Origin of the sequence: Salmonella sp. 741265073_HBA (assembly GCF_046569105.1) — a bacterium.
In the GTDB taxonomy this organism is placed as follows: domain Bacteria; phylum Pseudomonadota; class Gammaproteobacteria; order Enterobacterales; family Enterobacteriaceae; genus Salmonella; species Salmonella enterica.
The window spans coordinates 1-56,357 of record NZ_JBKFRY010000006.1 but is presented as its reverse complement, the minus strand read 5'-3'; the positions used below and the strand labels follow the sequence as shown (position 1 = coordinate 56,357).

The 56,357-nt window shown below is 52.9% G+C and carries 56 protein-coding genes, 1 tRNA gene and 2 pseudogenes (1 of these 59 running past the window's edge); 28 read left to right on the top strand and 31 right to left on the bottom strand.

The features are described from left to right. Together tamB and ACLD3P_RS10490 are read left to right on the top strand one after the other, a co-directional pair. A protein-coding gene (gene tamB, locus ACLD3P_RS10495; RefSeq protein ID WP_411006513.1) for an autotransporter assembly complex protein TamB crosses the window boundary here: on the top strand, positions 1–67 show its 3' end. The gene continues 3,713 nt to the left of window position 1, outside the view; the window shows 67 of its 3,780 coding nt (coding positions 3,714–3,780); the start codon falls outside the window, past its left edge; it ends in the stop codon at positions 65–67. Positions 68–69: 2 nt separating this feature from the next. After that, complete coding sequence (locus tag ACLD3P_RS10490; RefSeq protein ID WP_001219167.1) at positions 70–414, top strand: gamma-glutamylcyclotransferase; 345 nt, start codon at positions 70–72, stop codon at positions 412–414. Between the two features lie 54 nt (positions 415–468). Here ACLD3P_RS10490 and ACLD3P_RS10485 read toward each other — a convergent pair whose 3' ends face one another. The 4 genes from ACLD3P_RS10485 to fbp all read right to left on the bottom strand — a co-directional run bounded on the left by ACLD3P_RS10485 (position 469) and on the right by fbp (position 5,002). Further along, positions 469–1,677 carry an MFS transporter gene (locus ACLD3P_RS10485; protein WP_000203131.1) on the bottom strand — a complete coding sequence of 403 codons (1,209 nt, stop codon included), beginning with the start codon at positions 1,675–1,677 and terminating at the stop codon, positions 469–471. Then, a complete protein-coding gene (locus tag ACLD3P_RS10480; RefSeq protein WP_411006512.1) occupies positions 1,674–2,837 on the bottom strand; it encodes a metallo-dependent hydrolase in 1,164 nt (387 codons plus the stop codon). The genes ACLD3P_RS10485 and ACLD3P_RS10480 overlap by 4 nt, the downstream gene beginning before the upstream one ends. Before the next feature lie 409 nt (positions 2,838–3,246). Beyond that, positions 3,247–3,777, bottom strand: a complete 531-nt coding sequence (gene ppa, locus ACLD3P_RS10475; protein WP_000055079.1) for an inorganic diphosphatase — start codon at positions 3,775–3,777, stop codon at positions 3,247–3,249. Positions 3,778–4,003: 226 nt separating this feature from the next. Next, positions 4,004–5,002 carry a class 1 fructose-bisphosphatase gene (gene fbp / locus ACLD3P_RS10470; RefSeq protein ID WP_000853764.1) on the bottom strand — a complete coding sequence of 333 codons (999 nt, stop codon included), beginning with the start codon at positions 5,000–5,002 and terminating at the stop codon, positions 4,004–4,006. Positions 5,003–5,176: 174 nt separating this feature from the next. Here fbp and mpl point away from each other — a divergent pair, with 174 nt between their 5' ends. Next, complete coding sequence (mpl, locus tag ACLD3P_RS10465) at positions 5,177–6,550, top strand: UDP-N-acetylmuramate:L-alanyl-gamma-D-glutamyl-meso-diaminopimelate ligase (RefSeq protein ID WP_001219832.1); 1,374 nt, start codon at positions 5,177–5,179, stop codon at positions 6,548–6,550. Between the two features lie 106 nt (positions 6,551–6,656). Here the strand turns inward: mpl and yjgA are convergent, their stop codons facing one another. Then, positions 6,657–7,208 (bottom strand): ribosome biogenesis factor YjgA, encoded by a 552-nt coding sequence (gene yjgA, locus ACLD3P_RS10460; RefSeq protein ID WP_000166287.1) that lies wholly within the window; start codon positions 7,206–7,208, stop codon positions 6,657–6,659. Positions 7,209–7,303: 95 nt separating this feature from the next. Between yjgA and pmbA the strand changes: the two genes are divergently transcribed. The 13 genes from pmbA (at position 7,304) to ACLD3P_RS10395 (ending at position 17,442) form a co-directional block, all read left to right on the top strand. Further along, the gene (pmbA, locus tag ACLD3P_RS10455) at positions 7,304–8,656 is read left to right on the top strand and encodes a metalloprotease PmbA (protein ID WP_000852994.1); all 1,353 of its coding nucleotides are present in this window, start codon (positions 7,304–7,306) and stop codon (positions 8,654–8,656) included. Positions 8,657–8,754: 98 nt separating this feature from the next. Further along, complete coding sequence (gene cybC / locus ACLD3P_RS10450; RefSeq protein WP_001232231.1) at positions 8,755–9,141, top strand: cytochrome b562; 387 nt, start codon at positions 8,755–8,757, stop codon at positions 9,139–9,141. 277 nt (positions 9,142–9,418) lie between these two features. Further along, complete coding sequence (locus ACLD3P_RS10445; protein ID WP_411006700.1) at positions 9,419–9,757, top strand: glycine dehydrogenase; 339 nt, start codon at positions 9,419–9,421, stop codon at positions 9,755–9,757. A 10-nt stretch (positions 9,758–9,767) separates the two neighbouring features. After that, a complete protein-coding gene (locus ACLD3P_RS10440) occupies positions 9,768–10,130 on the top strand; it encodes an SFCGS family glycine-rich protein (RefSeq protein WP_000435389.1) in 363 nt (120 codons plus the stop codon). Then, positions 10,130–10,432: a DUF4312 family protein gene (locus ACLD3P_RS10435; protein WP_000975187.1), complete on the top strand. Its 303-nt coding sequence runs from the start codon at positions 10,130–10,132 to the stop codon at positions 10,430–10,432. Before ACLD3P_RS10440 ends, ACLD3P_RS10435 begins: the two co-directional genes overlap by 1 nt. Before the next feature lie 22 nt (positions 10,433–10,454). Then, positions 10,455–11,231 (top strand): DUF4311 domain-containing protein, encoded by a 777-nt coding sequence (locus tag ACLD3P_RS10430; RefSeq protein WP_000478578.1) that lies wholly within the window; start codon positions 10,455–10,457, stop codon positions 11,229–11,231. Positions 11,232–11,242: 11 nt separating this feature from the next. Next, on the top strand, positions 11,243–11,887 hold the full coding sequence (locus tag ACLD3P_RS10425; protein WP_000392128.1) for a DUF4310 family protein: 645 nt from the start codon (positions 11,243–11,245) through the stop codon (positions 11,885–11,887). A 58-nt stretch (positions 11,888–11,945) separates the two neighbouring features. Continuing rightward, the gene (locus ACLD3P_RS10420) at positions 11,946–13,079 is read left to right on the top strand and encodes an amidohydrolase/deacetylase family metallohydrolase (RefSeq protein ID WP_061377946.1); all 1,134 of its coding nucleotides are present in this window, start codon (positions 11,946–11,948) and stop codon (positions 13,077–13,079) included. Further along, positions 13,063–14,181 carry a DgaE family pyridoxal phosphate-dependent ammonia lyase gene (locus ACLD3P_RS10415; protein WP_023137277.1) on the top strand — a complete coding sequence of 373 codons (1,119 nt, stop codon included), beginning with the start codon at positions 13,063–13,065 and terminating at the stop codon, positions 14,179–14,181. Before ACLD3P_RS10420 ends, ACLD3P_RS10415 begins: the two co-directional genes overlap by 17 nt. Next, positions 14,178–14,918, top strand: a complete 741-nt coding sequence (dagF, locus tag ACLD3P_RS10410) for a 2-dehydro-3-deoxy-phosphogluconate aldolase (protein WP_000779254.1) — start codon at positions 14,178–14,180, stop codon at positions 14,916–14,918. The genes ACLD3P_RS10415 and dagF overlap by 4 nt, the downstream gene beginning before the upstream one ends. Positions 14,919–14,934: 16 nt before the next feature. Beyond that, positions 14,935–16,848: a BglG family transcription antiterminator gene (locus ACLD3P_RS10405; RefSeq protein WP_001212135.1), complete on the top strand. Its 1,914-nt coding sequence runs from the start codon at positions 14,935–14,937 to the stop codon at positions 16,846–16,848. Positions 16,849–16,925: 77 nt separating this feature from the next. Continuing rightward, positions 16,926–17,168 carry a type II toxin-antitoxin system RelB/DinJ family antitoxin gene (locus ACLD3P_RS10400; protein ID WP_000212724.1) on the top strand — a complete coding sequence of 81 codons (243 nt, stop codon included), beginning with the start codon at positions 16,926–16,928 and terminating at the stop codon, positions 17,166–17,168. Further along, the gene (locus ACLD3P_RS10395) at positions 17,158–17,442 is read left to right on the top strand and encodes a type II toxin-antitoxin system RelE family toxin (RefSeq protein ID WP_000220578.1); all 285 of its coding nucleotides are present in this window, start codon (positions 17,158–17,160) and stop codon (positions 17,440–17,442) included. The genes ACLD3P_RS10400 and ACLD3P_RS10395 overlap by 11 nt, the downstream gene beginning before the upstream one ends. A 3-nt stretch (positions 17,443–17,445) precedes the next feature. On the opposite strand, the gene nrdG is transcribed toward ACLD3P_RS10395, so the two are convergent. The 5 genes from nrdG to treR form a co-directional block, all read right to left on the bottom strand. After that, on the bottom strand, positions 17,446–17,910 hold the full coding sequence (gene nrdG / locus ACLD3P_RS10390) for an anaerobic ribonucleoside-triphosphate reductase-activating protein (RefSeq protein WP_001009173.1): 465 nt from the start codon (positions 17,908–17,910) through the stop codon (positions 17,446–17,448). A gap of 216 nt (positions 17,911–18,126) precedes the next feature. After that, positions 18,127–20,265, bottom strand: coding sequence for an anaerobic ribonucleoside-triphosphate reductase (nrdD, locus tag ACLD3P_RS10385; protein ID WP_000187821.1), 2,139 nt, complete (start codon positions 20,263–20,265; stop codon positions 18,127–18,129). Positions 20,266–20,673: 408 nt separating this feature from the next. Then, entirely contained in the window at positions 20,674–22,326 is a 1,653-nt protein-coding gene (treC, locus tag ACLD3P_RS10380; protein ID WP_131046671.1) for an alpha,alpha-phosphotrehalase, read from the bottom strand. Between the two features lie 49 nt (positions 22,327–22,375). Next, entirely contained in the window at positions 22,376–23,794 is a 1,419-nt protein-coding gene (gene treB, locus ACLD3P_RS10375) for a PTS trehalose transporter subunit IIBC (RefSeq protein WP_131046670.1), read from the bottom strand. A 137-nt stretch (positions 23,795–23,931) separates the two neighbouring features. Continuing rightward, entirely contained in the window at positions 23,932–24,879 is a 948-nt protein-coding gene (gene treR, locus ACLD3P_RS10370) for a trehalose operon repressor TreR (protein ID WP_001181297.1), read from the bottom strand. A gap of 144 nt (positions 24,880–25,023) precedes the next feature. Between treR and mgtL the strand changes: the two genes are divergently transcribed. Together mgtL and mgtA are read left to right on the top strand one after the other, a co-directional pair. After that, positions 25,024–25,122 carry a mgtA regulatory leader peptide MgtL gene (gene mgtL, locus ACLD3P_RS10365; protein ID WP_131046669.1) on the top strand — a complete coding sequence of 33 codons (99 nt, stop codon included), beginning with the start codon at positions 25,024–25,026 and terminating at the stop codon, positions 25,120–25,122. Between the two features lie 140 nt (positions 25,123–25,262). Then, positions 25,263–27,971: a magnesium-translocating P-type ATPase gene (gene mgtA / locus ACLD3P_RS10360; protein ID WP_031617833.1), complete on the top strand. Its 2,709-nt coding sequence runs from the start codon at positions 25,263–25,265 to the stop codon at positions 27,969–27,971. 88 nt (positions 27,972–28,059) lie between these two features. On the opposite strand, the gene ridA is transcribed toward mgtA, so the two are convergent. From ridA to pyrL, 4 genes are all read right to left on the bottom strand, one after another. Then, positions 28,060–28,446, bottom strand: coding sequence for a 2-iminobutanoate/2-iminopropanoate deaminase (gene ridA / locus ACLD3P_RS10355; RefSeq protein WP_000047544.1), 387 nt, complete (start codon positions 28,444–28,446; stop codon positions 28,060–28,062). A gap of 76 nt (positions 28,447–28,522) precedes the next feature. Then, positions 28,523–28,984, bottom strand: a complete 462-nt coding sequence (gene pyrI, locus ACLD3P_RS10350) for an aspartate carbamoyltransferase regulatory subunit (RefSeq protein ID WP_000148567.1) — start codon at positions 28,982–28,984, stop codon at positions 28,523–28,525. A gap of 12 nt (positions 28,985–28,996) precedes the next feature. Beyond that, positions 28,997–29,932 carry an aspartate carbamoyltransferase gene (gene pyrB, locus ACLD3P_RS10345; protein ID WP_000013055.1) on the bottom strand — a complete coding sequence of 312 codons (936 nt, stop codon included), beginning with the start codon at positions 29,930–29,932 and terminating at the stop codon, positions 28,997–28,999. Positions 29,933–29,967: 35 nt separating this feature from the next. Continuing rightward, positions 29,968–30,069, bottom strand: a complete 102-nt coding sequence (gene pyrL, locus ACLD3P_RS10340; protein WP_000249504.1) for a pyr operon leader peptide — start codon at positions 30,067–30,069, stop codon at positions 29,968–29,970. Here pyrL and ACLD3P_RS10335 point away from each other — a divergent pair. Then, positions 30,049–30,190 (top strand): annotated as a pseudogene (locus ACLD3P_RS10335) (hypothetical protein). The gene pyrL and the pseudogene ACLD3P_RS10335 overlap by 21 nt on opposite strands. Here ACLD3P_RS10335 and ACLD3P_RS10330 read toward each other — a convergent pair. The 5 genes from ACLD3P_RS10330 to arcA form a co-directional block, all read right to left on the bottom strand. Next, positions 30,160–30,648: an arginine repressor gene (locus tag ACLD3P_RS10330; protein WP_000666051.1), complete on the bottom strand. Its 489-nt coding sequence runs from the start codon at positions 30,646–30,648 to the stop codon at positions 30,160–30,162. The pseudogene ACLD3P_RS10335 and the gene ACLD3P_RS10330 overlap by 31 nt on opposite strands. 186 nt (positions 30,649–30,834) lie before the next feature. Beyond that, positions 30,835–32,238 carry a YfcC family protein gene (locus ACLD3P_RS10325; protein ID WP_131046668.1) on the bottom strand — a complete coding sequence of 468 codons (1,404 nt, stop codon included), beginning with the start codon at positions 32,236–32,238 and terminating at the stop codon, positions 30,835–30,837. A gap of 55 nt (positions 32,239–32,293) precedes the next feature. After that, positions 32,294–33,298 carry an ornithine carbamoyltransferase gene (argF, locus tag ACLD3P_RS10320; RefSeq protein ID WP_000237031.1) on the bottom strand — a complete coding sequence of 335 codons (1,005 nt, stop codon included), beginning with the start codon at positions 33,296–33,298 and terminating at the stop codon, positions 32,294–32,296. Between the two features lie 111 nt (positions 33,299–33,409). Beyond that, entirely contained in the window at positions 33,410–34,342 is a 933-nt protein-coding gene (arcC, locus tag ACLD3P_RS10315; RefSeq protein ID WP_411006511.1) for a carbamate kinase, read from the bottom strand. A 10-nt stretch (positions 34,343–34,352) separates the two neighbouring features. After that, positions 34,353–35,573: an arginine deiminase gene (arcA, locus tag ACLD3P_RS10310; RefSeq protein WP_024797433.1), complete on the bottom strand. Its 1,221-nt coding sequence runs from the start codon at positions 35,571–35,573 to the stop codon at positions 34,353–34,355. Positions 35,574–36,248: 675 nt separating this feature from the next. On the opposite strand from arcA, the gene ACLD3P_RS10305 reads away from it, so the two are divergent. Then, positions 36,249–36,701, top strand: a complete 453-nt coding sequence (locus ACLD3P_RS10305; RefSeq protein WP_001647361.1) for a YhcH/YjgK/YiaL family protein — start codon at positions 36,249–36,251, stop codon at positions 36,699–36,701. Between the two features lie 73 nt (positions 36,702–36,774). Here the strand turns inward: ACLD3P_RS10305 and argF (ACLD3P_RS10300) are convergent, their stop codons facing one another. Next, positions 36,775–37,779 carry an ornithine carbamoyltransferase gene (gene argF, locus ACLD3P_RS10300; protein ID WP_138019746.1) on the bottom strand — a complete coding sequence of 335 codons (1,005 nt, stop codon included), beginning with the start codon at positions 37,777–37,779 and terminating at the stop codon, positions 36,775–36,777. Then, complete coding sequence (gene argL, locus ACLD3P_RS10295) at positions 37,749–37,844, bottom strand: putative translational regulatory protein ArgL (RefSeq protein ID WP_223148976.1); 96 nt, start codon at positions 37,842–37,844, stop codon at positions 37,749–37,751. The genes argF (ACLD3P_RS10300) and argL overlap by 31 nt, the downstream gene beginning before the upstream one ends. 100 nt (positions 37,845–37,944) lie before the next feature. Between argL and rraB the strand changes: the two genes are divergently transcribed. Further along, positions 37,945–38,361, top strand: a complete 417-nt coding sequence (gene rraB / locus ACLD3P_RS10290) for a ribonuclease E inhibitor RraB (RefSeq protein ID WP_000002940.1) — start codon at positions 37,945–37,947, stop codon at positions 38,359–38,361. 11 nt (positions 38,362–38,372) lie between these two features. Next, positions 38,373–39,185: a tRNA isopentenyl-2-thiomethyl-A-37 hydroxylase MiaE gene (gene miaE / locus ACLD3P_RS10285; protein WP_316987437.1), complete on the top strand. Its 813-nt coding sequence runs from the start codon at positions 38,373–38,375 to the stop codon at positions 39,183–39,185. A 244-nt stretch (positions 39,186–39,429) separates the two neighbouring features. On the opposite strand, the pseudogene ACLD3P_RS10280 reads toward miaE, so the two are convergent. Then, a pseudogene (locus ACLD3P_RS10280) lies at positions 39,430–39,911 on the bottom strand (DUF3617 domain-containing protein). A 106-nt stretch (positions 39,912–40,017) separates the two neighbouring features. After that, positions 40,018–40,521 (bottom strand): GNAT family N-acetyltransferase, encoded by a 504-nt coding sequence (locus tag ACLD3P_RS10275; protein WP_024797435.1) that lies wholly within the window; start codon positions 40,519–40,521, stop codon positions 40,018–40,020. 194 nt (positions 40,522–40,715) lie between these two features. On the opposite strand from ACLD3P_RS10275, the gene ACLD3P_RS10270 reads away from it, so the two are divergent. Continuing rightward, a complete protein-coding gene (locus tag ACLD3P_RS10270; protein WP_411006509.1) occupies positions 40,716–41,903 on the top strand; it encodes a YjgN family protein in 1,188 nt (395 codons plus the stop codon). Positions 41,904–42,044: 141 nt separating this feature from the next. Here ACLD3P_RS10270 and ACLD3P_RS10265 read toward each other — a convergent pair whose 3' ends face one another. The 3 genes from ACLD3P_RS10265 to pepA form a co-directional block, all read right to left on the bottom strand. Further along, positions 42,045–44,900: a valine--tRNA ligase gene (locus ACLD3P_RS10265; protein ID WP_131046666.1), complete on the bottom strand. Its 2,856-nt coding sequence runs from the start codon at positions 44,898–44,900 to the stop codon at positions 42,045–42,047. Further along, on the bottom strand, positions 44,900–45,343 hold the full coding sequence (holC, locus tag ACLD3P_RS10260; protein ID WP_001523689.1) for a DNA polymerase III subunit chi: 444 nt from the start codon (positions 45,341–45,343) through the stop codon (positions 44,900–44,902). Before holC ends, ACLD3P_RS10265 begins: the two co-directional genes overlap by 1 nt. A gap of 136 nt (positions 45,344–45,479) precedes the next feature. Continuing rightward, entirely contained in the window at positions 45,480–46,991 is a 1,512-nt protein-coding gene (gene pepA / locus ACLD3P_RS10255; protein WP_000397158.1) for a leucyl aminopeptidase, read from the bottom strand. 280 nt (positions 46,992–47,271) lie between these two features. Between pepA and ACLD3P_RS10250 the strand changes: the two genes are divergently transcribed. The 3 genes from ACLD3P_RS10250 (at position 47,272) to lptG (ending at position 49,568) form a co-directional block, all read left to right on the top strand. Then, positions 47,272–47,322: a hypothetical protein gene (locus ACLD3P_RS10250; RefSeq protein ID WP_212724070.1), complete on the top strand. Its 51-nt coding sequence runs from the start codon at positions 47,272–47,274 to the stop codon at positions 47,320–47,322. 63 nt (positions 47,323–47,385) lie between these two features. Beyond that, on the top strand, positions 47,386–48,486 hold the full coding sequence (lptF, locus tag ACLD3P_RS10245) for an LPS export ABC transporter permease LptF (protein WP_000584132.1): 1,101 nt from the start codon (positions 47,386–47,388) through the stop codon (positions 48,484–48,486). Beyond that, the gene (gene lptG, locus ACLD3P_RS10240; RefSeq protein ID WP_001182242.1) at positions 48,486–49,568 is read left to right on the top strand and encodes an LPS export ABC transporter permease LptG; all 1,083 of its coding nucleotides are present in this window, start codon (positions 48,486–48,488) and stop codon (positions 49,566–49,568) included. Before lptF ends, lptG begins: the two co-directional genes overlap by 1 nt. A gap of 216 nt (positions 49,569–49,784) precedes the next feature. Here lptG and ACLD3P_RS10235 read toward each other — a convergent pair whose 3' ends face one another. From ACLD3P_RS10235 to idnD, 4 genes are all read right to left on the bottom strand, one after another. Then, positions 49,785–50,783: a LacI family DNA-binding transcriptional regulator gene (locus ACLD3P_RS10235; protein WP_131046665.1), complete on the bottom strand. Its 999-nt coding sequence runs from the start codon at positions 50,781–50,783 to the stop codon at positions 49,785–49,787. Positions 50,784–50,846: 63 nt separating this feature from the next. Continuing rightward, positions 50,847–52,166 (bottom strand): gnt-II system L-idonate transporter, encoded by a 1,320-nt coding sequence (idnT, locus tag ACLD3P_RS10230; protein WP_001128356.1) that lies wholly within the window; start codon positions 52,164–52,166, stop codon positions 50,847–50,849. 61 nt (positions 52,167–52,227) lie between these two features. Then, positions 52,228–52,992, bottom strand: coding sequence for a gluconate 5-dehydrogenase (gene idnO / locus ACLD3P_RS10225; protein ID WP_000998688.1), 765 nt, complete (start codon positions 52,990–52,992; stop codon positions 52,228–52,230). Between the two features lie 24 nt (positions 52,993–53,016). Beyond that, on the bottom strand, positions 53,017–54,048 hold the full coding sequence (idnD, locus tag ACLD3P_RS10220) for an L-idonate 5-dehydrogenase (RefSeq protein ID WP_000453354.1): 1,032 nt from the start codon (positions 54,046–54,048) through the stop codon (positions 53,017–53,019). 216 nt (positions 54,049–54,264) lie between these two features. Between idnD and idnK the strand changes: the two genes are divergently transcribed. After that, positions 54,265–54,795, top strand: coding sequence for a gluconokinase (idnK, locus tag ACLD3P_RS10215; protein WP_000896756.1), 531 nt, complete (start codon positions 54,265–54,267; stop codon positions 54,793–54,795). A 27-nt stretch (positions 54,796–54,822) separates the two neighbouring features. On the opposite strand, the gene ACLD3P_RS10210 is transcribed toward idnK, so the two are convergent. Continuing rightward, entirely contained in the window at positions 54,823–55,842 is a 1,020-nt protein-coding gene (locus ACLD3P_RS10210; RefSeq protein ID WP_000152563.1) for an NAD(P)-dependent alcohol dehydrogenase, read from the bottom strand. Positions 55,843–56,064: 222 nt separating this feature from the next. On the opposite strand from ACLD3P_RS10210, the gene ACLD3P_RS10205 reads away from it, so the two are divergent. Continuing rightward, positions 56,065–56,149: transfer RNA gene (locus ACLD3P_RS10205), tRNA-Leu, on the top strand. The last annotated feature ends 208 nt before the right edge of the window (positions 56,150–56,357 follow it).

The window sequence follows — 56,357 nt, the reverse complement described above, 5'->3', positions numbered from 1 at the left end:
GCTATATCTGGAAGCAGTGTCTGGCGTAGATCAGGCACTTGATTTGCTCTATCAGTTTGAGTTTTAGCAATGCGAATATTTGTCTATGGCAGTTTACGACAGAAACAAGGCAACAGTCACTGGATGACCAATGCCCAATTGCTTGGCGATTACCGTATCGATAACTACCAGTTGTATAGTCTGGGCCACTATCCAGGCGCAGTTCCGGGAAACGGAGCGGTATACGGTGAAGTTTATCGAATTGATAACGCCACGCTGGCCGAACTTGATGCTTTGCGCACCAGGGGCGGTGAATACGCACGCCAGTTAATCCAGACGCCTTACGGCAGTGCATGGATGTATGTATATCAACGTCCTGTTGATGGGTTAACTCTGATTGAAAGCGGTGACTGGTTAGACAGAAACCAGCCCTGAACTGAACACGCCACCCTCGGGTGGCGTTGTTTTTTTACATTCTGGCTGATGGCGCTAGCGCCGGGCATGGTGAGCTCTTATTCTGCCGTAGATCAATAATGACGCGCCGCCCAGGATAACAATGCATCCAAGAACCATAAATCCCTGCATATAGCTGCCAGTTGTCCGGTAAAAATAGCCGACCATTAGGCCTGCCAACGTACCGCCGCCGCCAGCGCCGATGCCATTAATAATACCGGAGGCTGGGCCAATCGCATGGGGTTTAACGTTCGACTGGATAATCGACCAGATATTGGGGGTAAAGCTGGCGGCATAATAACCCATCGCCAGGGTAATGAGCGTGATTTTAAAGCCCGGCGCATCGACAAATGGCAGGAGAAATAACATCACGCCGGGGATTAGTAGGCCCAGTGAAGCAATAAGTACACGCTTTTGTGTCTTATCACTGATCCATGAGATAGGGATTGCCAGTATAACCGCAGTCAGATAAGGCAGAGAACTGACCAATGCTTTACTGAATCCGGTATAGCCGAGAGAATTGACAACCATGGGGATCCATAACGTAATTCCCCAGAACAACATCCCTTGAGTGATGTAGGTAAAAATAAGGAGTAGGAAGGGGGTTCCGCCCAGCGATTCCAGGGTAAGTTTAGTTTTCTCTGTTGGCGCCGGCGCACGATAATAAGGCGCTTCTTCCTGTTTTTTCAGCATTGTTATATAAAGTGGAACTACAACAACAATGCCGATCACACCAGTGATAATAAAAACATTTCGCCAACCGAAGGCAGCATCCAGCGGGGACAAAATCATAAATCCCAGGCCTAATGCCAGGAACTGTCCATAATACTGGATAATGCTGTTCGCCTGCGTCCGTTCTTTGTCTGAAAACCAGTCGCTGGCGAAGCGGGACTGCTGCGGCCAATAAATGCCTTCGGTAATGCCAAGCACCAACCGGCAAATCAAAATAACGTACACTGACGAGGTAAATCCGACAAAAACGGTCGCAATCGACCAGATTAGCACCATCAGAATGACTATTTTTTTCGGATCGTATCGCTGGGTAAATACGCCGCCAAAAATATTTGAAAAGGCATAGCCAATAAGAAATATGGTTAATACAATGCTGGCCGTTGCGCCATCAATATTCAGGTCGTGTGTAATCGTAGGTAACGTAACGGAAAGATTAGAACGGTCAAGATAAGCAACAAAAAGGCCGAACATTAATGTCGCGCCGATCCGTAGCCATTTTTGCATTGAGGTCATTTTTCAACTCCGTTTAGCCGCGCGCCAAAATCAATTTGACGAAATAATATCTCACCGGATTTTATGGTCATTTGTGGTACCAGCACATGCGTCCCCGTGAGCGTTTCACCATGAATATCGGCAAATTCAACATGCCTGTTTTTTAATTTAAAGATGGCGATATCGGCAAATGCCCCAGGGGCCAGCGTACCAATTTCTGCTGCCATGCCCAATAAAACTGCTGGGGTATGGGTACAGGCGTTAATGACATCGGTAAGCGCGACGCCGAGTGCTAAATATTTCGATAAAATCCATGGTAAGGCGTAAACAGGCCAGGCGAGTTTAGTGATGGTTGAGAGATCGCTACTGATGATATCCGGAAGAAAGCCATTGGCGATGGCCCGGCGTGCCGTGTTCATTGAAAAATGGCTGCGACCATTGGCGGCATCAAATATAACGCCTCTTTCCCTTGCCTGACGGACTTCGGCTAAGACAGCGCCTTCATCAGTAAGAATGGTGCTACCTTTGCCGTGAAACGCATGAGCGATAATATCGCCGCGGCGTAGCAAGGAGACAAGTTCTTTCATGGGAACGACGGGATGAGTCGAGTGTATTGCCACGGGGTACCTTAAATCGTTGGCAATACGAAGGGATTCAGTCAGCGGTTTTAAGCCATATTCAGCAATGTCCTCAGTCTGAACCTTGAGTTTTAATCCCTGAAGAACGTTGCGATACTGGCGAAACAGCGCGTGGATCTTATTTTCATCAATATTGCCAGGATCATAATTTTCTTGTGACCAGGTTTGGCCCGGCGGCGACACGGTCAGAAACGCTTTGATTCGAACTTTGCTGGCGCAAATCACCGTTCGGTAGAAGGCATCAAAGTTTGCCGTACCGGCAGAACCTGCATCCACGACGGTGGTGACGCCATTCGGCGGCATGTATATATCAGGCCTGACGCCGCCTTCCGTCGCGTCATAAAAAACATGCGCGTGATAATCGATAAGACCGGGAGTGACGATCATACCGTCGGCATGGATAATCCGGGTCTCCGAAGTTACAGGATATTTATCGGCATCAACGATAATATCGTTAATGATGCGTAAATTGTTAATCTCATTAATATTACGAGCGGGATCGATGATATGTCCACCGGTAATTAATATATCATTTTTCATCATAATCTCTTAAAATAGTAAATAATTATGGCAGCCCTTAAAAATATATTAAAAAGTGTGTTTTGAGCGGGTGTTATGTTGGATTAAAAATACGGTTATTGGTAGGGAGAGCTTAGGATACCTTATTAAAAAGGTAATCGGGCCTATGCACTAAATAAGAATTTGGCGCTTGCTAATATTTAGGGCGTAAGTCCAGAGGAGTCTGCGGGCATTCACAAAACAATTATTATCTTGAGCTTTTTAGAGAAAATGTGAGCGTATTCAACCCTTTTTAATAAAAAATAAGGTAGAGTCTTATTCATTCCGTGAATGTTAAACTAATAATGATAAAAATTGTGTTCTATTCATTAGCCAATAAAAAGGCCCTCATTACTATGAGAGCCTTTATCTTGACGATTATGTAAAAGCGAACTTATTTCTTCGCTGCGCGCTCGAAGGAGGCAACGATTTCCGCTTTAGCCGCTTCGGCGTTGTCCCAACCGTCAACTTTCACCCATTTGCCTTTTTCGAGATCTTTATAATGCTCGAAGAAATGAGTGATCTGCGCTTTCAGCAGTTCCGGCAGATCGTTCACATCTTTAATGTGATCGTACTCTTTGCTCAGTTTGGTGTGCGGTACGGCAACCAGTTTCGCATCTTCACCGGATTCGTCGGTCATTTTCAGTACGCCAACCGGACGGCAACGGATGACGGCGCCTGGCTGCAGCGGGTACGGCGTCGGGACCAGAACGTCTACCGGGTCGCCGTCCAGAGACAGGGTATGGTTGATGTAACCGTAGTTGCACGGATAGAACATCGCGGTGGACATGAAGCGGTCAACGAACAGCGCGCCGCTCTCTTTGTCAACTTCGTATTTGATCGGATCTGCGTTAGCCGGGATCTCGATAACGACGTAGATATCTTCCGGCAGTTCTTTACCCGCCGGGACGTTGAGTAAGCTCATGTCTGTTTCCTTTGAATTTATGACAAACAAGTGGCGAGTATTATAGCCAACTCACGCCGAAAGTCTTCGCTTGTTTTCGTTTCCGCCTCATCTGGCGCGTCGTTGCGGAGCATAAACGACAAAGGTTAAGAACCGAAAAAATCACGGGCCTGATAAGGCAACGCCGCCATCGGACATGTTATTGCCCAATGGCGGCTTCATGCGTTATTCCGCATGGTGGTAAAGATTACGCGTCCGGGTATTCGCGGATAAAGCGTTCCACATCGTCAACCATATGGCGGTTGCCAACGAAGAACGAGCGGCGCTGGTGCAGGCTTTCCGGAATGATATCCAGAATACGTTCTTTACCATCGCTTGCTTTGCCGCCGGCCTGTTCCGCGAGGAACGCCATCGGGTTGCACTCATACAGCAGACGCAGTTTCCCCTGCGGATGGCTGGCGGTGCTGGGGTAGAGATAGATGCCGCCTTTCAGCAGGTTGCGGTGGAAATCGGCCACCAGAGAGCCAATGTAACGTGAGGTATAAGGGCGACTTGTTGAACTATCCTCTTCCTGGCAGAATTTGATGTACTTCTTCACGCCATTCGGGAACTTAATATAGTTGCCTTCGTTAATGGAGTAGGTTTTACCCTTTTCCGGGAAACGCATACGTTCCTGGCACAGACAGAACACGCCCAACGACGGATCGTAGGTGAAAGCGTGTACGCCGCAGCCGGTGGTGTAAACCAGCATGGTGGACGAGCCATACACGACATATCCCGCAGCGACCTGTTTGTTGCCGGGTTGCAGGAAATCTTCTTCGGTGACCGGCGTGCCGACGGGCGTCACGCGGCGATAAATCGAGAAAATCGTACCGACAGAGACGTTAACGTCGATGTTAGAAGAGCCATCCAGAGGGTCCATCAGCACCACATATTTCGCGTGTTCGCAGCCTTCAAAGACGACAATTTCGTCCTCTTCTTCCGATGCGATGCCCGCTACAATATCGCGCGCTTTTAGTGCAGCTTTCAGTTTCTCGTTCGCGAACAGATCGAGTTTCTGCTGAACCTCGCCCTGTACGTTCTCAGCACCGCTGGCACCCAGGATATCGACCAGACCGGCCTTGTTGATATCGCGGTGGATGATCTTGGCGCCCAATTTTATTGCCGACAGCAAAGCAGTGAGCTCACCGGTAGCCTGAGAGAACTCGTGCTGCTTTTCGACAATAAATTCACCTAACGTTTTCATAACACTTTCCCTGCAATTGATTGGAGTAAAGCGACCGTAACAATCTTAACAAACATTTCAGATGATGCGCTCAGGTGAATCGCGCCAGCAAAGTACAGATTTACCTGAAATGCGTTTCTCACTTGCCAGACATGTGCGTAAAATGGCTCGCAGATAAAAAAAGGATAGTGACGTATGCGCATTCATATTTTGGGAATTTGTGGCACTTTCATGGGGGGGCTGGCGATGCTGGCTCGCTCGCTTGGTCATGAAGTAACGGGTTCGGACGCCAATGTGTATCCGCCGATGAGTACCTTACTTGAGAAGCAAGGCATTGATCTGATCCAGGGTTATGACGCCAGCCAGCTCGATCCGCAGCCGGATCTGGTGATTATCGGCAATGCGATGACGCGCGGGAATCCGTGCGTGGAAGCGGTGCTGGAAAAAAACATTCCCTTTATGTCTGGTCCACAGTGGCTGCACGACTTTGTGTTGCGCGACCGCTGGGTACTGGCGGTCGCCGGTACCCACGGCAAAACCACGACCGCAGGCATGGCGACCTGGATACTGGAAGCTTGCGGGTACAAACCGGGCTTCGTGATCGGCGGCGTACCTGGCAACTTTGAGGTTTCCGCGCGCCTGGGCGAGAGCCCGTTCTTTGTTATCGAAGCGGATGAGTACGACTGCGCGTTCTTTGATAAACGTTCTAAATTTGTGCATTACTGCCCGCGTACGCTGATCCTCAACAACCTTGAGTTTGATCATGCCGACATCTTCGACGATCTGAAAGCGATCCAGAAGCAGTTCCACCATCTGGTGCGCATCGTGCCGGGGCAGGGGCGCATCATCTGGCCGGAAAACGACATCAACCTGAAACAGACCATGGCGCTGGGCTGCTGGAGCGAGCAGGAGCTGGTGGGCGAGCAGGGACACTGGCAGGCGAAGAAGCTGACTACGGATGCTTCCGAGTGGGAAGTGTGGCTGGACGGCGAAAAAGTCGGCGATGTGAAATGGGGCCTGGTCGGCGAACATAACATGCACAACGGTCTGATGGCGATTGCCGCCGCGCGCCACGTGGGCGTCGCGCCCGCAGAAGCGGCCAGCGCGCTGGGGTCATTTATTAACGCCCGCCGCCGTCTGGAACTGCGCGGCGAAGCGAACGGCGTGACGGTGTATGACGATTTTGCTCATCACCCGACGGCAATTCTGGCCACGCTGGCGGCGCTGCGCGGTAAAGTGGGCGGCACCGCGCGCATTATCGCAGTGCTGGAGCCGCGTTCTAACACGATGAAGATGGGGTTATGCAAGGATGACCTGGCACCGTCGTTAGGGCGTGCGGATGAAGTGTTCCTGCTGCAGCCGCCGCATATTCCGTGGCAAGTGGCGGAAGTCGCTGAAGCCTGCGTACAGCCTGCTCACTGGAGTGGCGATGTCGATACGCTGGCGGAAATGGTGGTGAAAACCGCACAGCCTGGCGATCACATCCTGGTGATGAGCAACGGCGGTTTCGGCGGCATCCATCAGAAATTGCTGGATGGGCTGGCGAAAAAAGCACTGGTTGTGGAGTAAAAAATGCCCGGTGGCGCTGCGCTTACCGGGCCTACAATAGGTACATTCCTGTAGGCCGGATAAGGCGCCAGCGCCGCCATCCGGCAGATGCTACCAACGTGTAAAATTACCCTTCGTTTTCCGCCAGCTCGCGCAGATACTGGAAAATCTGACGCGCTGATTTCGGCGGTTTGTTGCCTTCTTTCTCTTTCTTCGCATTGCGGATCAATGAACGAAGCTGTTGACGATCGGCGTGCGGCCACAGGGTCAGTACTTCGGCTACCGCGTCATCGCCTTCGACGATCAGACGATCGCGCAGATGCTCAAGCTTGTGAAACAGCACCACCTGCTGATTATGGCGGTTCTTCAGCTTGTCCAGCGCCTGGCGAATAGGTTCAACGTCGCGTTGGCGCAGCATTTTTCCGATAAGCTGCAACTGGCGGCGGCGTCCTTCCATTTTGATTCGCTGGGCCAGTTCAATGGCGTCGCGCAGATCGGCGTCCAGCGGGATCTTATCCAGCGCGTTTTTCCCCAGATCCACCAGTTCCGCGCCCAGGCGTTTTAATTCCTCGGCATCGCGTTTAATTTCACTTTTACTGACCCAGATAATTTCATCGTCTTCGTCTTCGATGTCATCACCGGGAACGTCGTCGAGCCAGTCTTCGGGCTGCTTTGTCATGTCAGGCTCCTTAAAAAAAGAGGCTAATGTTACCAGTTAAGATGCGCACTGAAAAACGGTTCTCTGTTAGACTTCAGAGAAACTCTCTCTACATTATGGCATTTGCAATGAAAGTAATCTCACAAGTTGAAGCGCAGCGTAAGATTCTGGAAGAAGCAGTTTCGACAGCGCTGGAGTTAGCCTCAGGCAAATCGGATGGGGCGGAAGTCGCCGTCAGCAAGACCACCGGCATTAGCGTCAGCACCCGTTATGGTGAAGTAGAGAATGTCGAATTTAATAGCGACGGCGCGCTGGGCATTACGGTGTATCACCAGAACCGCAAAGGCAGCGCCTCTTCGACGGATTTAAGCCCGCAGGCGATTGCCCGTACCGTGCAGGCCGCGCTGGATATCGCGCGTTACACGTCGCCGGACCCGTGCGCAGGCGTGGCGGACAAAGAACTGCTGGCGTTTGACGCGCCGGATCTGGACTTGTTCCACCCGGCAGAGGTTACGCCAGACGAAGCCATTGAACTGGCCGCGCGTGCGGAACAGGCTTCTCTAAAGGCGGATAAACGCATCACCAATACCGAAGGCGGGAGCTTTAACAGCCATTACGGCATTAAAGTGTTCGGCAACAGCCACGGCATGTTGCAGGGATATTGCTCCACGCGCCATTCGCTCTCAAGCTGCGTCATCGCTGAAGAGAACGGCGACATGGAGCGTGATTACGCTTACACCATCGGTCGGGCAATGGCGGATCTGCAAGCGCCGGAATGGGTCGGGGCCGAGTGCGCGCGCCGCACCTTATCCCGCCTGTCGCCGCGCAAGCTCTCCACCATGAAAGCGCCGGTCATTTTCGCCAATGAAGTGGCGACAGGGCTATTTGGTCATCTGGTCGGGGCGATTGCCGGCGGCGCGGTCTACCGTAAATCCACTTTTCTGCTCGACTCGCTGGGCAAACAAATTCTGCCGGAATGGTTAACCATCGAAGAACACCCGCATCTGCTAAAAGGGCTGGCGTCTTCACCGTTCGACAGCGAAGGCGTGCGTACGGAGCGCCGGGACATTGTGAAGGATGGCGTACTGACGCAATGGTTGCTGACCAACTATTCTGCCCGCAAACTGGGGCTGAAAAGTACCGGTCATGCCGGCGGCATTCATAACTGGCGTATCGCCGGGCAGGGGCTGAACTTTGAGCAGTTGCTAAAAGAGATGGGCACCGGCCTGGTGGTGACGGAACTGATGGGCCAGGGCGTCAGCGGTATTACCGGCGACTACTCCCGCGGCGCTGCGGGATTCTGGGTTGAAAATGGTGAAATCCAGTACCCGGTAAGTGAAATTACCATTGCCGGTAATTTAAAAGAGATGTGGCGTAATATTGTCACCGTGGGTGATGATATTGAAACGCGCAGTAATATACAGTGCGGTTCGGTATTGTTACCGGAGATGAAAATCGCCGGACAATAATACCCGTCATACTTCAGGCTGCAGGCGCGTTGGCTGCCTGCAACCCGAATTATTCAGGGTATTACACTTATCGTTAATAATAAAAAAGGAAGTGAGCAATGCGTAAAAGCCTGTTAGCTATTCTTGCTGTGTCATCGCTGGTATTCGGTTCGGCTGTTTTTGCTGCCGATCTTGAAGATAATATGGATATTCTCAATGATAACCTGAAAGTTGTTGAGAAAACGGATAGTGCCCCTGAACTGAAAGCGGCATTAACCAAAATGCGCGCGGCCGCGCTGGATGCTCAAAAAGCTACGCCGCCAAAGCTGGAAGATAAAGCGCCGGATAGCCCGGAAATGAAGGATTTTCGTCACGGTTTTGACATTCTGGTCGGCCAAATTGATGGCGCGCTGAAGCTGGCGAACGAAGGTAACGTTAAAGAAGCGAAAGCGGCGGCGGAAGCGCTAAAAACCACCCGCAATACGTATCATAAAAAGTATCGTTAATTTTTGTGGGATGGCGGCTTCGCTTTATCCGCAGGTCGCCATCCGGCAAAATGTAATACCCATCACACTTTCTCACTTTATACGACAACGTCATTGTTTCGCCATTTCCTCTTTATGCCGCGATAGATCTCACACTTTCCCGGCGATAATTCATTAATGCCGCCTTTTCTGTGGCGCAGATCACCTATCCCACTCGCGTTTCCACTTCGAGGTGGAAAATAACTCGCTACAAACTTTTAACCCTTGCCGCTAGTTTTATCTCATTGCCATTAACGGGGTGAGACGCGTGGATAACGGAGCAGTAAAACACGATGCCGGTGAGCGAATTAACGAACTGGCTGAACAGGTGTTAACGCAGGTGGATGGCCTGCTGGGGCGGCATCACATTGTCCCCAATGCGGTACAGACGCAAATGCTGACCTCGCACGTTCGCGCGATGGCGCACCGGTCAATTACCGGCGAGCCTTTACCGGAAGTCGATGCCAGCTTGTTTGATGAAATCTCAGCCGAATCAATAGCGCTCGCCCGCGAAATCGTGGCGGCGTTTGGCAACCTTCCTGACGAAGAAGCCTGGCTATTATCGGTACATTTTGAAGTCGCGAAAGACAACTTCTAAGGAGCAAAAAATGGAACAGATTACCGTCGTGATTGGCGATCGCCTGGGTAAAGGCCAGAAAGTGGCGGCAGGCGTGGAAAAAGCGGGCGGTCGCGCGGTCGTCGTACCGGGCGTCGCGGCAGACATGAAGCTGGGCGATGTGATGAAAGCGGAAAACGCCACCTTCGGCATTTCATTTTGCGGCAGCGGCGGCGCAGGCGCTATCACCGCGCAAAACAAGCATGGCTACAAAGCCAAATATGGCATGCGGTCAGTGGATGAAGGCGTCACCGCTATCAATGAAGGCTGCAACGTGTTGGGTTTCGGCTTTATGGATAAAGAAGAGCTCGGCGAGCGCCTGGTGCAGGCGTGGCAAAAGAAATACGGCGCCTGATGATGAAAGAGCAATTCACCACCACGGTGAGAGTAAAAGGCAAGGGCGACGCCAAAGCACGCGCCTTTGCCGATGCGCTGAACCATGTTCAGTCGGCGGTGATGAGAGAGTCGCCGTATATCTTACTGCGTATTGAGCCACAGGATGTGCGGATTGTTCAGGCGCATGAGTCGGTGCGTAAAGAGGCCTTTCTGTTTTTCTTTTTGCGCCGGGAACGACGCACTTACAGCGTGGAGCTGGATGTGACCGTCAACGTGACCGCCATCAATCTCGACAGGGTGGATTTCGTCGCGAAACGCTGATTTTTATTAAAAAGGCATAGTTATGTTCCTGATAATACTAATTAAATCGCTCATTATCGGCGCGCTGGTCGGCGTAGGGGTGGGCGCTGGGGCTGCACGCATGTTTCACGCGCCAACCACGCAGGGGATGGGCGCGTTCCGTACGTTGGGCGAACTCAACTCTTGTGAAGGCGACCCGGCATCTCACTTCTCCTTTGGGCTGGGTTTCTTCTTTAACGCCTGGGCGTCGTCTGTGGCGGCCGGATCGTTCACCCAGGATGTCGATCACCGCATCATCCCTAACTGGGGCGCGGCGGCGCTCATGATCAAAAACCGTAACGTCGGCGAGACGCTGCACGACCCGAAAAAAATGGCGATCGCCTGCGCCGTCATCGGCATGATCGTCGTGACGTTCCTTAACCTGACTGCCTCATCCGTGCCAGAAGCGCTACAGGTGACGGCGGTTAAGGTGCTGGTACCGGCGGCAAACCTGCTGGTCAACATCGTCATGCCTGTGATCTTCTGGTTAGCGGCGATCGACGCTGGTAAAAAATCGGGCTTCTGGGCCACCGTTTTCGGCGGCGCGGCGCAGCTCATCATGGGGAACGCCGTACCGGGGCTGGTACTGGGTATTTTGATCGGTAAAGGCGTAGAAGAGAGCGGCTGGAACCATGTCACCAAAGTGATGATGGTCGCCATCGTTTTGCTGTTTGTGTTGAGCGGCTTCTTCCGCGGCTTCGACATGAAAATGATCGAGTCTTTCAACATGACGGTACCGAACTGGCTTGAACTGATCCACAACTCGCTCAGCGGCAAATAACGGAGGCCACAATGGAAGAGAATAAAGGTTTTTGGTATGCCGACTGGTCGTTCCCGATCTTTGTTGGCCTGCTCTCCTCCGGCGTTTTCGCCGGGACGCATATGTACTATCTGTACGGTATCGGCGCATTTAACGAAGTCGCTTTTGTGGCGATGTTGAAAGCGGGGATGGATACCGGTGTCTACGGCGCGGTCGCCGCTTTCGGCGCCAGCTTTTTATTTGCCCGCATTATCGAAGGTTCGCTGGTCGGAATTCTGGATATCGGCGGGGCAATTCAGACCGGCGTGGGCTTAGGGGTTCCGGCGTTATTGCTGGGGGCCGGCTTTGTCTTCCCGGTGGCGAACTTTATCGCTTCGCTGATAACCGGTCTGGTGATTGGCCTGGCGATTGGCTACATCATTATTCTGGCGCGTAAGTTCACCATTAATCAGAGCGACTCCACGTACGGGGCGGACGTCATGATGGGGGCCGGTAACACTTCAGGCCGTTTTCTGGGGCCGTTGATTATCCTCAGCGCCATGACGGCATCGATTCCCATTGGTCTGGGCTCTCTGGTGGGCGCGCTGCTGTTTTATATCTGGCAGAAGCCGATTACCGGCGGCGCGATTTTAGGCGCGATGATCCTCGGTTCCATCTTCCCGGTTGCGATTAGCTAACTGTTGATTTGTAGGCCGGATAAGGCGGTTGCGCCGCCATCCGGCAAAGGAGAGAGCGATGTTTGATTTACTCCTGCGCCATGCGCGTCTGGTCGATGACACGCTGACTAATATTGCCCTGCAAGATGGCAAAATCGCGGCGTTGGGTGACGTTGATGGTCCGGCGCTGAAAACCATTGACCTGCGCGGCGAGTGTTACGTTAGTGCGGGTTGGATTGATTCTCATGTTCACTGCTACCCAAAATCGCCGATTTATTTCGATGAGCCGGATAGTATCGGCATCGCGACGGGGGTGACGACGGTGATTGATGCCGGCAGCACTGGCGCAGATGATATTGACGATTTTTACACCCTGACCCGTCAGGCGACCACCGACGTTTATGCGCTATTGAATGTTTCACGCGTTGGGCTTATTGCCCAAAACGAGCTGGCTAACATGGCCAATATTGACGCCGATGCGGTCCGGCAGGCGGTAAAACGCCACCCGGATTTTATCGTCGGCCTCAAGGCGCGGATGAGCAGCAGCGTGGTAGGCGTTAACGGCATCACACCGCTGGAACGCGCTAAAGCCATGCAGCAAGAAAACGGCAACCTGCCGCTGATGGTGCATATTGGCAATAACCCGCCGGATCTGGACGAAATAGCGGAGCGTCTGACAGCGGGCGATATCATTACCCACTGTTACAACGGTAAGCCGAACCGTATTCTGACGCCGGAAGGCGAGCTGCGCGCCTCGGTGACACGAGCGCTGGCGCGCGGCGTGCGTCTGGACGTCGGGCATGGTACCGCCAGCCTGAGCTTTGCGGTGGCGAAACGCGCCATTAGCCTGGGGATTTTACCGCATACCATCAGTTCCGATATCTACTGCCGTAACCGCATCAATGGCCCGGTGCATTCGCTGGCTAATGTGATGTCGAAATTCCTCGCCATCGGCATGTCGCTGCCGCAGGTCATTGCGTGCGTGACGGCCAATGCCGCCGATAGCCTGAATCTGAAAACCAAAGGTCGTCTTCAGCCTGGTCTGGATGCCGACCTGACCCTCTTTACGCTTAAACGCCAGCCTGCCGTGTTGGTAGACGCGGAAAACGACAGCTTACAGGCTGAAGAATTGCTGACGCCGCTTGCCGCGATACGCGCAGGCAAGGGCTATATGACCGAACAAGGGAGCGCGGAACATGCCTTCGATTTTTGAGAAGTATCAATTAAAACAGGTGATTAACGCCTCCGGACGTATGACGGCGCTCGGTGTCTCTACGCCGCGCCCGGAAGTGATAGACGCGGCGATGGCCGGAATGAATCAGTATTTCGAGATGAAAGATCTGGTGAATAAAACCGGTGAGTACATTGCGAAATTGTTGGAAGTGGAAGGGGCGACGGTAGTCTCCTGCGCCAGTGCGGGCCTTGCCCAGTCGGTTGCCGCGGTCCTGGTTCAGGACAGCGACTGGCTGCTGGAAAACCTGCACGTTACACCGATTGAAAATAACGAAATCGTCCTGCCAAAGGGCCACAACGTCAACTTTGGCGCGCCGGTGGGAACGATGGTGGCGCTGGGCGGCGGCAAACTGGTGGAAGCCGGTTACGCCAACGAATGTTCCGCCGCGCAGTTGGCGGCGGCCATTACGCCGCGCACGGCGGCTATTCTCTATATCAAATCTCACCACTGCGTACAGAAAAGTATGCTCAGCGTGGAGCAGGCTGCGGTGGTGGCGCGCACGCATAATCTCCCGCTGATTGTGGACGCGGCGGCGGAAGAAGATTTGCAGTGCTACTACCGCGTGGGCGCAGATCTCGTTATCTATAGCGGCGCGAAAGCGATTGAAGGGCCGACCAGCGGGCTGGTGATTGGTAAAACGCAGTATGTTGAGTGGGTAAAACGTCAGTCAGCGGGCATTGGCCGGGCGATGAAGGTCGGCAAAGAAGGAATTATTGGCCTGACCTGCGCCATTGAATTGTACCTGCGGGCGCAAAAAGAGAGCGGCGCGGAGATGGTAGAAAAAATGGCGCCCTTTATCGACACGTTGAACACGTTTAACGGCGTCAGCGCCCGTGTGGTGTGGGACAGCGCCGGACGCGACATCGCGCGCACGGAAATTAAGTTTGATGAAGCCGTTACCGGCATCGCCACAGGCGAACTGGTCGACGCGCTGAAGCAAGGGGAATACGCGATTTACTTTCGCGGATACAAAGCCAACGAAGGAATTATTGAAGCGGATGTCCGCAGCGTCGATCGCGCGCAGTTAGCGATTGTGGCGCGTCGTATTGGCGAGGTGATTAATCAGGAGAAACAAGCATGAAACTGACCCCTAACTTTTACCGCGATCGCGTTTGCCTGAACGTACTGGCCGGTTCGAAAGATAACGCCCGGGAAATCTACGCGGCGGCGGAAGGTCATGTGCTGGTTGGCGTGCTCTCCAAAAACTATCCGGATGTGGCAAGCGCAGTCGCGGATATGCGTGAATATGCGGCGCTTATCGACAATGCGCTCTCCGTCGGACTGGGGGCAGGCGATCCTAACCAGTCGGCGATGGTGAGCGAAATCTCGCGTCAGGTACAGCCGCAGCATGTCAACCAGGTGTTTACCGGCGTAGGGGCCAGCCGGGCGCTGCTGGGGCAAAACGAGACGGTGGTGAACGGTCTTGTCTCGCCGACCGGCACGCCGGGACTGGTGAAAATTTCCACCGGCCCGCTAAGCAGCCGCGCGCCGGACGGCATCGTACCCATAGAAACGGCGATTGCGCTGCTCAAAGATATGGGCGGCAGCTCCGTTAAATACTTTCCGATGGGAGGACTCACCTGTCGCGACGAGTATAAAGCGGTGGCTGACGCCTGCGCCCGCCATGATTTCTGGCTGGAACCGACGGGCGGCATCGATCTGGAAAACTTCGCCGAGATTCTGCACATCGCCCTTGATGCAGGTGTAAGCAAAATCATTCCTCACATTTATAGTTCGATTATTGATAAGGTGAGCGGCAACACCCGTGCGGACGATGTGCGTCAGTTACTCGCTATCGTCCGGTCGCGTGTCGGCTAATCATGAGGAGAGAGACGTGCGATTCCCCAACCAACGTTTAGCGCAGCTATTTGCGATGCTGCAAAACGAGACGCTGCCGCAGGACGAACTGGCGCAGCGGTTGTCGGTCTCCACGCGTACCGTTCGGGCGGATATCGCCGCGCTGAACATGTTGCTGACGCCGCATGGCGCGCAATTTACTCTCAGCCGCGGCAACGGGTATCAGCTCAAAATTGATGATCCGGCACGTTATCAATCCCTGCAAACGCAGCAATCTCCCGCCCTGGCGCGCGGTCCGCGCACCAGCCAGGAGCGGATACACTATTTGCTGGCGCGTTTTTTAACCTCCGCCTTCTCGCTGAAGCTGGAGGATTTGGCAGATGAATGGTTTGTCAGCCGTGCGACGCTGCAGAATGATATGGCGGACGTGCGCGAGCATTTGCTGCGTTATCATCTGACGCTGGAAACGCGTCCGCGTCATGGCATGAAACTGTTTGGCGGAGAGATGGCGATTCGCGCCTGTCTGACCGACCTTTTATGGACGCTGGCGCAGCAGGAGCCCTCCCATCCGTTAATTGTTAGTACCACGCTGAACACCGAGGTGTCTCAACGGCTGCAGTCTCTTTTGCCGGATATTTTCTCTCATTGTCAAATCCGCCTGACCGATGAGAGCGAACTGTTTCTGCGTTTATACTGCGCGGTGGCGGTACGGCGTATTCGCGAGGGGTATCCGTTATCGGAATGCGTGGCAGAGGAGGTCGATGAAAAAGTGCGCCATGCGGCGCATGAGATTGCGGAGCTACTACAACAGCTGGCCGACAAGCCGCTGTCGGAGCCGGAAGTAAGCTGGCTGAAGGTGCATATTGCCGCCCGCCAGGTACAGGAAATTGCCCCCAGCGCCATTAATGCCGATGATGAAGAGGCGCTGGTGCGCTATATCCTCAATTTTATTAATACCCAGTACAACTATAACCTGTTGAATGATAAACAGCTTCACGCGGACTTGCTGACCCACATCAAAACGATGATCACCCGCGTGCGCTACCAGATCATGATCCCCAACCCACTACTGGAAAATATTAAGCAGCACTATCCGATGGCGTGGGATATGACGTTGGCGGCGATATCGAGTTGGGGAAAATACACGCCGTATACCATTAGCGAAAACGAAATCGGTTTTCTGGTGCTGCATATTGGCGTTGGGCTGGAACGTAGTTACAACATTGGCTACCAGCGGCAGCCGCAGGTACTGCTGGTGTGTGATGCTGGTAATGCGATGGTGCGGATGATTGAAGCGGTACTGGCGCGGAAATACCCGCAGATTGAGATAGCCCGCACTTTGACGCTACGCGACTATGAGGCGCGGGACAGTATTGTGGAGGATTTTGTGATTTCCACGGCGCGGATCGGTGAAAAAGATAAACCGGTCATCATGATCGCGCCCTTTCCTACCGACTATCAATTAGAGCAGATCGGTAAGCTGGTGCTGGTAGACAGAACCCGCCCGTGGATGCTGGATAAATATTTCGATGCCTCGCATTTTCGCATCGTGGAAGGGGAAATAGATCAACAGACGCTGTTTAAAACGCTGTGCGATCAGTTGCATGAGGAAGGCTTTGTTGATGCGGCGTTTCTCGATTCGGTTATTGAACGTGAAGCTATCGTCAGTACGTTATTAGGCGACGGGATTGCCTTGCCACACGCGCTGGGGCTGCTGGCGAAGAAAACGGTGGTTTATACGGTGCTCGCGCCACAGGGGATTGCCTGGGGTGACGAAACGGCGCACGTTATTTTTTTACTCGCCATCAGCAAAAGTGAATATGAAGAGGCGATGGCCATCTACGATATTTTCGTCACTTTCCTGCGCGAACGCGCCATGACGCGCCTCTGCGCATGTCAGAATTTTACGCAATTTAAAACGGTCGCGATGGAGTGCGTGAGTCGTTTTTGAGAGGCGTTATCCAGAATTCGATGTAATGCGAATGTAATGCTAAACTGCATTACACATTCGATTTTACTGGAGGCATAATGGCCACGCTGAACGTCCGTCTGGATGACAAACTCAAAAATGAGGCTTATGCCGTGCTGGAAAAACTGAACATTACTCCAACGGAAGCCGTGCGATTACTGTTCCAGTACGTCGCGGAAACGGGGCGCATGCCAGTGAAAACCGTCACTCTTAGCGACAGTGAGGATGCACTGATTCAGACAGTTCGGGAGAGGCTGTCTAGCCCGCAAAAGGGAATCAAGGTTAGTCTGGATGACTTATGAACTGGAATTCGACCCGAGGGCCTTAAAAGAGTGGCATAAGCTGGGCGATACGGTGAAGGCTCAGCTTAAGAAAAAGTTGGCTGATGTGCTATTGAACCCCAGAATCGACTCTGCCCGTTTAAACGGTCTTCCTGACTGCTATAAAATTAAGCTTAAATCGTCCGGTTATCGTCTGGTGTACCAGGTTCGGGATGACGTTGTGATTGTGTTTGTTGTCGCGGTCGGCAAGCGAGAACATTCAGCCGTCTATCACGATGCAAACAAACGGCTTTAGCGATCAACGCAAATGATGCACTACCTGGTTGCTGCTACCGCGCCAGATAAGCGCTGGGTCTTTCAGATCCTGCACAAATTTGCCATCGACCAGCACGTTGATGAGATCGACCACCTGCATCTGTGCGGCGTTGAGTTCATCGAGCTTGTAGCCGGTCCACACCCAGATATCTTTCCCCGGGCACTCCGCGTGGATGCGTTGTACCAGTGCCAGGATATCCGGTACGTTTTGCGGATGCAGCGGATCGCCGCCCGACAGCGAGATCCCCTGACGGTGAATGCGCGTGTCGTTCAGATCGGCAATGATCTTATCTTCCATCTCTTTGGTAAACGGCTGGCCGGAGTTCAGCCGCCAGGTGCTTTTGTTATAGCAGCCAGGGCATTCATGCACGCACCCTGACACAAACAGGGTGCAGCGGGTGCCGGGGCCGTTAACGATGTCTACGGGGTAGTATTGGTGAAAGTTCATGTTTCCTCGTTGCATTTGGCGCTGTAGCGGCGTTGGCCGCTCTTACTTACCCAGGTCACTTACTTATGTAAGCTCCCTGGGATTCGTTCGTTTGCCGCCTTGCTACAACACCAACTGCTTAGAGGAAACTCATGAAATTGGAACTATAGCCAGCGGTTGTAGGCCGGATAAGGTGTTTACACCGCCATCCGGCATTTACGCATTGCAAACGGAGGATTAACCTATCTGCCCATTGCCTAAATGCTTCACGCGGCGCTTCACTTCTTCCTGCTTGCCGGCGTTAAACGGACGCGCGTCCGGGCTGCCTAAATAACCGCACACGCGGCGGGTGACCGAGACGCGCGCGGCGTCGTGGTTGCCGCATTTCGGGCAGGTGAAACCTTTACTGGTACATTCGAACTCGCCGGTAAAGCCGCACTCGTAACATTCATCGATCGGCGTGTTGGTGCCGTAATACGGTACATGCTGATAGCTGTAATCCCAGACATCTTCCAGCGCTTTCAGGTTGTGCTGAATGTTCGGGTATTCGCCGTAGCAAATGAAACCCCCGTTCGCCAGCGGCGGATACGGCGCTTCGAAATCGATTTTGTCGTACGGGTTGACCTTCTTCTCCACGTCGAGGTGGAAGCTGTTGGTGTAGTAACCTTTATCGGTTACGCCCGGCACCACGCCGAACTCGGCGGTATCCAGACGGCAGAAGCGGTCACAGAGGTTTTCACTTGGCGTGCTGTACAGACTAAAGCCGTAGCCGGTCTCTTCTTTCCACTGATCCACGGCCTGGCGCAGACGCTCCACGATCGCGATGCCTTTAGCGCGAAGCTGCTCGCTGTCGTACAGGTGCTCGCCGCCGAACAGCGCATTAATGGTTTCATGGATACCAATGTAGCCCAGAGAGATGGACGCACGACCATTTTTAAAGATTTCAGACACGTCGTCGTCCGCTTTCAGCCGCACGCCGCAGGCGCCTTCCATATACAGGATAGGCGCGACGCGGGCTTTCACGCCTTCAAGGCGGGCGATACGGGTCATCAGCGCCTTCCGCGCCAGCGCCAGACGTTCATCCAGCAGTTTCCAGAATGCGGTTTCGTCGCCTTTTGCTTCCAGCGCGATGCGCGGCAGGTTAAGGCTAATCACGCCCAGGTTGTTACGCCCGTCGTGGATCTGCTCGCCGTTTTCGTTCTCCCACACGCCGAGGAAGCTGCGGCAGCCCATTGGCGTTTTGAACGAACCGGTGACTTTGACTACCTGATCGTAGTTGAGGATGTCCGGATACATGCGCTTGCTCGCGCACTCCAGCGCCAGTTGTTTAATGTCGTAGTTCGGATCGCCAAACTTGTGGTTCAAACCGTCGCGGATAGCGAAGACCAGTTTCGGGAACACGGCGGTTTTGCGATTTTTACCCAGACCGGCGATACGGTTACGCAAAATAGACGCCTGGATCAGACGCGACTCCCAACTGGTGCCGAGGCCAAAACCAAAGGTCACGAAAGGCGTCTGGCCGTTAGCGGTGTGCAGCGTGTTAACTTCGTACTCCAGCGACTGGAAGGCGTCGTAGCACTCTTTTTCGGTGCGAGAACGCGCATACCCTTCGGCATCCGGGATCTGCCACTCATCGGCGGTTTTGCGGTGCTTGTTATAGCTTTCGGTGACAAACGGCGCCAGCACTTCGTCGATACGGTTAATGGTGGTGCCGCCATAAATATGGCTGGCGACCTGCGCGATAATCTGCGCAGTAACGGCAGTGGCGGTAGAGATAGATTTTGGCGGTTCGATCTCGGCGTTACCCATCTTAAAGCCCTGGGTCAACATGCCTTTCAGGTCGATCAACATACAGTTGAACATCGGGAAGAACGGCGAATAGTCGAGATCGTGATAGTGGATATCGCCGCGCTCATGCGCTTGTACTACGTCACGCGGCAACAGGTGCTGGCGGGCATAGTGTTTGGCGACAATCCCGGCCAGCAAATCGCGCTGGGTGGGAATGACTTTACTGTCTTTGTTGGCGTTTTCATTGAGCAACGCGGAGTTAGTTTGCTCTACCAGGCCGCGAATTTCCTGGTTCAGACGACCACGCTTTTCACGCTGAATGTCGCGATCGTGACGGTATTCGATGTAGGCGCGGGCAAGCTGTTTGTACGGGCCGGACATCAGTTGGTTTTCAACCGCAGTTTGGATCTCGTTAATATCCACCTGACTGCGCGCGTTCATTTGGCTGCTAACGACTTCTGCGACGGTGGCACAGTAATCTGCGTCATCGACTCCCGCTGCTTTAGCTGCACGTAGAATGGCTTCCTTAATGCGCTCTGATTTGAATGGCACTTTACAGCCATCTCGTTTCATCACATGCGGTGTCATGATCACTCCATATTTGTAAGAACAGGTTATCCACAGAGGCCGGGGAAGCCATAACAGGTTTATTCATCTCTTTTCCAATGACTTCCCGCAATCCTGACCCAGGTTATCCACAATTCACCTTGTGTCGAGTGAACGGGTGTTGTAGCAATTGTAGTCAATTAATACAACATATTGGGGCGGCGTGCATTTTAAAGTCTATATGTAGTGATTTGCATCAAGGATGTTTGCAATTTTATTGATGTAGAACAAGGTAAAAATCAGAGCGTACAGATGGCGGGCGCTGTAGCGTTTGTAAAAGATAGCAAGAAAAATCTGATTAATTATTCAACAAAAACAGACAGTAACCAGGAGCAACGCCACAGCCCGTGTCAATAGGCCTGTGGCGTTTATCCGTATAAGGACGTCGCGTTAGCGTTGTAACCACCAGATGGCTTCAAATGGGCGGAGCGTCATCGCCGCTGGCTGGCTGGCGACCTCGCCATAATTGTGCAGTAGCGCCTGCCACTGCCCTTTGATATGCGGCGGATGCCACTCCTGACACTGGTCGCTCAGATTGGCGACGACCAGCAGGGTTTGCCCCTGCCACTGGCGGCGATAACACCATACTGATGGGCTATCCGGGAGGAGATCCTGATAATCGCCCCAGATCAGTACAGGCTGGGTTTTACGTAGCGCAATCAGCTTTTGATAGGTGTAAAACACTGAGTTTTCATCGCGTAATGCCGCCGCGACGTTAACCTCCGTATAGTTATCGCACAGGCTTATCCACGGCTCGCCCTGGGTGAAACCGGCGTTTTTACCGTTGTCCCACTGCATCGGCGTGCGGCTGTTGTCGCGGGATTTACTGGCCAGGATAGCCAGTAGTTCGTCGGGGTCGCGTCCGGCGGCGCGTAGCGCGGCAAACATGTTATGGCTTTCCACGTCGCGATAATCGGTGATGCGGGTAAAGTGTGGGTTGGTCATGCCGATTTCTTCGCCCTGATAGATATAAGGCGTCCCTTGCATACCGTGCAGCGCCATCGCCAGCATTTTCGCGGCTGGAACCCGGTATTCACCCTCGTCGCCAAAGCGGGAAACGATGCGCGGCTGATCGTGATTACACCAGAATAACGCGTTCCAGGCGACGTTATGCATTCCCTGTTGCCAGTGGCGGAACAACGCTTTCAGCGCCACATAATCAGGTTTTGCCAGCGTCCACTTTTCGCCATTGGGGTAATCCACCTTCAGATGATGAAAATTGAAGGTCATCGAGAGTTCGTCGCCGCTAAGCGCGGCATATTGCTGGCAGTTTTCCAGCGTGGTAGAGGACATTTCGCCTACCGTCATCAGATTACGCGGCGTAAAAACGTCACGGTTCATTTCGCGTAAAAACGTATGCGCGCGCGGTCCGTCGGTATAAAAGCGGCGTCCGTCGCCCGTCGGATCGTCAGGAAAATCCTGATCTTTGGCGATCAGGTTCACCACGTCCAGACGCAGGCCATCCACGCCGCGATCGGCCCAGAATTCGCAGACCTTTTTCAGCTCGGCGCGCACGGCGGGATTTTCCCAGTTCAGGTCGGCCTGTTCAGGCGCGAAAAGGTGTAAATAATATTGTTTGCTCTGGCTATGCCAGCGCCAGGCGCTGCCGCCAAATTTGGATTGCCAGTTATTCGGGCAGACATCCGGCGTGCCATCGCGCCAGATATAAAACTGACGGTATGGGCTCTCTTTGTTCAGCGCTTCGCGAAACCAGGCGTGCTGGGTAGAAGTATGGTTAAACACCATATCCAGGATGATGCGAATACCGCGTGCTTTCGCCTGCGCGACCAGCTCGTCAAAATCATCCAGCGTGCCGTAGGTCGGGTCGATAGCCGTATAATTTGCGACGTCATAACCGTTATCCACCTGCGGCGAGATATAAAACGGTGTGAGCCAGATGGCGTCCACGCCGAGTCGCTGTAGATAGTCAAGGCGCTGCGTGACGCCGCGTAAATCGCCGGTGCCGCTGCCGGTCGTGTCCTGAAAACTTTTTGGGTAGATCTGATAAATAACGCCGTTTTGCCACCAGAGGGGAATAGTCATTGTTGTTTCCTGCAAGTGCGTTGGGACGCAACTGCGCCCCGAAGAAGTATTAGGCAATTTGTAATGTGCCCTGACGATGCTTACGCTGATAGATAAAGGTGGTCAGAATCACCGGGATAACGATCGCGATAACCATCGCCATGCCGTACACCTGCCAGTAGCGCGGCGGTATAGACAGGATACCCGGCAGGCCGCCCACGCCGATACCGTTGGCGATGACGCCGTTCAGACCGCAGAGCAGTCCCGCCAGACCAGAGCCGATCATCGCGCATAGCATCGGAAAACGATACTTCAGGTTGATACCGTACATCGCCGGTTCGGTTACCCCAAGGTAAGCGGAAATGGCGGCAGGAACGGAGATCTCGCGTTCATTGTGTTTACGGCTGGAGATGATGATGCCCACCACGGCGGAGGCCTGCGCGATATTCGACAGCGCAATCAGCGGCCAGACTGGCGTACCGCCCATGCTCTGGATCATCTGCATATCGATAGCGAGCGTTGTCTGGTGGACACCGGTAATGACCAACGGGGCATACAGGAAGCCGAACAGCGCCGCGCCTATCGGGGCGAAACTGCCGGTCATCAGATAACGTACCGCAAAGGCCACGCCGTCGCCGATCATACGACCAAAGGGGCCGATAAAGGTGTGGGCGAGAAAGACGGCCAGTATCAACGAACAAACCGGGACGACGACCAGGTAGAGATAATCCGGTACGATGCGTTTCAACCGCGTTTCAATAAACCCAAGCGCCAGCCCTGCCAGTAGCGCCGGGATAACCTGCGCCTGGTAGCCCACTTTCTCAATGCTAAATACGCCGAAGTTCCAGACGTCCGGCGTTTGCTGGCCCAGCAGATACGCATTCATCAACTGCGGCGACACCAGCGTCACGCCGAGCACGATACCAAGAATCGGCGTGCCGCCCATTTTTTTCACCGCCGACCAGCAGATCCCCACCGGCAGATAGAAAAAGATCGCTTCGCCGATCAACCATAAAAAATCATAAAGCGTTTTTAGCGCCGGATGCATCTGCGCCAGCGTTTGGCCGTTGCTCATCGGCACATCGCCGATCACGTTACGAAAGCCTAAGATCAAACCGCCGCTGATCAACGCCGGTAGTAGCGGAAAGAAGATCTCCGCAAAGTGGGAAATTAACTGCTCATGCCATTTCATGTTCTGGCGAGCGGCTTTTTTGGCCTGCTCTTTATCGGCATACGCTTTGCCGGTGGTCTCCAGCAGCGCGTTATAGTAATCGCCGACTTCGGTGCCGATCACCACCTGAAACTGCCCTGCGTTGGTGAAACAGCCTTTAACCATCGGTAATTGTTCGATCTCTTTTGGCCTGGCGTTCGCGGGCTGGTGGAGCACAAAGCGCAGGCGAGTAATGCAGTGGCTCACCGTGGCTATGTTGTCGCGCCCGCCGACCAGGTCAATCAGCCGGTCGATATCGGCTTGTTTTACTTTGCTCATCGTAAAGCCTCATGGCAGAGGAGATATGTTATGGGTTGGCGCAAGAGTATCTCTTCAACGTTGGTTTAAAAATGGGAACGTTCCCGAAACGCAGCGACGATCACAAATTACTCGTGGTATTCCGTTTAATCAGTCACTCAGGCGAGGGTAGAAGGAATGACGATCCGGCGCGGATCGCAGCGGCCATTGATCTGTTCGATCAGCTGCGAAGCCGCCTGTCGTCCGGCTTCAGCATAGCCAGGATCGACAGTGACGATCTCCGGGTGCAGGAATTTTATCAGCGGCGTGTTCCCGACGCTTGCCAGTTGCAGCGTCTCAATACGTTGCTCCTGTAAATACTTGCTGGCGCCCAACGCCAGCGTATCGGTGGCGCAGACTAACGCGGTGGTATCCGGCATGATGACGCTTGCCGTATGCTCATAACCCTGCTTCATGGCAAGACCGGGCAGGGCGGCGACGGGGTGAAGTTTATGTTTTTTGCAAAACGCCAGGTATGCGTCATGCCGACGTTTGCCGGTGGTAATATCGCTATGGGGAACGCCCAGAAAGCTAATGTTGCGGTGTCCCTGCTCATACAGCCGCTGCATAAGGATATGAATCGCGCCCTCGTCGTCGTAACAGACGGAGGCAAAACCTTGCGCATCTCTTGCCAGCAGCACCAGCGAGGCTTTCCAGGGGGCGATCAACTCTTCTGTGATGCCGGTAAAGCCAAACAGCACCACGCCATCAATGTTACGTCGTCTGAGCATGCCCAGATGTTCCATTACCAGCGTCGGCGAGAACTGACTTTCCATCATAATAGGGTCGTAGCCCTGTTCGTAAAACGCAGGCAGCATGGTCTGAACCGCGAGGTTTTCAGACAACGAATCAAGGCGAGTGACGATAATAGCGACCACTTTATCGCTTTGTCCCCGCATCGCGCGGGCGGAGCGGGACGGAGAGAAACCGTGTTGATTCATCACCGCTTCGACACGCTCGCGGGTACGTTCGCTTACGCCGCTTTCATTGTTAAGCACGCGGGAAACAGTTGATTTCCCTACGCCGCTCAGGCGGGCGATGTCTTTGATAGTGAGCCGGTTTTGCATCCTGTTTTCCCGTGGCGTGACGCTGATGGTGATAAAAAGAGTAACTTTACTCAAGCGAAGGGCAATGGGCAAAGTCTGGTTTATCGTTGGTTTAATTACGTAACGGTATGATACCGCCATAATTGCCACAAAACTTATGGATTTATGAGTATAATCCACGGCGCAAATCGTTTACTTACCGGAGGCGACATGGACCCTGAACCCACCCCTCTCCCGCGATGGAGAATTTTCCTTTTCCGGTAAGCCTGCCTCTGCTGTCTTACCGGTGTGTAAGACAGTGACACAATAACGTCCCTGTTTTTATTTAAACATTGCTCATCGGGCAAGGCTTTGCTGCGCCTGAAGAATTTTCTGCGCCTGACTTCGGCGCGGAGGGATTACCTATGCTAAAAACCATTACCCGCCAGCTTTTTGCCCGGCTTAATCGTCATTTGCCTTATCGTCTGGTTCACCGCGATCCGCTGCCCGGCGCGCAGACCGCGGTAAATGCGACTATCCCGCCTTCGCTGAGCGAGCGCTGTCTGAAAGTCGCGGCAATGGAGCAGGAGACTCTCTGGCGCGTTTTTGATACGCACCCGGAGGGATTAAACGCCGCCGAGGTAACGCGCGCGCGTGAAAAGCATGGCGAAAACCGCCTTCCAGCCCAGAAACCCTCGCCGTGGTGGGTGCATCTGTGGGTATGTTATCGCAATCCTTTCAACATCTTACTTACGATTCTTGGCGGCATCTCTTATGCCACGGAGGATCTGTTTGCCGCAGGCGTTATCGCCCTGATGGTCGGTATCTCAACGCTGCTGAATTTTGTGCAGGAAGCGCGCTCGACGAAAGCAGCGGACGCGCTAAAAGCGATGGTGAGTAATACCGCTACCGTACTGCGGGTTATTAATGAAAATGGCGAAAACGCCTGGCTGGAATTACCCATCGATCAACTGGTGCCCGGCGATATTATTAAGCTGTCGGCGGGGGATATGATCCCGGCGGATTTACGGATTATCCAGGCGCGCGATCTGTTTGTCGCCCAGGCGTCGCTGACCGGCGAATCTCTGCCGGTCGAGAAAGTCGCTGCGACGCGTGAGCCCCGGCAAAATAACCCGCTTGAGTGCGACACGCTGTGCTTTATGGGGACGAACGTCGTGAGCGGAACGGCGCAGGCCGTGGTGATGGCGACCGGCGCCGACACCTGGTTTGGTCAATTGGCGGGGCGCGTTTCGGAACAAGATAACGAGCAGAACGCTTTCCAGAAAGGAATTAGCCGCGTCAGTATGTTGCTGATCCGCTTTATGCTGGTCATGGCGCCGGTAGTACTGATTATTAATGGTTACACGAAAGGTGACTGGTGGGAAGCGGCGCTATTTGCGCTTTCGGTAGCGGTAGGGCTCACCCCGGAAATGTTGCCGATGATCGTCACCTCCACCCTCGCGCGCGGGGCGGTGAAGCTCTCGAAACAGAAAGTTATCGTGAAGCACCTTGATGCGATTCAGAACTTCGGCGCGATGGATATTCTGTGCACCGATAAAACCGGCACACTGACGCAGGACAAAATTGTGCTGGAGAATCATACGGATATTTCTGGTAAGCCCAGCGAGCATGTACTGCATTGCGCCTGGCTGAACAGCCATTATCAGACCGGTCTAAAAAATTTACTGGATACGGCGGTCCTGGAGGGAGTAGACGAAACCGCCGCGCGTCAGCTCTCCGGACGCTGGCAGAAAATCGATGAGATCCCGTTTGATTTTGAGCGTCGCCGGATGTCGGTGGTGGTCGCCGAAGATTCGAACGTGCATCAACTGGTCTGCAAAGGCGCGTTACAGGAGATCCTGAACGTGTGTACTCAGGTGCGCCACAACGGCGATATTGTGCCACTGGACGACAATATGCTGCGCCGGGTGAAACGCGTTACCGACACGCTGAACCGTCAGGGGCTACGCGTGGTCGCAGTCGCGACCAAATACCTGCCTGCGCGTGAGGGCGATTACCAGCGTATCGATGAATCTGACCTGATCCTGGAAGGGTATATTGCTTTTCTCGATCCGCCGAAAGAGACCACCGCGCCGGCGCTGAAAGCGCTGAAGGCGAGCGGAATTACGGTGAAAATTCTCACCGGCGACAGCGAGCTGGTAGCGGCGAAAGTTTGCCATGAAGTTGGGCTGGATGCGGGCGATGTCGTTATTGGCAGTGATATTGAAGGGTTAAGCGACGACGCGCTGGCGGCGCTGGCCGCCCGTACGACGTTGTTTGCGCGTCTGACGCCGATGCATAAAGAGCGCATCGTCACTTTGCTCAAACGCGAGGGGCATGTGGTCGGTTTTATGGGCGACGGGATTAACGATGCCCCGGCGTTGCGGGCGGCGGATATTGGTATCTCGGTAGATGGCGCGGTGGACATCGCCCGTGAAGCCGCCGATATTATCCTGCTGGAAAAGAGCCTGATGGTGCTGGAAGAAGGCGTCATTGAAGGTCGTCGTACTTTTTCTAATATGTTGAAATATATCAAGATGACGGCCAGCTCAAATTTCGGTAACGTGTTTAGCGTGCTGGTAGCGAGCGCCTTTTTGCCGTTCCTGCCAATGCTGCCGCTGCACTTGCTGATTCAAAACCTGCTGTACGATGTATCCCAGGTGGCGATTCCGTTTGATAATGTCGATGAAGAACAAATTCAAAAGCCGCAGCGCTGGAATCCGGCGGATTTGGGGCGCTTTATGGTCTTTTTCGGTCCGATCAGCTCGATTTTCGACATTTTGACCTTTTGTCTGATGTGGTGGGTATTTCATGCGAATACGCCAGAAACGCAAACTTTGTTCCAGTCCGGCTGGTTTGTGGTGGGATTATTGTCGCAAACGCTGATTGTGCATATGATCCGTACCCGCCGTCTGCCGTTTATTCAAAGTCGCGCCGCCTGGCCGCTGATGGCGATGACGTTGTTGGTGATGGTCGTGGGAGTTTCGTTGCCGTTTTCGCCGCTGGCGTCTTACCTGCAGTTGCAGGCGCTGCCGTTAAGCTATTTCCCGTGGCTGATTGCCATTCTGGCGGGCTATATGACGTTAACCCAGTTGGTGAAAGGGTTTTACAGCCGACGTTATGGCTGGCAGTAAGCGTCGAAGTATTGTGCATTATCGGCCTGGATGGCATACCAGGCCGAATAAGCGATAGCGCCATCCGGCCACTATCTATAAACGAGCGTTAGCGACGAACAGCGATCGCTTCAATCTCAATTTTCACGTCTTTCGGCAGACGGGCAACTTCCACGCAGGAACGCGCCGGGAAGGTGGCGTTGTGCTCGGTGAAGAAGGCTTCGTAGGTGGCGTTGACGGTCGCGAAATCGTTCAGGTCTTTCACGAAGACGGTCGTTTTCACAATGTCGCCTACTTTCAGGCCAGCGGCTTCCACGATAGCTTTAACGTTTTCCAGCGACTGACGTGCCTGAGCGGATACGTCTTCCGCTACGGCACCGGTTTTCGGATCGACCGGGATCTGACCGGAAGTGATTACCATGCTACCCAGGTCAACGCCCTGTACGTATGGGCCGATTGCTGCTGGTGCATTTTCCGTCGCAATAGTTTTGCTCATGATTTCTCCTGAATTACAGCGGTAATAGAATGTCCCCGCTCATTATAGGGAGCCGGGATCTCATAACCAACCCAAATTAGTTGGCCAGCACCACATAATGCGAAAACTCTTTTTCACAGTATTTGCATTTGAGGGCGATATCATTGGCGCGTTTTTTCACTGCAAAGCTGGAGGATACCGGTTCCGCGTGGCTGATGCAGTTGCTGTTCGGGCAAACCAGCACATTATTAATACGCTCCGGCAGGCTGGGGCGTGATTTCCCGACTACGTCGTAGTTGTCGATGCGGTTAACGGTGGCCTGCGGCGCGTACAGAGCAAGTTGGTTAACCTGCTCATCGGTGAGGAAGGTGTTTTCTATTTTGATTAAGTCTTTACGCCCCATCTCGCCAGACGGGAGATTCAGACCGATAGTGATTCGCTGATCGGTCTCGGTCAATTTAAACAGACTCAGCAGTTTAAAGCCTACCTGCGCAGGGATATGGTCAATCACGGTGCCGCATTTAATGGCTTCAACCTGCAGTTTGTTATCGTGTGTCATCGCTTTTCTCCCTTACAGACTCAGTTCGCTATTCAGTACCAACGCCAGTAACGCCTGGCGAGCGAAAATACCGTTGCCCGCCTGTTGGAAGTACCAGGCGTGTGGCGTTTTATCCACATCCGTGGTGATTTCATCAATCCGCGGCAGCGGGTGCAGCACTTTCATATTTTCACGCGCGCCGTTCAGGTCGCTGGCGCGCAGAACAAACTGCGCCTTCACATTGGCGTACTCCGACGGGTCGAGACGCTCTTTCTGTACGCGAGTCATATAGAGGATGTCGACGTCGGCCATGACCTCTTCAATAGACCCATGCAGGCTCCAGGCCATTCCTTTTTCATCCAGCATATCCAGAATGTACTGCGGCATCGCCAGCGCGTCCGGCGCGATAAAATAAAAACGGTTGCCGCTAAATTTCGCCAGCGCCTGGGTTAGCGAATGCACGGTGCGGCCATATTTCAGATCGCCGACCATCGCGATATGCAGGTTATCCAGACGGCCCTGTGTTTCCTGGATGGTGAACAGATCCAACAGGGTCTGCGTCGGATGCTGGTTCGAACCGTCGCCCGCATTGAGCACCGGCACCTGACCGGAAAACTCCGTCGCCAGACGTGCCGCGCCTTCTTGCGGATGGCGCATCACAATCGCGTCCACGTAAGTGCTAATCACTGAGATCGTGTCGGCTAACGTTTCTCCTTTTTTCCCCAGCGACGTGTTGGCGCTGTCGGAGAAGCCCACTACGCTGGCGCCCAGGCGATGCATTGAAGTTTCAAACGACAGGCGGGTACGCGTGGAGGCTTCGAAAAAGCAGCTGGCGATCACTTTATGTTTCAATAGCTCCGGCTGCGGGTTGGCTTTTAATTTCGCCGCCGTCGCCAGTACCAGATTAAGATCGTCGCGGCTGAGGTCGTTTATGGAAATGATATGTTTTTGATATAGCGGGTTAGCCATGTTTATCTCCTGACGCCTGGGCAAAAAAAAGCCCCTCAATTGAGGGGCTTGGTATTGGTTTTCAACGGAAAGAAAAACGGCAGGCCTGCGTCCTTTTTCAGACGCGGTAAGACAGAATGTCGTACACACTGAACCATGCTTCCTCCCGGCAAATTGTCCGCGATTATACTCAGCTCTGTTTTGGGATCAAGCGAATTAATGCATGATTTACTTGTCGCAAACGGTTCTTATGAATTTAAATTCATTTTAAGCAAATAATTAATTTGTTTGTGTACCAGCGCCGTGCGCTGAACGACCCGCGGTGCGACCCAGACAATACTGCTACCGGCAACGACGCCGAGAATTTCCGGCAATGCGTGGTAATCCAGAATTCTCGCGACGGCGCGACCATAACCTGCCGCCGTATGGATAAGGATAAATTCGCTATTATGTTCAACGCTGACGACCATTTCAGCTATTGAACGTCCGGCATCCGGCGAAGGACGCCGCTGGGGATTTACGGAATAAATCTTTTGTCCCTTCGTATTTCTGATTTTTATTGCGCCCAGCAGCTTGAGCAGGCGCGAAACCGTAGACTGACTGATACCTTCAAATCCCTCATTTTGTAAATCGCGGCGAATCTCCTCCTGGGACAGGTAACTTTTTTCACTAATCAGGCGCTGACAAACCGCCAGTTGCTGTTGTTCTTTGGCGGAGTAATCATCGTATTCCTTCATAAATGCACCTTATCTTTATTATTAATATCAACGGACTGGCGAAATTCATCACATTTGTCACATCGATTGCGGATCAATCGGGCGGTTTTGCAGGAAAATGAGAAGCCGATCAAAAAAGGTGACGGCGTGCCTGATGGCGCTGTGCTTATCAGTTCTCTCGGATAAGACGCGTCGCCATCTGGCTCGTTACATCATCGCTCCGATGCTCAGTACCGCCATATTCAGCAATGTCAGGATCAGCAACAGCGGCGCGACCCATTTCAGATAGCGGACATAGGGAACCCGCGCGATCGCCAGACCGCCCATGACCACGGCGGAGGTGGGAGTAACCAGGTTCACAATCCCGGAGGCCGACTGGTAGGCGGTTACGACCAAATCCCGCTGTACGTGGGCAAAATCCGCTAACGGCGCCATAATGGGCATTGTCAATACGGCAAGACCGGAAGAGGAGGGCACCAGGAAGGAGAGCAATACTTCCAGCCAGTAGGTTACGTTTATGAAAATGGTGGTAGAGAGGCCGGAAACCAGATTTTCCGCGCTGTGCAAAATAGTATGGGTAATCATACCGTTATCCATGACCACCACAATGCCGCGCGCGATACCAATAATTAGCGCCACGCCGAGCAAATCCCGCGCGCCGTCGATAAAGGTACTGGTGAACGCTTCCTCGCCCATCCGCGTTATCACGCCAACGATAATCGCCGCCGCCAGAAAAACGCCGGAGATTTCCGCCATCCACCAGCCGAGAACCGCCACGCCGTAAATCATCACCGCGAAAGAGGAGGCGAAGATCAGCAGCACCCATTTCCGGGTAGCCGTAAACTCCAGCAGTGTATTGGCGCGATTGCCGAGGAAATGGGCGCGATTTTCCTCCATTTTATCCGCCACGATAGAAAGCTCAGGATGGGCGCGGACTTTGCGCGCATAGCGCATTACCCAAAACACGCACAGTACGTAGCCGACAATTAACAGCAGTACGCGCATCAGCATTCCCTGAGTAAAAGGGATGCCAGCGGCGTTGGCGGCAATGACCGTGGCGAAAGGGTTAATGGTCGAACCGAGCGTGCCTATCCCGGCGCCGAGCAGTACGGTTGCCGCCGCCACTAACGAATCGAAGCGGGCCGCCATCATAACCGGCACCAGCAGCGTGTAGAAGGGCAACGACTCCTCCGCCATGCCATAGATAGTGCCGCCTGCGGCGAACAGCGCCATCAGAATGGGGATCATCCACTCATCTTTGCCGTTGAGTTTGACTGTTACCCGTTCAATACCGGCATCAATCGCCCCCGTTTTATTCACCACCCCCAGAAAGCCGCCGATAATCAAGACAAACAGCGCGACGTCAATGGCGCCGGCGGTGTAGGTTTCGTGGTTATAGAGGCCGTCAATCGGCGCCAGTAAAACAGCGGTAATCCCTTGCGGATGCGCGTCCACGGGGGCATACGTTCCCGCCACCGGCACCTCTTTTCCCAGCGTGGCGTTCATCGCCATTTGGTATTTTCCCGCCGGCACAATCCAGGTCATCACCGCGACCAGGGCAATAAGAATAAACAGGATGGTATAAGCGGTGGGAAATTTAAATTTACCCATGATGTTCTCTCCTGATATCACGGATATGCGCCGCGAGGGCGCATATCCTGTGGGATTAGTCGCCGAGCGTCGCCACCATGACCGCTTTGATGGTGTGCATCCGGTTTTCCGCTTCATCGAAGACTATCGAGCCTGCGGACTCGAACACCTCTTCCGTGACCTCCAGTCCTTTCAGGCCGTAAGCCATTTCGATTTCGCGTCCCACTTTGGTGTGCTCGTTATGGAAGGCGGGCAGGCAGTGCATAAACTTCACATCAGGATTACCGGTGGCGTTTACCACCTGCTGGTTGACCTGATATGGCGTCATCAGACTGACGCGCTCCGCCCAGGCTTCTTTGGGCTCTCCCATCGAGACCCAGACGTCGGTATAGAGGAAATCCACACCGTGAACGCCATCTTCGACGCTCTCCGTTAAGGTGATACGAGCGCCGGTAACGCTGGCGATTTCCCGGCACTGCGCGACCAGCGCGGCATCAGGCCAGAAGGACTTTGGCGCTATCAGGCGGATATCCATGCCCATCTTCGCCGCGCCCACCATCAGCGAGTTGCCCATGTTGTTGCGCGCGTCGCCCAGGTAGGCGAAGCTCAGTTCCGGCAGCGTTTTGCCCGGCGCGTGTTCCAGCATGGTCATCAGATCGGCCAGGATCTGTGTGGGGTGAAATTCATCGGTCAGGCCGTTCCAGACAGGAACGCCCGCGTATTCCCCCAGCTCTTCCACAATGTGTTGACCAAAACCGCGATATTCGATGCCGTCATACATCCGCCCCAGGACGCGAGCAGTATCTTTCATGGACTCTTTATGGCCGATCTGCGAGCCGCTTGGGCCGAGATAAGTCACCTGCGCGCCCTGGTCGAAAGCGGCGACTTCAAACGCGCATCGGGTGCGGGTAGAGGTTTTTTCAAAAATCAGCGCGATGTTTTTGCCGATCAGTGTTTGCTTTTCGCATCCGGCTTTTTTTGCGGCTTTCAGCTCAATAGCCAGATCGATGAGGTGTTGGATTTCCGCCGGGGTGTAGTCAAGCAGCTTCAAAAAGTTACGATTTTTCAGTGAAATAACCATTACAATATCCTTGTTAAAATGAATTGCCTGATGGCGCTGCGCTTATCCGGCCCACGGTTATGCGCGCTCTGTAGGCCGAATAAGGCGGAAGCCGCCATCCGGTAAAAAGCCTTATGCGTCAACGTCGGCGGTTTCACACCGAATCAAAGTGCCTTTCTCGCCCGCGAGAATGGCTTGCCCATCCGCCAGCGAGCCGATTCCGGCAATGCCGCGGCAATGGCTGACAAACTCAGCGCAGGCGGTCACTTTCGGGCCCATCGAACCGGCGTCGAACTGCATTTCACGAAGCAGCTCCGGCGTAACCTGCGCCAGCGGGCGTTGGGTGGGCTTGCCCCAGTCGAGATACACCGCGTCGGCATCGGTCAGAATGAGCAGCGCGTCGGCGTGAATTTGGCTGGCAAGCAGGGCGGCGGATAGATCTTTGTCGATCACCGCCTCGATACCGTGGTAGCCATCGGCTTTTTCCACGACCGGTACGCCGCCGCCGCCGTTACAGATAACCAGGTGATCGCGGCTAATCAGCGCGCGGATGGCATCGTTTTCCACAATGCGTTTCGGCTGCGGGGAGGGCACAACGCGGCGGAAGGCGTTACCGTCGGCTTTGAATACCCAGCCCTTTTCTGCCTGTAACACACGGGCCTGCGCTTCGTCGTAAATGGGGCCGATATATTTGGTTGGATTGAGGAATGCCGGGTCGTTGGCATCGACTTCGACCTGCGTGAGCAGGACGCTGATTTCACGCTCCGGCAGATGATTCTTCAGCGCCTGTTGCAGCATGTAGCCAATCATGCCCTGGCTTTCCGCACCGAGAATATCGAGCGGGTAGGGTGTAACGTTAGCGTAGGCGCTATTTTGTAGCGCCAGCAGTCCTACCTGTGGGCCGTTGCCGTGCACTAACACCACGCGCCATTGCCGCGTAAGGTGGGCGATGGTTCTGGCCGCCAGTTCGATATTTTTACGCTGAATATCAGCCTCCAGCGGTTCGCCGCGTTTGAGCAGCGCATTGCCGCCCAGCGCGACGACCAGTGTGCGTTTGTTTTCCATAACGTCTCCTTTAAATACCATCGCGTTCCAGTGGACAGCTCATGCACCGTGCGCCCCCGCGCCCGCGACCCAGTTCATCGCCGGGAATGGGAAGGACGGTAATGCCGGCTTTGTCGTATTTTTCGTTGGTCCAGATGTTGCGCTCATAGCCCACCACCACGCCGGGACGCAGGGTGAGCACGTTATTGGCGTCATTCCACTGTTCGCGCTCAGCTTCAAATGCGTCGCCGCCAGTGGTGATTAAGCGCACCTGATCGATGCCAAGCGCTTTTTCAAGAGCATGAACCAGCGTGCTCTCCTGGGTTCGTTTCAGACCGCCGCGTCCGTCTGGCGTCAGCGTCCAGCACTGCACGTCCGGGCGAACGACTTCCGGATAGACGGAGAAGGTGTCGATATCAATGTGGGTCATGACGGTGTCAAGGTGCATACAGGAGCGATGTTTTGGCAGTTCAACGGCAATGACGCGTTCCGCCTGACGATGTTTAAACAATGCCTGCGCCAGGAACTCGACACCCTGCGGCGTAGTACGTTCAGACATACCGATCAACACCGCGCCGCGGCCAATCACCAGCACATCGCCGCCCTCTAAAGTGGCGTGGTCGTAATTAATGTCCTCGTCGCCGAAATATTTAATGAAATCACCGCCTGCGAATTGAGGATGCCAGCGATAAATAGCTCGTAAATTATTCGTTTCACGTTGGCGTGCAGGTTTTGCCATGGGGTTAATTGAGACGCCGTTATATATCCAGCAGGACGTGTCACGGGTAAATAGGTGATTCGGTAATGGCTTCATAATAAAGTCATTAATATCGTGAGTATCGACCACCATATTTTTTATGGAGGCGGGGATTTCGCCGTAAGTTAAACCGCCGCTTAAATGGCGAGCCAGTTCACGGTGCGGCATATCCGCCAGCCAGGCGCGAATATCTGCGGCAAAGGTGGGCCCAAGGCGATAATCGGAAATTTGCGTGTCCAGTAGCCAGGCTTTAGCGTCAGCCACATCTAGCGTTTGGGTGAGCAGGTCGGTTAACAGCAACACTTCTATCCCTTGCTGGCGCAGCGTGTTGGCAAAAATGTCATGCTCTTCGCCAGCGCGCTCTACGGATAATACATCGTCAAAAAGTAATTCCTGACAATTTGAAGGGGTAAGTCTTTTTAGGCTGAGATTGGGACGATGCAACATTACGCTGTGTAATTGACCAATTTCAGAACCGACAAAATGCTTTTCCATCATTATACCTTTTACATAATTTCAAGAATAAAGAAGGAGTGGCTGCAAATATTTAGCGTGCTTGCAGTCGCGGCGTTTCAGTTAAATTCGGGAGCAATGATTGAATTTTATTTGGGTTGTTAATGTGATGAGATTCACATCAATCAAGGAGTGCTATTTTTCTTATTTAATATATGAGCCGGGTCAGAGAAATTCAAAAAACAATAAGGCATTAAATGAATTACTACGCAGCTATATGGTTTGTTATTTTTTTATTGTTAATTATTTGTTTGTTGTATTGAATGATATTTAAATCTTAACTTATTGAAAATAAAGTGATTATTTTTAAGTGTTGCATAACTATGCGTGAAGGGGATTTTATTATCGGAGATATTTAAATAATTTAAAAATAACTATGGATAGAGAAGTCATTTATGCAGGGAGAGCGAATTGTGATCGCTAAAACGTTTTTATGTTAACGTCTTTAATATCAAAGCGTTGTTAGTGATGGCGATTTGGCGCCGCTGGGGTTTATGCATAGGTACTGCATAAAGTTGGGCGAACTATTAACAATATATAAACACCGCTGGCGATAAACATGCGCTGGCGCAAAATCGATGAGAGTAAGGGTAGTATGGCAGCCATTTTTCTCGTATAAAGAGAAAAATAAAACGCTGTTTTAACTAAGGGGATGCGATGATTATTGGCAATATTGAACATCTGGAGGCCTGGCTGCCGACGGCGTTACGGCAGGCGATTGAGCACGTCAATGCGCATGTCACGGCAACGACCGCGCCAGGTAAGTATGACATTGACGGCGACAGGCTGTTTTATATGATTTCTGAAAATATGACGGAGCCGGGCGAATCGCGCAGCGCAGAGTATCACGCCCGTTATCTTGATATTCAGATTGTGCTACAAGGTCAGGAAGGGATGGCATTCAGTACCCGGCCTGCGGGAACGCCGCACACTGACTGGCTGGCGGATAAAGACATTGCATTTTTACCGACGAGCGTCGGCGAGAAAACCGTCGTCCTGAACGAAGGTGACTTTGTGGTGTTTTATCCCGGCGAAGTGCATAAGCCCCTGTGCGCGGTGGGAGAACCGGCGCGGGTACGTAAAGCGGTGGTGAAAATGCTGATAGCGTAATATTTTGTGCCGGATGGCGGCGCCTGCACGTTGTGATCTTGTAGGCCAACCGCCATCCGGCATCATAACGACATTATTTAGACAGCGTCGCTACCATTACTGCTTTGATGGTATGCATTCGGTTTTCCGCTTCATCAAAGACAATGCTGGCCGCAGACTCAAAAACCTCGTCGGTCACTTCCATCCCGCCATGTAAACCGTACTCTTCGGCCATTTTTTTGCCGAGCGTGGTTTCGTCATCATGGAACGCAGGCAGACAATGCAGGAACTTAACCTGCGGATTGCCGGTTAACGCCATCATCTGGCTGTTGACCTGATAATCACGCAGCAGGGCAATACGCTCCGCCCATTTCTCTTTGGGTTCGCCCATAGAGACCCAAACATCGGTATAGATAAAATCCGCGCCTTTTACGCCTGAGGCGATATCTTCGGTCAGGGTGATGGCGCCGCCGTTCTTTTTCGCCATGGCGCTGCACTCCGCCACTAACGCGGCTTGCGGCCAGCAGGCTTTTGGCGCGACCAGACGGAGATCCAATCCTGTTAACGCGGCGGCTTCCAGCATGGAGTTACCCATGTTATTACGCGCGTCTCCGGCATAGACCAACGTCATCTCGTTAAAGGCTTTACCCGGCAGATGTTCCTGCATGGTGAGCAGATCCGCCAGTAATTGCGTTGGGTGATACTCATCGGTTAAACCGTTCCATACCGGCACACCGGAATATTCAGCCAGCGTTTCGACGATCTCCTGGCCATATCCTCGATACTGAATACCGTCAAACATCCGGCCCAGGACGCGGGCAGTATCTTTGATGGACTCTTTATGGCCGATCTGGCTCCCGCTGGAACCCAGGTACGTCACGCACGCCCCCTGATCGTATGCGGCAACTTCGAAAGAGCATCGTGTCCGGGTCGAGTCTTTTTCGAAGATGAGCGCAATATTTTTACCCACCAGCTTTTGTTCTTCTTTACCGTTTTTCTTATCGGCTTTCAGTTTGGCGGCAAGCTGCAACAGAGCAGTGAGCTCGCTGGCGGTGAAATCAAGTAACTTTAAAAAAGGTTTTTGGTAAAACGTAGACATACTTCCCTCACATGGCTTAGGCCTCTCATTGAATTAAAATTCACTTTATATGGATGGTTATTCATTTGCAACCCTGTTTGATAAAACTTTTCTCGATAAGGTGGAGGCAACGTCGGCGGTATGTGACAATAAGAGTATCGGCAGGACATCTATGAGGAACGAGCTATGGCAAACCCGGAATTACTGGAAGAGCAGCGTGAAGAAACGCGGTTAATTATTGAAGAGTTACTTGAGGACGGCAGCGATCCGGATGCGCTGTACACTATCGAGCATCACCTTTCCGCTGACGATTTCGAAACGTTGGAAAAGGCCGCGGTAGAAGCCTTTAAACTCGGCTATGAAGTGACGGAGCCGGAAGAGCTGGAAGTGGAAGAGGGCGATACGGTTATTTGTTGCGACATTCTCAGCGAGTGCGCGTTGAACGCCGAACTCATCGACGCTCAGGTTGAGCAACTGATGAACCTGGCGGAAAAATATGATGTCGAATACGACGGCTGGGGAACCTATTTTGAAGACCCTAATGGCGAAGAGGGTGATGACGACGATTATGTCGATGAAGATGACGACGGCGTGCGTCACTAAAGCTGTATAGTATGACGGTACGGCAGCGTCTGCTGTCGTATTTTTTTAACAGGTTACGTATGAATTACCCGCAAATACTCTCTCCGGTGCTTAATTTCCTGCATTGCCCGACGCCGCAGGCGTGGATTGTCCAGGCCCGCGATCCGCAAAATCTTCCTCTTCTGCTTACCGATCACTTGATCTGCGAACTGAAGGCTGCGCAAACCGCGTTGCTGTTGGTGCGTAAATATGTCGCCGATAAATCGGGCGCCGACGCGCTGCTCGCCTGGCTGCAACCTTACGAGGCGTTCGCGTTTCGTCAGGGGCCGGAGCCGGATTTTGTTGCCCTGCATAAACAGATTAGCAAAAGCGCCATGCCGCAAACTGATGACCCCTGGGGTCGTCAGCTTATCGACCGTATGGTGTTATTGATTAAAGAGGAGTTGCACCATTTTTGGCAGGTACGCGAGGTCATGCAGGTCAGAAACATTCCTTATGTGAAAATCACCGCCAGCCGCTACGCGAAAGGAATGTTGAAAGCGGTACGCACGCACGAACCGCTCACCTTAATTGATAAGCTGATTTGCGGGGCGTATATCGAAGCCCGCTCCTGCGAACGTTTTGCCGCTCTGGCGCCCTGGCTGGATGAGGATTTACAGACGTTTTATCTCTCGCTTCTGCGCTCCGAAGCGCGGCATTATCAGGATTACCTGGCGCTGGCGCAGCAGATTTCCGCCGAGGACATTTCTGCGCGCGTGCGCTATTTTGGCGAGGTGGAAGCTGACCTTATCTTGTCGCCAGACCGCGAGTTTCGTTTTCATAGCGGCGTGCCAGCCGCCGGATAACGGGTAAAATTAAAGATTAGCGTTTTTATCTTTTACGCTGTCGCCACCTGCAAAATTTGTGGTGGTCATCCGCCCGGCATCAAGCTGCTGGCGAGCAGGAAAGGTCATTTTCATGATATTCTGTTCTGAGTAAAGCCTGCCAGCGGCAGGCAAAAAAGAACTCACTCAGTGTTATATTCCCGAAAGTTGACCGTGAATAATGCCATTTTTGCATCAACCACTACGGGTTTTTGTGTTGAAATAGTTACTGTTTCACGCCTTTTGACGCTTCAGAGCAGGTCTTGCCAACAAAAGTTTGTTTAATTTTGTTGATGGAGGTTGTTTTATTACCTCCTGCATCGACATCCGATTTCATGGTCATCGCAAATTCTGTATCGCTTATTTTCGTCGTTTCTACAATAGAGTGCGATTTGACATCAGGATTATTACACACAGTCTCATTGATCAGTTTGGTATCCGTACTTTCTACAAATGTTGTCGTGCAACCGCCTGCACTGGTAGAAAAACCCTTCACCATTTTTTTAGAATCTTCAGACATTTTAGGGGTATAACACATAAGCGTCGCTATGCCCGAATTTTTTTCATCCATTAATACTTCTTTTGTATCTGGATTGATGGTGCGCATTTCTATATTTTTCATTCGCCGGGCTGTATATCTAATGCATATACATTAGAGATACTAATAAACATAGCGGGGAAAACAATTGCTGATAATAGGCGTTTCATTTATAACTTCCTTGAATAATAAGTGATTCCCGGATAACAGGATGTTTCCGGGATTACTTATATCAGCAAAAATAATACCTGGCGAGGATAAATAAACGCCTGGTTTTCAGAGATCCTTTAACATCCTCACTTCGCAATCGACATGTCCGGTGCAGCCGAGCGGTTCGCTAATATGCTCAAATCCTAAACGTTCGTATAGCGCAATCGCCTCGCGTAAAAAAGCCGTTGTTTCCAGATAGCAGCGTTTAAAACCCTGTTCACGGGCATGATCCAGCGCCATCAGCGCCAGCTTTTTCGCCAGCCCCTGACCACGAATCATCGGTAAAAAATACATTTTTTGCAGTTCACAAATGTCTGGTTCGCTACAGGATAACGGCGCCACGCCGCCGCCGCCCACCACACAACCGTTTTGCTCTACCACCCAGTAGGCCGCGCCCGGTTGGCTATAAACCTGATACAGTTCATCCAGATTGGGGTCGGCAACGGTATAACCTTTATCGGCGGTAAGTCCGTATTCCGCTGAAACCTGACGGATGACACGGGCAATAGCGGCATTGTCGGCGGTAGTGATTCGGCGCACCGTGAGCGTTGGCGAGGCGACATTATTCATAATATGGCTCAATTTTTAAAATTTATTTATAGATTACTTTAATACCACCGTCTTGAGTCACGCGCAAGGAGATCCTGAATCAGACAAAATAAAAGGCGGAAAAATTAAACAAAAATAGTATTGTAGTCGAATCAGTAACAATCTACTGATTTTTATTATTAATTCTAATAGACTGCAAGTCAGGGATATGATTCATGAATAACGTTATCAGTAGTAAAGATAACCATAATCACACGTTGGTGTTTACAGGCAAGGGCGGAAAGTATTTTGTTATTTGCCTTGTGAATTTCTTGTTGACGTGTATCACGTTGGGAATCTATGCGCCGTGGGCGATGGTGAAATGTCGACGTTATATTTATACTAATATGACGCTAAACAATCAGCCTTTTGCTTACAAAGCCACGGGCAGCGCATTATTTATTAGTGTGTTGTTAGTTTTTATTATTTATATTGTTAGCCTCTCTCTTATTGAACACGGTCATCCCGGTCTCGGTTTTACGCTATTCGGCTTATTAATTGCGATTATTCCTTTTATGGCGGTGAAAGGATTACAGTATCAGGCGATGATGACTTCGCTTAATGGCGTACATTTTGGATTCCAGTGTTCCATGCGGCGCGCCTGGTGGTACATGTTCGCTCTCCCGGTACTCCTGATGGTGGCGCTTTATATTGTTCTTTATATTATCTCACTGGTAACCATCGCCGTCGGCGGTTTAGTGTTCAATATCGTTTTTCTCGGTTTGCTGGCTATTATTGGGATAGGGGTCATTAACGGTATTACCTACAGCAAATGGATGACCTTGTTTGGCAATGGCGCAAACTTTGGCATTCATCGTTTCTCGATTCAGGTTAATGTTAAAACGTGCATCAGAGGGTGCGTGTTGGCAATGTTGACCCTTTTCCCTTTTGCTGTCGTGATTGGTTATCTAATCGCGCCGGTGTTCACCGACATGATTCTTTTGAGTATGATGGGGAATGCGCAGGCAGGAGGGGCGCTTATTCTGCAATATTATGGACAGATAATGGCATGTTATTTCCTCTATTTTCTCGCGATTATTGTGGTAACCAGTTACTTATATGTGGCGTTACGCAACCTGTTTTTAAACAATTTGTCACTGGCGAACGATTCGATTCGTTTTCATTCCTCTGTCACTGCACACGGTATGCTGTGGCGGTTACTGGTGGTGTTTGTGATTTCCGGCGTGACCTTAGGGCTGGCTTATCCGTGGTTGAAAATTGGGCTGGTGAGCTGGCTGGCGCAGAATACACAGGTCCAGGGCGATCTGGATTCACTTGAGTTAACCAATGATGAGACGCCGCTGGAAAATGGCCCGCTAATGTGGATTTCTCGTGGCATCATGCCTTACTTCCCGTTTATCTGATGTAAAAAGGCCGACGTTTACGTCGGCCCATAATTCATGTTGTCGGATGGCGGCGTGAATGCCTTATCCGGCCTACCGATCGCGCCATTTCAATAAGCGAACGTGTAGGCCTGGTAAGCGAAGCGCCATCAGGCTTTCAGATTACAGCGCGCTAATAACCGCCTGCTGCTCAATCAGCTTCGCTTTCGCTTCTGCATAGCCTTCCAGCTTCTCACGCTCTTTGGCAATGACCGCTTCCGGCGCGCGGGCAACGAAACCTTCGTTGGAGAGTTTGCCTTCGATACGGGCAATCTCGCCTTCGATTTTCGCCACTTCTTTCGCCAGACGCGCCAGCTCATCGTCTTTGTTGATGAGGCCAGCCATCGGGATCAGCAGTTCAGCGCCGTCGATGATTTTGGTCACGGAAACCGGGCCTTTGTCATCAGCTGGCAGCACGGTGATGCTTTCCAGACGCGCCAGGGTTTGCAGGAAGCTACGGTTGTCGTTAACACGACGAACGGCTTCTTCACTACAGCCGCGCAGCAGCAGTTCCAGCGGTTTACCCGGGGCGATGTTCATTTCCGCACGAATGTTACGTACCGCGACGATCGCCTGCTTCAGCCACTCGGTATCGGCCAACGCGGCTTCATCCACCTGTGCGGCGTTATATTCCGGGAACGGCTGCAGCATGATGGTGTCGGCGGTAATACCGCAAATGACCTTCACGCGCTGCCAGATGGTTTCGGTGATGAACGGGATGATCGGGTGCGCCAGGCGCAGCAGACCTTCCAGTACGGTGACCAGCGTATGGCGGGTGCCGCGCAGTTCAGACTCGGAACCCCCGGTCATTACCGGCTTGGTCAGCTCCAGATACCAGTCGCAGAACTGGTTCCAGGTGAATTCATACAGAATGCCCGCGGCGATATCGAAGCGGAAGTTGTCCAGCGCTTCGCGGTACGCTTTCACCGTCCGGTTAAACTCCGCCAGTATCCAGCGGTCCGCCAGCGACAGCGTCATTTCGCCGCCATTGAAGCCGCAATCCTGCTCTTCGGTGTTCATCAGCACAAAGCGGCTGGCGTTCCACAGCTTGTTACAGAAGTTACGGTAGCCTTCCAGACGCTTCATATCCCAGTTGATGTCGCGGCCGGTCGAAGCCAGCGCCGCCAGGGTAAAGCGCAGGGCGTCGGTGCCGTGCGGCTCGATGCCATTCGGGAACTGCTTCTCGGTACGCTTGCGAATTTTCTCCGCCATCTGCGGCTGCATCATGTTGCCGGTGCGTTTTTCCAGCAGTTCCGGCAGGGAGATGCCGTCCACCATATCCAGCGGGTCGATAACGTTACCCTTGGATTTGGACATCTTCTGGCCTTCGTCGTCGCGAATCAGACCGGTCATATAGACGGTATGGAACGGCACCTGCGGCTTGCCGTTTTCATCTTTGATGAAGTGCATGGTCATCATGATCATGCGGGCAATCCAGAAGAAGATGATATCGAAGCCGGACACCATCACGCTGGTGGGGTGGAACTGACGCAGGGCGTCGGTGTTTTCCGGCCAGCCGAGGGTAGAGAAGGTCCACAGCGCGGAGGAGAACCAGGTATCGAGAACGTCTTCGTCCTGACGCAGCGCAACGTCGGCGCCGAGGTTATTTTCCTGACGCACTTCGTCTTCGGTACGGCCAACGTAGACGTTGCCGTCGTTGTCATACCATGCCGGGATACGGTGACCCCACCACAGTTGACGAGATATACACCAGTCCTGGATATCGCGCATCCAGGAGAAATACATGTTTTCGTACTGCTTCGGTACGAACTGAATGTCGCCGTTCTCAACCGCTTCCACTGCCGGTTTCGCCAGCACGTCGGCACGGACGTACCACTGGTCGGTTAGCATCGGTTCGATAACCACGCCGCCACGGTCGCCGTAAGGGACGGTCAGATCGTGCGGTTTAATTTCTTCCAGCAGGCCGAGCGCGTCAACCGCAGCAACGATGGCCTTACGGGCAGCAAAGCGTTCCAGCTTTTGGAACTCAGCCGGAATCTCGCTGGAATAAACGTCAGACTCTTCACCTTTGGTATCGAACACTTCCGCGCTTTCGCGAATGTCGCCATCAAAGGTCAGGATGTTGATCATCGGCAGGGCGTGACGTTTCCCGACTTCATAGTCGTTAAAGTCGTGCGCCGGGGTGATCTTCACGCAGCCGGTGCCTTTTTCCATATCGGCGTGTTCGTCGCCCACAATCGGAATGCGGCGGTTAACCAGCGGCAGAATAACGAATTTGCCAATCAGATCTTTATAACGCGGATCTTCCGGGTTCACGGCCACGCCGGTATCGCCCAGTACGGTTTCCGGACGGGTGGTGGCGACGACCAGGTAATCTTTACCGTCTGCGGTTTTCGCGCCGTCGGCAAGCGGATAGCGGATGTGCCACATCGAGCCTTTGGACTCGCGGTTTTCCACTTCCAGGTCAGAGATGGCGGTGCGCAGCTTCGGGTCCCAGTTCACCAGGCGTTTGCCACGGTAAATCAGGTCTTCTTTGTACAGGCGGACAAAGACTTCTTTCACGGCATTGGAAAGACCTTCGTCCATGGTGAAGCGCTCGCGCTCCCAGTCAACGGAGTTGCCGAGACGGCGCATCTGACGGGTAATGGTGCCGCCGGATTCCGCTTTCCACTGCCAGATTTTGTCGATAAACGCATCGCGGCCGTAGTCGTGACGGGTTTTACCTTCTTCAGCGGCAATCTTGCGCTCAACCACCATCTGGGTCGCGATCCCGGCGTGGTCGGTGCCGACCTGCCACAGGGTGTTTTTACCCTGCATACGCTGGTAACGGATCATGGTATCCATGATGGTTTGCTGGAAAGCATGTCCCATATGCAAACTGCCGGTGACGTTCGGCGGCGGGATCATGATGCAGAAGGACTCTTTGCTTTCGTCGCCGTTAGGCTTGAAATAGCCCTGCTTTTCCCAGTGCTCGTAAAGCGGCTGTTCGATATCTTGGGGGTTATATGTCTTTTCCATTATTTCCAGGTTGCCGTATTCAGGTTAAAACCAGCCACGCGGTAGGCTTTGTAGCGTTCGCGCGCCAGTTGTTTCAAAGTTTCTTCGTAAGGGACGAAGTCTACCACTTCTGTGAAAGCGGTGGCAAAATCTGCAAAGCTTGTACGCAGGCTGATTAAAATATCGCGCGGGCTGCTGTTGCGTTTTTGCGGCCAGGCGATTTCAACCGGCGCGCCGCCGCGTGGGCCTTCGCCTGCCAGATTGTGCGGAACAAAACTTTCCGCCGGTCTCGCCCACAGCGCTTCATCCAGCCGAATGGCCTGCTTCTCATCTTCGCAGGCGATCAGCACGCGCTTGCCGGCTCGCCAACGTTCTGCGGCAATTTCACACACCAGTTGTTCAACGGCGCTTAAACCGTTGACGGTAGTGTCATTATCCAAAAGATAGAACGTCGCATTTTTCATATATGGGGCTTCTTGTGGTGGATTTAAATGCGTTGCCATGATGCCTCCCGTAGGCCGGATAAGCGCAGCGCCATCCGGCAAAACGCCTGATGGCGGCGCGAATGCGCCTTATCAGGCCTACGGGGTAATCTCAAACTTACTCTTCGCCGTTAAAGCCCGCACGATTGAGCAGGAACTGCGACAGCAGCGCTACCGGACGACCCGTCGCGCCTTTCGCTTTGCCGGAGCGCCAGGCGGTGCCGGCGATATCCAGGTGCGCCCAGTTGTACTTACGGGTAAAGCGCGACAGGAAGCAGCCCGCGGTGATAGCGCCGCCAGGACGACCACCAATGTTCGCCATATCCGCAAAGTTGGACTCCAGTTGTTCCTGGAACTCATCGCCCAGCGGCAGACGCCACGCGCGGTCGCCCGCTTGCTCGGACGCGCCAATCAGTTCATGCGCCAGCGGGTTATGGTTCGACATCAGACCGGTAATGTGATGGCCCAGCGCAATCACGCAGGCGCCGGTTAGCGTCGCCACGTCAATGACGGCTTCCGGTTCGAAGCGCTCAACGTAGGTCAGCACGTCGCACAAAACCAGACGGCCTTCGGCGTCGGTGTTCAGGACTTCAACGGTTTGACCAGACATGGTGGTCAGCACGTCGCCCGGACGATACGCGCGTCCGCCCGGCATGTTTTCACAGCCCGCCAGCACGCCGATAACGTTAATCGGTAGCTGAAGCTCGGCGACCATACGCATCACGCCGTAAACCGCCGCCGCGCCGCACATGTCGTACTTCATCTCGTCCATCCCTTCAGATGGCTTGATGGAGATGCCGCCGGAGTCGAAGGTCAGGCCTTTACCCACCAGCACGATCGGGCGCGCGTCTTCGGATGGATTGCCCTTGTACTCAATCACCGACATCAGCGATTCATTCTGCGAACCGTGGCCGACCGCCAGATAAGCGTTCATACCCAGTTCGCGCATTTGCTGTTCGCCGATGACGCGGGTGATGACATTTTTGCTGTAGCTGTCGGCCAACTGGCGCGCCTGTGACGCCAGGTAGGCGGCGTTACAGATATTGGGCGGCATGTTGCCGAGATCTTTCGCTGCCTTAATCCCGGCGGCGATGGCCAGACCGTGCTGAATGGCGCGTTCGCCGCTGGTGAGCTCACGGCGGGTCGGCACATTAAAGACCATCTTACGTAGCGGGCGGCGCGGCTCGCTCTTGTTGGTCTTGAGTTGATCAAAGCTATAAAGCGTCTCTTTGGCCGTTTCGACGGCCTGACGCACTTTCCAGTAGTTGTTGCGGCCTTTGACGTGCAGTTCGGTCAGGAAGCAGACGGCTTCCATTGAGCCGGTATCATTCAGAGTATTTATCGTTTTCTGAATAACCTGCTTATACTGACGTTCATCAAGCTCGCGCTCTTTGCCGCAACCAATGAGGAGGATTCGCTCGGAAAGAACGTTAGGAACATGGTGCAGCAACAGAGTCTGCCCCGGTTTTCCTTCCAGTTCGCCGCGACGCAGCAATGCGCTGATGTATCCGTCGCTAATTTTGTCGAGCTGTTCTGCAATCGGAGAAAGGCGACGCGGTTCAAAGACGCCCACGACAATGCAGGCACTCCGCTGTTTCTCCGGGCTACCGCTTTTTACACTGAACTCCATGCACTATGCTCCTGAATCTTAAAGACAACAGTGGTGGCTACAGCTATACTCGTCGTCTTTCAAGTTGCAGATGCGTTGGCTGCGCCTGCTCACCCCTGTCACTTACCTGATGTAAGCTCCGGGGCTTCACAGTCTTGCCGCCTGCCTGCAACTCGAAATCCATTAGAGTATAGAAATTGAAAGCTTTCGTAACTCATATCCGCTGTTGCGGTGACTTCGTGTTAATCTTAACGTTATTACGGCATTGGCACGTCAGAACAAGTTCTGAGAGGTGAATCCGCTGAGTATAATGATCTTAGCGATGATTTCGACGACTCAAGAGAATAAATGACGTTTAAGCCATGAAACAAGCTAAATTCCAGCAAAAAAATGGGTTTTTACGGGCGTATTTAAAGTGATAATCATAAGATATCTGGTGCGGGAGACGCTCAAAAGCCAGCTGGCGATACTCTTCATCTTACTTTTGATCTTCTTTTGTCAAAAGTTAGTGAGGATTCTCGGCGCGGCGGTTGACGGCGATATTCCCGCAAATCTGGTGCTCTCGCTTCTGGGGCTGGGCGTACCGGAAATGGCGCAGCTCATCCTGCCTTTAAGCCTGTTCCTGGGGCTGCTGATGACGCTGGGCAAACTGTATACCGAAAGTGAAATTACGGTCATGCACGCCTGTGGGTTGAGCAAAGCCGTGCTGGTAAAGGCCGCCATGGTACTGGCGTTATTTACCGGTATCCTTGCGGCGGTTAACGTGATGTGGGCCGGCCCCTGGTCGTCAAAACACCAGGATGAAGTGCTGGCGGAGGCGAAAGCGAACCCCGGTATGGCGGCGTTGGCGCAGGGGCAATTCCAGCAGGCGACTAACGGCAGCTCGGTGCTGTTTATCGAAAGCGTTGACGGCAGCGACTTCCACGATGTTTTCCTGGCGCAGATTCGCCCTAAGGGCAATGCTCGTCCTTCTGTAGTCGTGGCCGATTCCGGACACCTTACCCAGTTGCGCGATGGTTCCCAGGTTGTCACCTTAAACAAAGGGACGCGTTTTGAAGGGACGGCGTTGCTACGCGATTTTCGCATCACCGACTTCCAGAACTATCAGGCGATTATTGGCCATCAGGCCGTGGCGCTGGACCCGAACGATACCGACCAGATGGACATGCGCACGCTGTGGAATACCGACAACGATCGCGCTCGTGCCGAGCTGCACTGGCGTATCACGTTAGTCTTTACCGTGTTTATGATGGCGCTGATGGTCGTGCCGCTCAGCGTGGTGAATCCACGTCAGGGGCGCGTCTTGTCTATGTTGCCCGCCATGCTGCTTTATCTGCTGTTCTTCCTGATCCAGACCTCCATTAAATCGAATGGCGGTAAAGGCAAACTGGACCCGGTTATCTGGATGTGGGCGGTCAACCTGATCTATCTGGCGTTGGCGATTGGTTTAAACCTGTGGGATACGGTGCCGGTCCGCCGCCTGCGTGCCCGTTTTCTGCGTAAAGGAGCGGTATAATGCAGCCATTTGGTGTACTTGACCGCTATATCGGTAAAACCATTTTTACCACCATCATGATGACGTTGTTCATGCTGGTGTCGCTCTCCGGGATCATCAAGTTTGTCGATCAGCTGAAAAAAGCGGGGCAGGGTAACTACGACGCGCTGGGCGCGGGTATGTACACCCTGCTCAGCGTACCTAAGGATATCCAGATCTTCTTTCCTATGGCGGCGCTGCTTGGCGCGCTGCTGGGGCTGGGGATGCTGGCGCAGCGTAGCGAACTGGTGGTGATGCAGGCATCGGGTTTCACCCGTATGCAGGTGGCGCTGTCGGTGATGAAAACGGCTATCCCTCTGGTGCTGTTAACCATGGCGATCGGCGAATGGGTCGCCCCGCAGGGCGAGCAGATGGCGCGTAACTATCGTGCGCAGGCGATGTATGGCGGTTCGCTGCTTTCCACCCAGCAAGGTCTGTGGGCGAAAGACGGGAATAACTTTGTCTATATTGAACGGGTGAAGGGCGACGAGGAGCTGGCCGGCATTAGTATTTACGCTTTCAACGATCAGCGTCGTTTGCAGTCGGTGCGTTACGCCGCTTCGGCAAAATTCGACCCGGAGCATAAGGTCTGGCGTTTGTCGCAGGTGGATGAGTCCGATCTGCAAAACCCGAAACAGATCACCGGTTCGCAGACGGTGAGCGGCACCTGGAAAACGAATCTGACGCCGGATAAGTTAGGCGTGGTGGCGCTGGACCCGGATGCGCTTTCCATCAGCGGTCTGCATAACTACGTTAAATATCTGAAGTCGAGCGGACAGGACGCCGGACGTTATCAGCTCAATATGTGGAGTAAAATCTTCCAGCCGCTCTCCGTGGCGGTGATGATGCTGATGGCGCTGTCGTTTATCTTTGGACCGCTGCGTAGTGTGCCGATGGGCGTGCGCGTGGTGACGGGGATTAGCTTCGGCTTCGTCTTTTACGTCCTCGACCAGATTTTTGGCCCGCTGACGCTGGTATACGGCATTCCGCCGATTGTCGGCGCGCTGCTGCCGAGCGCGTCTTTCTTCCTGATTAGCCTGTGGCTAATGCTGCGTAAGTCGTAATCACAGGCCGCCATCCGGCAATGCAGTAAAGCGCAGTGCCTGATGGCGCTGCGCTTATCCGGCCTACTATGACCCGTAGGCCTGATAAGTCCTTTCCGCCGCCATCCGGCAGATAGCCTGGTATTCCTCGAATGATGTAGTGCGTAACCTGACGCGTGGCGCTTTTGGCTACGCGTTAAGCTCAGGCAAGCTGCGGGAAAAAGTAGATCAAAAAATTTATAACGTGCTGCCGTGATAAATCTGATAACCCAAATCAATCGTATTATGGTTGAGATCGTTATTTTTAATTTTGTTGAGCAACATCTGCGCGGCTCTGCGCCCGATCTCAAAACGAGGGGTAATTACGCTGGCGAGGCTCGGTATCATTTGCCTGCCCATCTCCAGACCGTGGAAGCCGGCGATGGAGATCTGCTCCGGTACGGCCAGTTGACGCTCGCGGCACCACAGTAGAGCGCCCATTGCGATATCGTCATTTGTACAAAAGACGCCATCCACGTCCGGGTGCGCAGCAAGCGCATCACGCATTAGTTGTATCCCCAGATGGATAGAGGAGATAGCGCGGGGATTGATGCGCAACGGCGCCAGCCCCCGGCGCGTCATCGCATCGCAGTAGCCATGATAACGCTGCTCATCTCGGATATCGTCTTTTGAACCCAGATAGAGGATTTTTCGCCGCTGGCGTTTATCCAGCATGGTGCTGACCATATCAAAGGCGGCCTGACGGTTATCAAACCCTACCTCCATATCTAAGCGGTCGCCCTGGATGTCCATGAGTTCTACAATCGGAAGGGTTGCTGAGCGCAGGAATTTGACGGTTCTGAGGGTATGATATTTTTCTGAAAGAATAATGCCGTCGATATTGTAAGACAGTAAATTGATAACGGACTCTTCTTCCGAATCGCGATTGTAATTGTAATTCGCAATGAGAGTTTGGTAGTTATGACCCGACGTTACGGATTCAATCCCGGCAAGAATGTCGGCAAACAACTGGTTCTGAAAAGAGGGGATCAGCACGCCCAGAGTGTAACTTTGCGCGTTTAACAGCATAGCTGGCGCGCGATTTGGTATGTAGTTAATTTCTTTCATGATCTGCGCAATACGCTCGCCGGTTTCCCTGGCGACTTTTTTCGGTGAGCGGATGTAACGGCTCACCGTCATTTTTGTCACGCCTGCAAGCGTAGCGATATCCTGCAAAGAAATTCTGTGATTCCTCATGTTTTCTCCAGTACCGGGGGCGGGAACGTCGCCCCCATGGTTAATTGGGCTGCGGATGATGAATTAATGCAGAACCGCATTCAGCGCCAGTACGCCCAGCAACCCCATGACAGAAATCAATGTTTCCATAACGGTCCAGGTGCGTAGGGTTTCCCCGACGCTAAGATTAAAATACCCTTTAAACAGCCAAAAACCGGGATCGTTAACATGTGATGCAATAACGCTTCCCGCGCCTGTCGCCAGTACCATTAACGCCGGATCGGCGTGGGTTACGTTAATAATCGGCAATACGACGCCCGCTGTGGTTATCGCGGCCACGGTCGCGGAACCTAACGCAATACGCAGCACGGCGGCTACCGTCCAGCACATTAATAACGGAGATAGCGAGGTGCCGGTCATTAATTGCGAGATATATTGACCCACGCCGCTATCCACCAGCACTTGCTTAAACGCGCCGCCGCCCGCGATGATAAAAACAATCATCGCAATAGCGCCAATGGACTCGCCGACGATATCCATCACCTGCTCAACCGTACGTCCATTGCGTCGCCCCAGCGTAAAAATGGCGATGATAATGGCAATAAACAACGCCACTGCTGGATTACCGATAAATTCGAAGAAAACCCGCACGGCATTCGTTTTTGGTAGTGTGATTTCACATACCGCTGCGATGGCCATCAGAATGACCGGGATCACGGCGGCAAAAATACTGTTCCAGAATGACGGCATCTCCTCTTCACTGAATAGGTGAGGATTAAATAATCCTTCAGGCGGCGCTTTCTCAAAGCGCGCCAGCAATTTTGAAAACAGAGGGCCGGCAACAATCACGGTCGGTATGGTAATGATTAACCCATACAGCAGGGTCGTACCGAGATTTGCCTCAAAAATTGTCGCAATAGCGGTAGGGCCGGGATGCGGCGGCAGGAAGCAGTGCGTAACGGATAAGGCGGCGACCATTGGAACCCCGACATACAGCAAGGGCAGTCCCGATGAGGCCACAATCGTAAAAACGAGCGGCAACAGCAGTACGAATCCGACTTCAAAAAACATTGCCAGGCCGACGATAAGCCCGGTGATCACCAGCGCCCATTGCACGCGTTTTTTGCCGAACGTATTAATGAGCGTCGTCGCAATGCGCTGCGCTGCGCCTGTATCGGAAATTAATCTTCCCAGCATCGCGCCAAAACCGAGGATCATGGCGAGTCCGCCCAGAGTACCGCCAATTCCGTTTTGTATGGAGTGCAGGACGTCTTGCGCGCCCATCCCTTCGGCAAAACCCACCACGGCGGCAACCAGAACAAGGGCGATAAAGCCGTTAACTTTAAAGCCAATCATTAAGACCAACAGCAGCGCAACGCCTGCCGCAATAATTATTAATGGCATATTCGTCTCTCTTATTAGCGCCAAAATAGCAGCGCTTACGCGCTGCATCGTATTTCCCTGGTCAGACGGCAACCAGCATACCGCCATCGACAAACAGCAGATGTCCGTTAACAAAGTCGGAGGCTTTTGACGAGAGAAACACCGCTGCGCCAATAAGCTCCTGGGGATCGCCCCAGCGTGCGGCAGGCGTACGTTTGCATAGCCAGGAGGTGAAGGCTTCATCTTCAACCAGCGCTTTGGTCATCTCCGTTTTGAAGTATCCCGGCGCAATACCGTTGACCTGGATATTATGACGCGCCAGCTCCACGCACATGCCGCGAGTCAGCATCTTCACGGCACCCTTCGATGCGGCGTATGGCGTAATCGTGTCGCGGCCCAGCTCGCTTTGCATCGAACAGATGTTGATCACTTTTCCTGCCTGCCGCGCCACCATACGGCGCGTAACGGCCTGAGAGACGAGAAAAACCGCGGTCTGATTTACGGCGATGACGTCATTCCACTCCTGCTCGGGAAACTCAGTAAACGGATGACGGCGCTGGATACCGGCGTTATTTATCAGGACGTCAATGACGCCGATATCTTTTTCGATATGTTCAACCGCAGCTTCAATGTCCTGTTTATGGGTGACATTAAAGGGAGCGGCAATAGCCTTTATCCCTTCCTGCTGAAGTTTCGTCACGGCTGTTTCGGCGCGCTCCGGGGTAATATCGTTAACAATAATGCGCGCGCCATAGCGACCAAGACCGGTCGCCAGCAAATAACCAATTCCCTGAGCGGCTCCGGTGATAAGGATATTTTTACCTGCCAGTGAAAAAAGATCGTTCATGATAGTGTCCCTTATTTTACTTTCTCAGAAAACGAGCTGAACTTTTGCCGCCTGTGTTTTGTCTCCGGCAAAGATCAGCGCCGCTTCCAGGTCGGTAAATGGATATTCCGCGCTCAGTAACGGCAGCGGATTGATAACGCGGTTGGCAAGCCAGGAAACCGCAGTATTAAATTCGGTAGTAAAGCGGAAAGAGCCTTTCAGGGAGATCTCTTTGCTTATTACCATCATCATCGGGAAGTTGGGAACTGCGCCGCCCATGCCAACCTGCACCATCACGCCTTTTGCCCGTGTGACTTCCAGACACGTTGAGATTGAGGAAGGATGCCCAGAGACTTCAAAACTGATATCGAAATACCCTTTTTCTGCTTTCCAGCCATCGAGAGAATCATGCTGTGGGTTCACCAGCGTATCCGCGCCCATCTGCCGGGCCAGCGAGAGAGAACGGGTACTGATATCGGCACATACCACTTCCGCCGCGCCCAGCGTTTTTACCGCGCTAACAATCAGGCAGCCAATAGGGCCAACGCCGGAGATAAAGACGCGTTTGCCCTGCAGATCGCCCGCCTCATGAGCCGCATGAATGGCAACCGCCAGCGGTTCGGCAAAGGCCATGGCTTTTTCGTCCGCCTGTTCCGGCCAGGGAATGCACTGAGCGGTATCGACAGCTTTAAATCGGGTAAAACCGCCATCGACATGCGGAAAATACATGGCGCTGCCAAAGAAACGCATTTCAGTACAGTGGTTTTCTTCATGCTGCAGACAGTATTTGCAATGACCGCAAGGCTTCGATGGATTAATCGCTACCGGTTGTCCTTCACGTAATAAATCTGAGTCGCTATGAACGATTTTGCCAATCACTTCATGCCCTAAAATCATTGGCGCTTTTACTGTAAAATTGCCGACTTTGCCTTCCTGATAATAATGTAAGTCAGACCCACAAATGCCGCCACGGGTAATTTGTACGAGTGTTCCTTTATTATTCCATTCAATATTTTGTTCCGTAACGGCAACAGCACGCTTACCCGCAACAACGCAGGATTGAGTTTTTACTTCCATAAATTCCTCACTGGTCAGGTAGTTACCCTGAATGCATTTAAGCGGTTTTATTTGTCACTATTTGTGACTTATGTCACGCTGGAAAATTGTTACACTACAATGTTACGCATAACGTGATGTGCCTTAGAGTTCTTCTCTATGGAAATTAAAAAACGTGAAATTGTCGAACGTAGAGGCGTAATATTGTGGAGTGGAATATGACTCAGAGGTATTTAAATGGCCGGGGAAAGCTATATTTTAATGGGTGTTTCAGGTAGTGGTAAATCTTTAATAGGCAGCAAAATTGCAACATTATTTTCTGCGAAGTTTATTGACGGCGATGATCTCCATCCGGCGAAAAACATTGATAAAATGTCTCAGGGAATACCGTTAACTGATGAAGACCGTTTACCCTGGCTGGAACGATTAAATGACGCTTCATACAGTCTTTATAAAAAAAATGAGACGGGATTTATTGTCTGCTCGTCATTAAAAAAACAGTACCGCGATATTTTACGTAAGAGCAGCCCTAACGTACATTTCCTGTGGCTGGATGGCGATTACGCTACCATTCTGCAGCGAATGCAGCGTCGTGCCGGGCATTTTATGCCGCCAGACCTGCTGCAAAGTCAGTTTGACGCGCTGGAGCGACCGTGTGCCGATGAACATGATATTGCGCGTATCGATGTTAATCATGACATCGAGCACGTGACGGAGCAGTGCCGACTGGCTGTACAGGCTTTTCGTCAGGCACTCAGCGCTTCCTGATCATTGTCAAAGCGCTGAGTCAGGCGGTCAGAAGTCAGCTTTTAGCACTACACGATAGCGGGCTTTGCCGTCGCGAACGTGCTGGATAGCCTCGTTGATTTGTGACATTGCGAACAGTTCCGTGGTGGGCGCGACTTTGCTGCGTCCGGCGAATTTCATCAGTTTGCGAAGTTCATATGGCGTTCCGGTTGCCGAGCCTGAGATACTGCGATCGCCGGCTATCAATGTAAACGCCGGTACGGGCAGCGGCTTCAATACCGCCCCAACGGTATGGAAGTTGCCGCCATAGGTCAGCGCTTCGAAGTAGGGCTGCCAGTCGAGATCGACGTTGACCGTGTTAATAATGAGATCGAACTGGCCCGCCAGTGCTTTTAACGCTTCCGGATCGCGGCTGTTCACCACGTTATTGGCCCCCATCGCCAGCACTTCCTGCTCTTTCGATGGATTTGAGCTGAACGCGGTGACTTCGCAGCCCATTGCATGTAACAGCTTTATGGCGATATGCCCAAGCCCGCCAATACCGATGACGCCAACGCGGCTGGTAGCAGTAATATGGTGCATCAGTAGCGGTTTAAAGACCGTAATGCCGCCACATAACAGCGGGCCTGCGGACGCCATATCTATATTCTCCGGAAGAGGAATTACCCACTGCCAGCCCGCGCGAAGCTTCTCGGCAAAACCGCCACGATTGAGGATAGTGGGCACTGCGCCTTCCTGGCAGTTAATTTGATTGCCGCTGATACAGGCATCGCAGTGTCCGCAGCTGCGCGCCGTCCAGCCTATTCCAACGCGCTGGCCGACTTTTAGTCCCTTATCCTGTGCCGCGCTGCCGAGTGCGGCCACCCGACCGATGACCTCATGTCCGGCAACCAGAGGGTATTGAGAGAACCCCCATTCATTGTCGATCATCGACAGATCGGAATGGCAGATCCCGCAGTAGTCGACCCGTACCTCGACATCTTCCGGTTGGAGTTCTCCCGCGTCATATTCATAGAGTTCGAGTTCGCCGCCCGCCTCTTTGGCGGCATAGCTTTTTATTATCGTCATTGTGTTTCCCTTAATGTGGTGTTGAACTGAAAAGTGTAGAGCATGGAGGCAAGGGGCGCCCGGCGTTAATCTGCTGGAGAAGGCGGGAAGTAGCCTGATTATTCTATTTAATACTCAACGCTGCTGAAATTTTCAGCACTTAGCGATACAGGTGTATGCTCGTGCTTGCATGGCGGCGTATGACAGGTATAATCCACAACGTTTTCCGCATACCTCTTCAGTGCCGAAGTGGCGAAATCGGTAGACGCAGTTGATTCAAAATCAACCGTAGAAATACGTGCCGGTTCGAGTCCGGCCTTCGGCACCATAAAAAGCTTTTTTCAAGTCTACCAACGTCTACTTTAGTCCATAAAAACAGTAAGTTAAGCAGAGTTCTGGCCTTTCTTAGTCTGTTCACGTCTACTTACTTCTATCCACATATACCAACGAATGATGGTATAACTGGTGGTATCTTCGGTTCGATTGATTTTGATACCAACAGCGGAGGTATCAACTGATGGCACTTACTGATATCA

Excerpts from the sequence above, each read along its gene's own strand:
- ACLD3P_RS10490 (WP_001219167.1), top strand. The coding sequence starts at position 70 with ATGCGAATATTTGTCTATGGCAGTTTACGACAGAAACAAGGCAACAGT.
- ACLD3P_RS10485 (WP_000203131.1), bottom strand. The coding sequence starts at position 1,677 with ATGACCTCAATGCAAAAATGGCTACGGATCGGCGCGACATTAATGTTC.
- ACLD3P_RS10480 (WP_411006512.1), bottom strand. The coding sequence starts at position 2,837 with ATGATGAAAAATGATATATTAATTACCGGTGGACATATCATCGATCCC.
- ppa (WP_000055079.1), bottom strand. The coding sequence starts at position 3,777 with ATGAGCTTACTCAACGTCCCGGCGGGTAAAGAACTGCCGGAAGATATC.
- fbp (WP_000853764.1), bottom strand. The coding sequence starts at position 5,002 with ATGAAAACGTTAGGTGAATTTATTGTCGAAAAGCAGCACGAGTTCTCT.
- mpl (WP_001219832.1), top strand. The coding sequence starts at position 5,177 with ATGCGCATTCATATTTTGGGAATTTGTGGCACTTTCATGGGGGGGCTG.
- yjgA (WP_000166287.1), bottom strand. The coding sequence starts at position 7,208 with ATGACAAAGCAGCCCGAAGACTGGCTCGACGACGTTCCCGGTGATGAC.
- pmbA (WP_000852994.1), top strand. The coding sequence starts at position 7,304 with ATGGCATTTGCAATGAAAGTAATCTCACAAGTTGAAGCGCAGCGTAAG.
- cybC (WP_001232231.1), top strand. The coding sequence starts at position 8,755 with ATGCGTAAAAGCCTGTTAGCTATTCTTGCTGTGTCATCGCTGGTATTC.
- ACLD3P_RS10440 (WP_000435389.1), top strand. The coding sequence starts at position 9,768 with ATGGAACAGATTACCGTCGTGATTGGCGATCGCCTGGGTAAAGGCCAG.
- ACLD3P_RS10435 (WP_000975187.1), top strand. The coding sequence starts at position 10,130 with ATGATGAAAGAGCAATTCACCACCACGGTGAGAGTAAAAGGCAAGGGC.
- ACLD3P_RS10430 (WP_000478578.1), top strand. The coding sequence starts at position 10,455 with ATGTTCCTGATAATACTAATTAAATCGCTCATTATCGGCGCGCTGGTC.
- ACLD3P_RS10425 (WP_000392128.1), top strand. The coding sequence starts at position 11,243 with ATGGAAGAGAATAAAGGTTTTTGGTATGCCGACTGGTCGTTCCCGATC.
- ACLD3P_RS10420 (WP_061377946.1), top strand. The coding sequence starts at position 11,946 with ATGTTTGATTTACTCCTGCGCCATGCGCGTCTGGTCGATGACACGCTG.
- ACLD3P_RS10415 (WP_023137277.1), top strand. The coding sequence starts at position 13,063 with ATGCCTTCGATTTTTGAGAAGTATCAATTAAAACAGGTGATTAACGCC.
- dagF (WP_000779254.1), top strand. The coding sequence starts at position 14,178 with ATGAAACTGACCCCTAACTTTTACCGCGATCGCGTTTGCCTGAACGTA.
- ACLD3P_RS10400 (WP_000212724.1), top strand. The coding sequence starts at position 16,926 with ATGGCCACGCTGAACGTCCGTCTGGATGACAAACTCAAAAATGAGGCT.
- ACLD3P_RS10395 (WP_000220578.1), top strand. The coding sequence starts at position 17,158 with ATGACTTATGAACTGGAATTCGACCCGAGGGCCTTAAAAGAGTGGCAT.
- nrdG (WP_001009173.1), bottom strand. The coding sequence starts at position 17,910 with ATGAACTTTCACCAATACTACCCCGTAGACATCGTTAACGGCCCCGGC.
- nrdD (WP_000187821.1), bottom strand. The coding sequence starts at position 20,265 with ATGACACCGCATGTGATGAAACGAGATGGCTGTAAAGTGCCATTCAAA.
- treC (WP_131046671.1), bottom strand. The coding sequence starts at position 22,326 with ATGACTATTCCCCTCTGGTGGCAAAACGGCGTTATTTATCAGATCTAC.
- treB (WP_131046670.1), bottom strand. The coding sequence starts at position 23,794 with ATGAGCAAAGTAAAACAAGCCGATATCGACCGGCTGATTGACCTGGTC.
- treR (WP_001181297.1), bottom strand. The coding sequence starts at position 24,879 with ATGCAAAACCGGCTCACTATCAAAGACATCGCCCGCCTGAGCGGCGTA.
- mgtL (WP_131046669.1), top strand. The coding sequence starts at position 25,024 with ATGAGTATAATCCACGGCGCAAATCGTTTACTTACCGGAGGCGACATG.
- mgtA (WP_031617833.1), top strand. The coding sequence starts at position 25,263 with ATGCTAAAAACCATTACCCGCCAGCTTTTTGCCCGGCTTAATCGTCAT.
- ridA (WP_000047544.1), bottom strand. The coding sequence starts at position 28,446 with ATGAGCAAAACTATTGCGACGGAAAATGCACCAGCAGCAATCGGCCCA.
- pyrI (WP_000148567.1), bottom strand. The coding sequence starts at position 28,984 with ATGACACACGATAACAAACTGCAGGTTGAAGCCATTAAATGCGGCACC.
- pyrB (WP_000013055.1), bottom strand. The coding sequence starts at position 29,932 with ATGGCTAACCCGCTATATCAAAAACATATCATTTCCATAAACGACCTC.
- pyrL (WP_000249504.1), bottom strand. The coding sequence starts at position 30,069 with ATGGTTCAGTGTGTACGACATTCTGTCTTACCGCGTCTGAAAAAGGAC.
- ACLD3P_RS10330 (WP_000666051.1), bottom strand. The coding sequence starts at position 30,648 with ATGAAGGAATACGATGATTACTCCGCCAAAGAACAACAGCAACTGGCG.
- ACLD3P_RS10325 (WP_131046668.1), bottom strand. The coding sequence starts at position 32,238 with ATGGGTAAATTTAAATTTCCCACCGCTTATACCATCCTGTTTATTCTT.
- argF (WP_000237031.1), bottom strand. The coding sequence starts at position 33,298 with ATGGTTATTTCACTGAAAAATCGTAACTTTTTGAAGCTGCTTGACTAC.
- arcC (WP_411006511.1), bottom strand. The coding sequence starts at position 34,342 with ATGGAAAACAAACGCACACTGGTCGTCGCGCTGGGCGGCAATGCGCTG.
- arcA (WP_024797433.1), bottom strand. The coding sequence starts at position 35,573 with ATGGAAAAGCATTTTGTCGGTTCTGAAATTGGTCAATTACACAGCGTA.
- ACLD3P_RS10305 (WP_001647361.1), top strand. The coding sequence starts at position 36,249 with ATGATTATTGGCAATATTGAACATCTGGAGGCCTGGCTGCCGACGGCG.
- argF (WP_138019746.1), bottom strand. The coding sequence starts at position 37,779 with ATGTCTACGTTTTACCAAAAACCTTTTTTAAAGTTACTTGATTTCACC.
- argL (WP_223148976.1), bottom strand. The coding sequence starts at position 37,844 with ATGAATAACCATCCATATAAAGTGAATTTTAATTCAATGAGAGGCCTA.
- rraB (WP_000002940.1), top strand. The coding sequence starts at position 37,945 with ATGGCAAACCCGGAATTACTGGAAGAGCAGCGTGAAGAAACGCGGTTA.
- miaE (WP_316987437.1), top strand. The coding sequence starts at position 38,373 with ATGACGGTACGGCAGCGTCTGCTGTCGTATTTTTTTAACAGGTTACGT.
- ACLD3P_RS10275 (WP_024797435.1), bottom strand. The coding sequence starts at position 40,521 with ATGAATAATGTCGCCTCGCCAACGCTCACGGTGCGCCGAATCACTACC.
- ACLD3P_RS10270 (WP_411006509.1), top strand. The coding sequence starts at position 40,716 with ATGAATAACGTTATCAGTAGTAAAGATAACCATAATCACACGTTGGTG.
- ACLD3P_RS10265 (WP_131046666.1), bottom strand. The coding sequence starts at position 44,900 with ATGGAAAAGACATATAACCCCCAAGATATCGAACAGCCGCTTTACGAG.
- holC (WP_001523689.1), bottom strand. The coding sequence starts at position 45,343 with ATGAAAAATGCGACGTTCTATCTTTTGGATAATGACACTACCGTCAAC.
- pepA (WP_000397158.1), bottom strand. The coding sequence starts at position 46,991 with ATGGAGTTCAGTGTAAAAAGCGGTAGCCCGGAGAAACAGCGGAGTGCC.
- lptG (WP_001182242.1), top strand. The coding sequence starts at position 48,486 with ATGCAGCCATTTGGTGTACTTGACCGCTATATCGGTAAAACCATTTTT.
- ACLD3P_RS10235 (WP_131046665.1), bottom strand. The coding sequence starts at position 50,783 with ATGAGGAATCACAGAATTTCTTTGCAGGATATCGCTACGCTTGCAGGC.
- idnT (WP_001128356.1), bottom strand. The coding sequence starts at position 52,166 with ATGCCATTAATAATTATTGCGGCAGGCGTTGCGCTGCTGTTGGTCTTA.
- idnO (WP_000998688.1), bottom strand. The coding sequence starts at position 52,992 with ATGAACGATCTTTTTTCACTGGCAGGTAAAAATATCCTTATCACCGGA.
- idnD (WP_000453354.1), bottom strand. The coding sequence starts at position 54,048 with ATGGAAGTAAAAACTCAATCCTGCGTTGTTGCGGGTAAGCGTGCTGTT.
- idnK (WP_000896756.1), top strand. The coding sequence starts at position 54,265 with ATGGCCGGGGAAAGCTATATTTTAATGGGTGTTTCAGGTAGTGGTAAA.
- ACLD3P_RS10210 (WP_000152563.1), bottom strand. The coding sequence starts at position 55,842 with ATGACGATAATAAAAAGCTATGCCGCCAAAGAGGCGGGCGGCGAACTC.